Here is a 57321-nt window from a genome sequence, read left to right on the forward strand (position 1 = left end):
GAGTCCGCATTCACTACCGAAGCGCCGCCCACTTCAACCACCCGGCACCGCTTCGTTCTGCGTCGCTGCATCAGCAGCAGAGAAACGAGATTATGAAGAACTTTCGCTACGCCGTCAACAGGTTTTTCTAACTTCCTGAACCTGCCCGCATCGCGCAAAGCCTTGCCACTGCTGGCTCTCCCGCTCCCCGTGCTCCGGTGTCCGAAGCACGAAAGAGCGAGATTCTAGCGAGCCGCACGGCCCCTTGCAAGCGTTATTTTGATACGCATGGACTGCGCCAGAAATGGCGCAGGAATTGAAAACGACTGGCACAACAAGCTCATCCGAAGCCCAGTCGAAAACCACCTCGTTCAGGCAGTCACGTGTTTCTGCATCACGCGTTCGACTACGCTCAAATAATGATCGAGCCCCGGCGTCGCACGGTTCTCTTCTTTTGCGCGGTCGTCCCATTTGCGCAGGCGCAAGGCGTCTTCCGCGTAGGGCTTCTGCAGGAACGCTTCAGCCTCTTCCTTGCAGAAGATGCCGCCTTGCAATTCCAGGCTCCGCACCGAATCAGCGGAAAGCTGGCCGAAGTACGCATCGTCGATTGCGCAGAGGCAGCGCTTGGCGTCGACGTGCAACCGGATCGGCTCCAGCACCGCGTCCGACAACACCGGCCGCAAGAACGGCAGCGCGAAATACTGATGCAGATCGTCAATGCCCCGCTCCGTCGGCGTTTCACCTTGCAGATTCAGCAGATGGCCGAGGTCATGCAGAAACGCGGCGGCGACGAGTTCATCGTCGGCACCCGCCTCTTCCGCCAGTGCGCCGCTCTGCAGCGCATGTTCAAGCTGCGTCACCGGTTCGCCGCTATAGGCGAGCTTGCCATATTGCTCATATAACGAACGGATGTCGTTCAGACTCAATGCCACGTTCTTACTCCCACGGTAATGAAAAAGTCTTCAGATTGGTGAAGCTCTTCATCGCTTCCTGAACACCTTCCTTATAGCCAAGCCCGGAATCCTTGATGCCGCCGAACGGCGTCAGTTCGATCCGGTATCCCGGCACCTCCCACACGTTGACTGTCCCCACGCGCAATTCATTGATGAAGCGCGTGATCGCGTCCTGCCGGTTCGTGCACACACCGGAGGACAATCCGAACGCCGTCCCGTTACTAATACGAATGGCGTCGTCGAGCGTATCGAAGGTGATGATCGGCGACACCGGGCCGAACGTTTCCTCGCGTACCAATGTCATTGACGGGTCGACGCCATCCAGCACCGTCGGCGAATAAAGCGCGCCGTCGCGCTGATTGCCGATGCGCAAGCGCGCGCCACTCGCGACGGCCTCGTTCACACGCGCCTCGAATAGTTGCGCCGCGGCGACGTCGATCACCGTGCCCATCTGATTCGACGCATCGAACGGATCGCCATAGGTCCATGCGCGCGTCTTCTCCACAACCAGATCGGTGAAGTCCGCCGCGATGCTCTTCTGCACCAGCATTCGTTTGACTGCAGTACACCGCTGCCCGGAGTTCTTATACGAGCCCTGCACGGCCAGTGTCGCCGCGCGATCGAGATCGGCGTCTTCGAGCACGATCAGCGGATCGTTGCCGCCAAGCTCCAGCACGACGCGCCGGTAAGCCGCCTTCGACGCAATATATTTGCCGATCGCCACGCCACCGGTGAAAGTGACGAGATCGGCCAAAGGATGCGTAATCAGTTCATCGGCGATTTCGCGCGGATCGCCGGTCAGCACCTGCAGCATCGGCGTCGGCAAACCCGCTTCATAAAGAATGTCCGCCAGATAAAACGCCGACAACGGCACCTTCTCCGACGGCTTCAACACCACGCGATTATTGGTTGCAATAGCCGGCGCAATCTTGTGCGCGACCTGGTTCATCGGATGGTTGAACGGCGTAATCGCGACGATCACACCCGCCAGCGGCTCACGCTGCGAAAACACCCGGCGCTTCTTGCCATGCGGCGTGAGATCGCAGGAAAAACTCTGTCCGTCGTCGCGCAAGGCTTCGATCGAGGCGAACTTGAACACATCAGCGACGCGGCCGATCTCGTAGCGCGAATCCTGCTTCGACAAACCCGACTCGAGCGAAATCAGATCCGAGGCCTCTTCAGTCCGCTCCCGCAGCAACGCCGCAGCGCGTTCGAGAATCTGCGAACGCTCATAGCGCGTGAGCTTCGCCTGATAGGCGGCGGCGTATTCGAACGCGGCGCGCACATCTTCGATGCTCGCCAACGGGACCGTGCCCACCCGCGTCCCTGAATAAGGATCGAACACGTCGAGCGTACGCGAGCGCATCGCGCGCTCGCCTTTGAGCCGCAGCGCTTCCGCCCGAAATGCCGGATGGTCTCGCAGCACGGCGTTCATGATGGCGACACGTGATTCAAAGCGACGTCGAAGATATCGAAGTTGCGCAACCGTTTCCCGGAAGGCAAACCCTCGACGCGGCGATTGAACAGCAACGGCACTTCCTGCTCGGAAATCCCACCGTGTGAGCGCAACGGCACAGTCAGTCCGGACAGATCGTGTTCGTCGCGACGCGTGCCGAGCACCACATGCCGGGTACTGACCACGACGATATCGCCGACACGGTCATTCGGCAGCTCGAAGCGCTCGCAAGCGGCGCGATTGTCGAGCACGACTTCGATACCCTGCAATCCGCCGATCCGTTCGATCACCTGCGTAACGCTCACATCGTGCGGCAGGTAAATCGTCGCGAACGAACCGAGCGCGCCGTGATGCACGACATAGGGATCGGTAATCGGCAAGATGACACGGGCGCGCCCAACACCGAGCCAATCGTCCAGCACGTCCTGCAGATAGATCACATTCGGCTCGCCAGTCTTCGGATCGTGCTTGGCGTTCATGCCGTGGTCGGCGGTGAGGCCGATCACCCAGCCGAGCGCATCGAGTTTGGCGAGGTAGCCGTCCATCATCGCGTAAAACGCGTTCGCGCCTTCGGTGCCCGGCGCCCATTTATGTTGAATGTAATCGGTGGTCGACAGATACATCAGGTCGAGCTTGCGGGTTTCAGCAAGCCGCACACCGGCGGCGAACACGAACTCGGACAAACCCGCGCTATACACATCAGGCACCGGCAAGCTGACCAGATCGAGTACTTCATCGATGCCGTTTTCTTCGCGCGTCACCTTGTCGGCTTTTTCCGCAGAGAAGCAGATGCCCTTCAATTGCCAGCCGAGCAGCCGGCGCAGCTTGTCTTTCGCGGTGACCACGGCGACCGCCGCGCCCGCTTCCGCCGCGGCAGCCAGCAAGGTACCCGCGCGCAGATAGGCTGGATCGTTCATCATCACTTCCGCGCCTTCGCCGCCGTTCGCGTCCGGGTCCCAGAAGTAGTTGCCGCAAATGCCGTGCACCGAGGGCGGCACACCGCACACGATCGAAAGATTATTCGGGTTGGTGAACGACGGAATCACGCAGTCGCCCTTGAAGGCCGCGCCGCCCTTGAGCATCTTGCCGATGAAAGGCGCGACGCCGGCCGCGACTGCGGCTTCGAGGTAATCGTATTCACAGCCGTCGACGCACACTACGACCGTGGGTTGCGAGGGCAGCCGGTAGCTGCGGCCGTTGACTTCGATCGTACGTTCGCTTGCGTTTGCCATTGTTACCTTCCATCCGTTGAGAGCACGTGTGCTCCAGTCAATCCGTTGCAGCCAGTCTCAATCGTTCGATGCCGCCGACATCCGCACCGCACCCAACGACCCCGCCGGTTCGCACGCCTCACGCGCGCGCTGCAGGCCACCGTTCACATGAGCATGCATCAACGCCGCAGCATGTTCGGCATCGCGCGAGGCCAGCGCCGTCAGAATCGCGCGATGTTCGGCGAGCGAGCGTTCCATCGCATCGGCATGCACCACCAGCGCGGCGCGGCGAAACAGACTCAATTCGCTCACCAGCCTTCGATACGTCTCATACAGCTTCACATTGCCCGACGCCGCTACGATCGCGTCGTGAAACGCCACGTTGGCGCGCGCGTAGGCATCGTGATCCTGTGCATCGAGCGAGGCGCGCATCGCGTCGAGCCACTCGCGCAACACCGCAAGCTTCTGCGCATCGATACGCGAAGCCAGCATCCGGCACGCCGCTTCTTCAAGCACCGCGCGCACCGCATAAATCTCGTCCGCTTCCGCGAGCGACACTGTCCGCACAAACACACCGCGGTTTTTCTCAGTGCGCACGAGACCCGCTTGCTCCAGCGCGCGAAACGCCTCGCGCACCGGCCCGCGCGACACTTGCAGACGCGCGGCCCAATCGGCTTCGTTGAGTTTGTCGCCGGGTGCGAGCGCCCCTTCGATGATGTACCGTTCGATTTCGTCGCGGACCAGCGTCGTCAGCGAATGCCTGCGCACAACCTCAATCGGATCGACAGAAGCAGTTTGCATATATTCGGTCATTTTGACAAATTTCGCCACATCGATATGTGTTTGCGCGTTTGCGTGTCCGCCGCCTGGCATGCGCACGCAAACACAACAATCAGAAGGTGCCCGTCAGTCCACCCGACGGCGCGGGACACGCGCCGCAATCAGCAGCAACGCAGCAAGCGAGACCATCAGCAGAATCAGCGACAACGCGGAGGCCGGCAGGTAATAACCACGCTCCACCTGCCCGACCACCACGATCGGCACCGTCGCAAAGCCCGGCGGGTACACGGTGAGCGTGGCGCCGAGTTCGCCGAGCGAGAGCGCGAAACCGAGTGCGAGACTTGCGCGGATCGCCGGCACCAGTTGCGGCAGCACGACGCGGCGCAGCACCATCGACGGCGGCGCACCCAGGCTCGCCGCAGCTTCCCGCAGAATGGTCAATTCCGGACGCAACGCGGCGGCCGCGCAGCGGTAGCAGAACGGCAGCACCAGCGCGAGCTGCACGAACACGACGATGGCCGCCGAGCTCGACAGATCGAGTGGACGCTTGTGGTACGCGATCAGCACGGCCAACCCGAGCACCACGCTCGGCACGCCGTTGGGCATCATCGCGATGGTGTCGACGAACGCGCCAAGACCACGCCGGTCACGGCCTTCGAGCGCCAGTGCCAGCCACAGCCCGAGAATCGTGCCGAGCACGGCGACGCCCATGCCGATGCTGAGGCTTGTAGTCAGCGCGTCGAAGTCGCTGGAACCGAGCCGCTCGAACCAGCGTGTGCTGAGGCTGTCCGGCAGGATCGTGCCCGACCAGTGCCCGGCGACGCTCGACAGCGCGACCACCAGCACCGGCAAGACGAACAGCCAGAAGCACAGCAACGCGGCAAAGCCGAGAAACAGACTGCCGAGTATGCGCACCGGCAGACTGCGGCGCACCGGCCGTGCCTTCTTGTGTATGACTGGCAAAACGGTTGGGTCGAGTTCAACGGCCATGGCCCGCTCCTTTCACCTTGCGACGGTTGACCTGGCGGTACAACGCGTACAGCGACAACGACATGATCAGCATCACGACCGCGCCGGCGGCGGCGGTCGGCAGATCCAGGTCGACGGTCGCCGAGCTGTAGATCGCGACCGGCAGCGTGATCAGATGCGCGCTGCCGAGCACGAGCAGAATGCCGAACTCGTTCAAGGTCAGCAGAAAACACAGGATCGTGCCCGCGGCGATGCCCGGCCACGCGAGCGGCAGGATCACCTTGAACGCGACCATCCAGCCACTCGCGCCGAGACTGCGGGCCGCTTCGATCAGACGCATGTCGAGCGTGGCAAACGACGCCAGCGTAGGACGCACGACGAACGGCGCGTAGAAGACCACTTCCGCGAGAATCACGCCGCCCACGCCGAACAGGAAATTGAGCGGCGGCGCCTCGAGATGAAACAGCTGCTGCAAGGCGATGCTGACCGAGCCTTGCGAGCCGTACAGAAAGATCAGCGTGAACGCGACCAGAAACGACGGGAACGCGACGAACAGTTCAAGAAAACGCGTGACCATACGCGCGCCGGGAAACGGCTTGAAGAACAATAGCGACGCGAGACCGATACCGAGCAAGGATGCGAGCCCGGCGCTCACACACAGAATCCACAGCGTGGTGCCGACTACGCCGCGCGTTTCCGGATTGCCGAAAAACGCCGAGTAGGCCTGCAGACTCAAACCGTGCGGACCGGTGAAACTCAGCAGCACCAGACGCACGAGCGGATAGATCACCAGCGGACCCAGCACGACCACCGCGAGGAACAGCAGGTGCCATTGCGCCGCGCGTTCGCGTCGCTTCACCGCCGCCGTGTGCGAGGCCGCGCTCGCGCTGCGGCGGGCATCGGCAGCGGCGTCGCTGATCGAATTGGGGGTATCAGGGGTTGATAAGGACGACATCGTCAGCCTCATAACGCAGGGAAACACGCGCGCCCTTCTCCGGCATCATGCCGTGGCCACGCTGCATGGTGACCAGCACAGGCTCGTTAGGCGTCGCGTCCAGAGCGACCGACACCGACAACACCGCGCCGTACCATTCGACCGACGTAATCGCGCCATGCAACTGACCTTCGCCAAGCGGCACGATACGCAGCGCTTCCGGACGCAGACACGCGACCCGCTCGCGCTCGTTGTAGCGCACGTCGTCCATGCCGAATGCCACCTGCGGCGGCAACAGATTGGCCGCGCCCAGATAGCGCGCGACGAAACCGTCGCTCGGCGTGTCGTACAGCTGTTGCGGCGTGCCGAGTTGGGCGATGCGGCCTTCGCGCATCAGCAGCGTGCGGTCGGACAGCACCAGCGCGTCGTCCTGATCGTGTGTCACGCAGACGATCGTCAGATTCGGCAGGCGCTCGTGCAACGCCTTCAGTTCCGAACGCACCGAGGCGCGCAGATTGGCGTCGAGTGCGGAAAGCGGTTCGTCGAGCAACAACACATCGGGCTCGATCACAAGCGCACGCGCGAGCGCCACGCGCTGCTGCATGCCGCCCGATAATTGCGCCGGCATGTGATGCCCGGCGTCGCCCAGTTGCACGAGTTTTAAGGCATCAGCGACACGTCGCGCGACATCCTTCGACTGCGTGCGGCGCGCACGCAAGCCGAAAGCCACGTTGTCGAATACCGATAAATGCGGGAACAGCGCATAGCTCTGGAACAGCAAGCCGAGATTGCGCTTATGCGGCGGCACGTGCGTCAGATCGTGACCGGCGACGGTCAAGGTGCCCGACAGTCCGTCCGCTTCGATGAACCCGGCGATGAAGCGCAACAGCGTGGTCTTGCCGCAACCGCTGCGACCGAGCACGGTGAGCAACTCGCCGCGCTGAATGGTCAACGACAGATCGTCGAGCACAGTGCGCGTGCCGAAGCGCACCGTCAGATGGTCGATCTGCACGCCGCCCGGCGTGTTCGAACGCGCGCCGTCGAGCGCGTCCGGTGAGGCGCCGAGCGCGCCTGGGTGAGCAAGACTGGCCGTATTCACCGGGTTCATCCTCCAACTGGATTAATGCTGATACGGCGCCCCGCACGAATGCAGGAAGCGCCGCCTGACTCAATTGCGAACTGCGGCTTACTTCGGCTTGACGACTTCGAGCTGCTTGCCCGACGAGCCGATCACATCGCTCTTCCAACGTGCCGTCCAGTCAGCCTTCTTCGCCATCACTTGCGTCCAGTCCACCGGAATCAACGTCACGCCGGCGATCGCCTTCTTGACTGCTTCGCCGTTCTTGCCGGCGAGCGGCACGTCCGTGCGGCCCGGGATACCGAAGATGTCCGGCACCTTGGATTGCACATCGGTCGACATCAAGTAGTCGATCAGCTTCTTGCCTTCAGCCTGGTTCGGACCGTTCTTGATCAGGCCGATCGCGTACGGCAGCTGGAACGTGGTCGGCTTATCGCCGGCTTTGGCTGCGAGGAAGATCGGCTTGAGCGACAGGCCGCCGTTCGCTGCATCGTCCAGATCCATCTGCAGGTCGCCGTTCGCGAAGGCGATTTCGTTACGCGAGAGCAGTACGTCGAGGTAGCCCGTGCCCTTGGTGTGGAACTTGGCGCTCTCTTCGAGCTTCTTCAGATAGTCGAACGCCTTGTCTTCGCCCATCAACGACGTGGTCAGGATGATCACGGCCATACCGTCGCCAGCCGTAGCCGGGTTCGAGTAGGCGACCTTGCCGGTGTAGTCCGGGTGCAGCAGGTCGGCGAAGGTCTTCGGCTGGTTCTTCGTGACGTCCGGGTTGATCGCGAACGAGAAGTAGTTGTTCACGAAAGTCGCCCACGAACCGTTCGGCGCCTTGGCGATCGCCGGCACGTTCTTGTAGTTGGCGCTCTGATAAGCCTGCAGCAGGCCGGCCTGGTCGGCTTGCTGGATGAACGGCGGCAACGTGACGATCACGTCGGCCTTCGGCTGATCCTTCTCGATGGTGGCGCGGTTCACCACTTCGCCGCTGCCGGCCGTGACGATGTTGACCTTCACACCTTCCTTCTTTTCGAAGGCCGGCAGCACATCCTTATAGAGGTTTTCGAGGCCGTCGGCGGTGTACAGCACCACTGCGTCAGCCGCGTGGGCCTGCATCGCCGCGCCGCCGAATGCTGCCGCGGCGATCAGCGCCGGCAACAGTTTGCGTGCGAGGCCAGCCGTGGCGTGAAGGGAATTCGTCTTTGTCATGTCGCTCTCTCCGAAAGGCAAAAAACCAGACGGTCGGGATATCCCGATACCTGTTGTGATTGAACGGCGGTAGCGCCGCGCCGCTTGCGTGTTGCCCGCAGCCAGTTGCCGTGCAGTTTCGCCCGAATTGCAGATTGCCGACAACTTTGCTGCTTCTTCTCCAGCCTGACTTACAGCTCACCTACCACATTCGCGCTGCCGGCCATGCCTGAACGGGCACGGCAAGGATCACAGGTTTCCATGACAACGCCATGACGATTCTGGCGAATTCCAACAATTGACACAATTCGCCAATAATATCCAAATCAATCTTTTCGTCACCCTGCCCGGGCGACGGACATTCATCTGATGACGGAGGCGCTGTGATTCCTGGAAACGATCCAATCCTGCTGACCCCGGGCCCGTTGAGCACTTCGCCGCAAACCCGCGAGGCGATGCTGCGCGACTGGGGCTCGTGGGACGCCGCGTTCAACCGTATGACCCATAGCGTGTGCGCCGACCTCGTCAAAATCGTACATGGCGAAAATGACTATGTTTGCGTACCGCTGCAAGGCAGCGGTACGTTCGCGGTCGAAGCGGCGCTCGGCACGCTGGTGCCGCGTCAAGGCTGCGTGCTGGTTCCGAACAACGGCGCGTATTGTGCCCGTCTGATCCGAATATTGCAGCGTATGGGGATCGCTTATGTGGAACTGACGCTGCGCGAGGACGAACCGGTCAGCGCGGCCGCCATCGAAGACGCCCTGAATCGCGAATCGCGTATCACTCACGTCGCGCAAGTCCATCTGGAAACGAGCGCCGGCCTGCTCAATCCGCTCGACGATATCGCCGCGGTGTGTCAGCGGCACGGCAAAAGCCTGATCGTCGACGCAATGAGCTCATTCGGCGCGCTGCCGATCGACTTACGGCGCGGCGGCATCGACGCGCTGATCTCGGCGAGCGGCAAATGCCTGGAAGGCGTGCCGGGCATGGGATTCGTGATTGTGCGGCGCAGCGTGCTGGAACACTGCGAAGGACGTTCGCCGTCGCTCGCGCTGGATCTGTACGATCAATACGTCTATATGCAGAAGACGACGCAGTGGCGCTTCACGCCACCGACTCATGTGGTCGCGGCTTTGCGTCAGGCGCTCGATCAGTTCTTCGCGCAAGGGGGACAAGCGGCGCGCGGCGCACGCTATACGCAGAACTGCGCGGCGTTGGTAAGCGGCATGAAAGCGCTCGGCTTCGAACCGTTTCTGAAACCCGAAGTACAGGCGCCGGTGATCGTCACGTTCTACGCGCCGCGCGACCCCGCGTGGAATTTTGCAAACTTTTATGCCGCGGTGCGCGAGGCGGGTTACGTGCTGTATCCCGGCAAGCTGACGCAAGTGGACACGTTCCGCGTGGGTTGCATCGGCGCGATCGATGCGGACGAACTACGTAGCGCAGTGGCCGCGATCGACCGTACGCTGAAATGGCTTGGGATTCGCGTGAAGTGATGTGGATGCCGCAGAGCAGTCGTGGCGCGCAGGTATGCGGGGCGCTCGCTCATGCGCCCACGCCGCCAGCCACTCGGATGACTCCGCGGGCGCAGCCGCTCAGGCAATCAGGATTTCCGGCCCATGCGCCGTGATCGCCTTGCCGAGCGCCTTCTCCGGTGCCAGTTCGGTGACCAGATAGCGCGCCGATTCGATCCCGTTGATGCGCACCGGCGTCACGCGTCCGAACTTCGAGTGGTCGGCGACCACCACCACCATGTCGGCGGCGGCGATCATACGGCTGCGCACTTCGGCGGCCATGCGGCTGTAGTCGGTCAGGTAGCCATCCGGCGAAATGCCGCCCGCGCCGATGAAGGCGAAGTCCGCGTGGTACTGCGTCAGCTGATGGACCGTGTCGAGGCCGAAAGTGGCGTCTTCGATATCCGACAGTTCGCCGCCGAGCAGCGTCACGCGGTTATCGTTGCGGCGGCCGAGCAGCAGCGCGATACGCCAGTCGTTCGTATAGACCGACAGGCGGTGCCGGTCGAGCAGCGCCCGGGCCACCGCTTGCGTGGTGCTGCCCGAATCGATGATCAGCGAGGCGCCGTCCGGCACGAACTCGGCCGCGCGTTCGCCGATGGCCCGCTTGGCGCCGGCGTTGGCGGCTTCGCGCGTATCGAGGTCGGGCTCGCGCCGGTCGCTGGAGAGCGCGCCGCCGTGGGTCGTGACGAGCAGACCGCGCCCGGCCAGCGCATTCAGATCGCGGCGGATGGTCTCGCGCGACACATTCAGTTCGCGCACCAGTTCAGCGACCGAGAGCGCGCCGGTTTTAGCGACTTGCGCCAGGATGTATTGGTGACGTTGTTCTGCGAGCATCTGTTGGAGGCCGGGAACCGGCACGCTTGGGTTTCGCCACGATTGGAGAAGGCCGCGGTATTGTATTACGCGTGGCACGGGGACGCTCCTCTTATGGCGCTTACCTGCTAATCTGAACGCCCTGGCCGCGCGCCGACGCCTGTCGAAACCGCGTAGCCCGTCAACCGAACTGCCGATGCCGCCACTGTTTCGCCGCTTACTGCTGCTGTTCCACGCGTTGCGTTATGGCGCACGCCTGATCTGGCTTGCCGCCCCATCCGACCACAAACTGCACTGGATGATCGAGCTGATCGGCCGCGTGCACGCGGCCGGGCGCAGCGGCGCGAGCCTGCACGGCGTGCTGCCCGCGCTCGGGCCGCTCGCGAGCCGCTTCGCGCAGACCCTGGCCGAACGGCCCGAACTCGCGAGCGGCACCCTGCACGATGCCATCGACGCAATCGATCATCTCGAAGCCGCGTTGCCGCCGCAGGAATCCGAATTGGCTTTGGCACGCGCATTCGGCCGGCCGCTCGCCACGATCTTCAGCGCCGTCGATCTGGTGCCGGTGCGCGGCGGCTTTGCCGAACAGACGCACTTCGCGCGGCTCATCGTGCCGGTCAACGGCCATAGCGAAGTGGCCATCAAGCTGGTGCACGCCGATCAGTTGCAACAGATCGGCGACGAGCTCGCGCTTCTGCGCTGGGTCGCGCGCTGGCTGGAGAAATTTTCCGGCTCGGCCCGCCGCCTGCAACTGCGGATGTTGGCGCAGACCTTCACCGACGACATCCAGCGCCGTTTCGATCTGCGCGCCGAAGCCGCCAATCTGAGCCAGACCGGCCATCATTTCGACGGCGACCGGCGCATCGTCGTGCCGGCCGTGATCTGGGACCTGTGCACCAACCAGACGCTGACGATGCAACGCGTCAGCACCTTGGCCGCAAGCGACCTGCCCGGCCTGCATTTGCATCACGTCAAGCTGGCGCCGCTGGCCGCGCATATCGTCGAGGTGGTAACTGAACAGGCATTCGAGCACGGCTTCTTTCACGCGACGCTCGATGCGCGCAAGGTGCGCGTGAGCATCGAACCGGACACGCTGGGACGCCTCGTGCTGGCGGAGTTTTCGATCATGTCGAGTCTGTCGACCGGCGAGCGCGAATTCTTCGTGCACGGCGCGACTGCCCTCTTCGACCAGGACTACGGCCGGCTCGCCGAGCTGCATCGCGACGCCGGTCATGTGTCCGAGGACACGCGCAAGGAAATGCTCGAAGCCGAGTTGCGCACGCGCGCCGAAGCGCACTTTGCAGCCGCGCCGGAGGACCGCTCGGCGGGTTCGCTATTTCATCATCTGCTGCATGCGGTGCATCCGTTCGACGGCGCCGTGTCCGGGCGGCTCGCCACCGCGCAGCGTTCGTTCCAGCAGGCGGAAATGCTCGCGCGTGCGCTGCATCCGGGTGTCGATACGTGGAATGTCACACGCGGCGTGCTGGCGGGTATAGCGCGGCGCGACATGGATCACCGCGGCTGGATCAAGCGCATCTCGCGCGAGTTGCCCCATCTGGCGCATATGCTGCCGCGCGTGCCGCAACTGGCCGTGCGCTATCTGCAGCATGAGCACGATCGCGCCCGCACGCCGCAGCAGAATGCGCAGCTGATGGTGGACATCAGCCGTGAATATCGGCGCACGCGTGTGCTGCTGTGGGCGTGCGCGGTGTGCGGCGGAGTACTCGGCGCGGGGACGGTATTGCTGATGTGGTGATGATTGCAGCTTCGAACAAGACGCGCGTCTTGTATCCAGGCAAGATGGCGGCTTTTGAAGCGACCTTTTGCCGATGCTCGCCTCCTCTATCGCCGCTGTATTCGTCGTGTTGTGGTCGACCGGCTTCGTGGTCGCCCGGGCGATCACACCGTATGCCGATCCCAATCTGTTCCTGCTCGCGCGCTTCGGCGGCACCGCGCTGATATTCACGCTTGCCGCGCTCGCTGCACGCGTCGCCTGGCCAACCGGCCGCGATCTCGGCAAGCATCTGATAGCGGGCGCACTGCTGCAAGGCGTCTATCTCGGCGCGGGCTATTGGGCCGTCGCACAGGGGTTGAGCGCCGGTGTGATGGCCTTGCTCGGCGCATTGCAGCCGCTCGCGACTGCCGCTGTCGCGGCCCCGCTATTCGGAGAACGGCTTTCCCGGCGTGGCTGGACCGGGATGGCGCTCGGCCTCGCGGGCGTCGTGCTGGTTCTCGAACCGAAGCTCGCCGCGGCCGCGCCGTCCGCCTCGCATGGCGACGCGCCGCCGTGGCTGGTCGTGCTTATTTCGATCCTCGCGATCGGCGCGATCACTGCAGGCACGCTGTTTCAGAAGACTTCGCTCGCAAAGGCTGATATCCGCAGCGCAAGTGCGGTGCAGAACTTCGGCGCGGCGGTCGTTGCGGCGATACTTGCGCTGGCGCTCGGCGAGCATCGCTGGATTGCATCGGCCACTTTGTGGGGGTCGCTGGCGTGGGGCATCGTGATGCTCTCCGGAATCAGCGTCACCTTACTGGTGTGGATGGTCAGGCGCGGCGATGCGGCGCGCGCCACCGCGCTAATGTTTCTCGCGCCGCCGCTCGCCGCGCTCGAAGGGTATGTCGGCTTTGGCGAAACGCTGTTGCCGGTGCAGATCGCTGGATTTGCGGTGGCGTTGGTGGGCGTGGTGCTGGCGCGGTCGTGAGGCTTTTTCGATCGACGCAGAGCGGCCTGCGTCGATCAATGCGCGTTCGTCGCGCGTTCCGGGCGGCATGGTCGCGGGCCGTGATCAGTTCGATATCAGCTCAGCACCCTCGCCCGCTACTCAACCCACTGCTTAATCCGCTGTATCGGCGCCGGCCGGCACTTTCGCACGCACCTTGCTGCCCGGGGCCGGCGCCCAGGCCGGGCGGCTCTTGCGCGCCGAATCCACCACGACGATGTAGCGCCCCGCCCACGGCGTCACCTGGCGATCGCTTTTCAATACCCACAGCGATTTGCCCGACTCGACGAGCGCGACATATTCAGCGTCGAGAATGCCGTAGTGGTCGATAAACGCGTTGAGCGACGCAGGAATCCGCACGCAACCCTTCGAATGGCGAATACCGAGCAGCGGCTCGAGCCGGTCCGGATCGGTGGCGTGCATCTGGAAACGCATCTGCGACATGCCGCCCTTGCCCCATCCCCGCTCGCCCTGCGCCCAGCCTAGGTCGAAGATCCGCATGTCGCGCTTGCCGTAGCCGCGGATGTGGTTCTCGTTCAGCGTGCCTTCGGAGCGAAAGTCCATGTTGGACGGTGTATGTTCAAACACGCCGAGTGGCGTGATGAAGTGGTCGTACTCGCCAGGCCGGCCCGTCGAGACCGGCGAAGCGCCGATCATCTGCCAACCGTCGGACGGCGCTGCCCGGAAATAGATGAACAGCGCCTGCACGTTGGCGTTGCGATCGACCAGCACGACATACTCGCCTGACAGGTTGCCGAGCATATGCTCGCCGAGCGCCGTTTGCAGACGGTCGGCATAGGCGCGCTGCTCCGCGGCCGGCACTTTCAGCCGGCGCGTGACGTCTTGCGCGAACACGTCGCGCAGCAGGAACGCGCGACGTGGGTCGACCACGCCGGCCGCATCGGGCACGGCAACGCCCGATGCGTCGACCGCGCGCGCCGGGTGGTTCGCCACTGCGGATGCCGATGGCCGTGCGGACGTGGCGACTGAAGCCGGAGCCGTACCCGTCGCCGCAATAGCGACGCCACATGACACCGCGCAAATGACAGCCGTGAACACGCGCGCCAGGTAGCGCACCGAACCAACGGCGCGCACGAAACGCGGCACGAAGCGTAAATCCGACATACACACCACTTCGCTTCGACGATCTACCGATGCAGAAGTACTGCGGTCCGGTGCAGGCTGACCAGGCCAATTGGGGTAGTTCATCGCGTGTTTGAGCAAACCTGATTATTATTGACTGCTCGCCGGCTCATGCGGCGCTCGGAACGAGGATGTTACTAAGCGCGTTGGCATCTGTCGATGAAGACTCGGCCAATTCACCCATATCGCCGTATTGACAATCAATATCCAACGCTCTGCGCCGCGGTTTTAAAAACAGCGCAAAGTGAATTGAAAGCCAATATCCACGATAAAACCGCGAAACCGATTCATCACGACATACTCTCAGAATCGACTCGTTTGTGGACCGGTCGCTCATGCAATCAGCGCGAGCATTCATGGTCGACGCTCGCGTTACCGCACATGGAGGAAAGAGGAACATGACGCAACAGGACCCAGTCGCACGCCAGGCAAGCATTGCAGCGGAAATGCACATCGCCGCCGAGTTCGACGCCGCACAGGAAATCGAGCGCCGGGTCGCCTTTCTGGCGAACTATCTGCGCAGCAATGGCCTGAAAACCTACGTGCTTGGCATCAGCGGCGGCGTCGATTCGACTACCGCTGGTCGGCTTGCACAACTCGCGGTCGAGCGACTGCGCGCCGAACATTACGACGCGCGCTTCGTCGCGATCCGTTTGCCTTACGGCGTGCAAAAGGATGAAGCCGATGCGCAGCAGGCCTTGAGCTTCATTCGCGCGGACGAAAATCTCACCATCGATATCAAAACCGCCGCCGATGCAATGCTCGCCGCACTGGATAACAGCGGCATGCGATTTAACGACGACTCACAGCAGGACTTCGTCCACGGCAATATCAAGGCGCGCCAGCGAATGATCGCGCAATACGCGGTAGCCAGCGCACGGGCGGGCGTGGTGATCGGCACGGATCATGCGGCCGAATCGGTGATGGGATTTTTCACGAAGTTCGGTGACGGCGGCGCCGATGTGCTGCCGCTCACCGGTCTGAACAAACGTCGTGTGCGGGCACTGTCCAAAGCCTTGGGCGCACCCGAATCGCTGGCGCACAAGGTGCCGACTGCCGACCTGGAAATGTTGCGTCCACAACGACCTGACGAAGACGCGTACGGCATCCCTTACGACGATATCGACGACTTTCTGGAAGGCAAACCGGTGAGCGATGCGGCGCGCGAAACTGTCCTGCGCTTCTACGACATCACGCGACACAAGCGGGCGCTGCCCTACACGCCGTTCGATTGGCCGATAAAGACAGGCGGGGAATGAAAAAAGGGAAGTAACGAGCAGAATGCGCGGGGAGGATGGGCGTCAGGAATTTGCGCCTGACGCAGGGCGTTCTCCCCACTCGGCGCTTTCGAAGCAATCGGCAAATGCGGTTGCGACTGACTCAGTGAGCAGGCGGTGTGTCGTCACTGAACAGATCGGCGCTGGCTTCGAGCGTCAAGCCACCTAACTGCTTGCCGTGAATCTGCCGCGCGATCACCTCGCCCACATATGGCACTTCCGCGTTTAACTCGACCGTGGCGTAGGCGCTGGGCTTCCCGGCATCGACCACCTCGACGTTTTTCGCGTAATGCCCAAGCTCACGCTTGAGGAACTCCCGCACTTCCTGCTCGCTGCACGATTCCGCGATATTGCGCACGATCAGGTTCATGCCGCCTACCCTCGGCGCGCGCTGCGATCCGCGGCCTGCACCCGCACCGGGCGCAGCGCTGCACGCTGTTTCTCCTGAGCCGCCGCGAGTTCGCGGATCAAGGCGGCGCCGGCCGCACCCACAGCAGCAAATGTCAGATAGAAGGCAATCATTTAAATCTCCCCTTCGAATTTCGTCCTGTTTTCAGGATAGCCACAATCGACAACAAAAGCGATGCGACACAATGTCGTAAAAACGGACCTACAAAAACTTCCGTTAATGCACTGTACCTGAATAAGCGGCCGTAAAAATAGCAAAACACATGTTCATTCAGTGGTGCAGGCCCGGCACACGCGCCAGACGCGGACGCTGCGCAAAAACCGGGCCGCACCGGACAGCGACATTTATCGCCACCGGCATCCTACGGGGGACGTGGGCAAAGGGCGGGCTGATCGTCGGGATCAGTCCGCCGCTTGCACGTTTGCCGCGCTCACCCACCATGCATTCTTGCCTTGCGGCACGTGAACCAGTACCGCGGATGGATCGTCGACGCCGTCGTCGGCAACTTCACATACCGTCAAACCGTCCGGCAGGCGTTTCACCTCGCCGGCCGCCTGAAACAGCGCGACGCGCTGCGCGCTCAGCGGCCGCAGTTGCCGGTACACGTCGAAACTGATTGCTGCGGGCACGTCGCCGCGAATCTGCAGCGAGTCGGCACTGCCGCAGTGCACGGGCTCGGCGGCAAGCGCCGCAGCGCTGCCGAACAGACAGCCGAACGTGAGTGCCACTGTGGCAAGGCGTGAATGAGTCATGGTGATTCTCCGGGAATATGTTGGGGCAGCGCGCTGCGAGCGGCGCTGAATGAACGCGAATGAACCGCGAGGACAACGCAGGCAAAGACAGGCAGCCTCATGGCGCGCTGTCGTGACCATCGCCTCGTCCGTTGCTGTCGCCGGTTGCGACATCGAGACGGCTCACGTCGCAAGACGTCTGGCTGAAGCCCGAATAGACCACCGACCAGTTACCGACAATCGCGGCTTGCGCCTCCGCGAGACTCAGCTTCCCTTCGCAAACGCAGCGTTTGAGCATGACCGCGGCGCGCGCCTTGCGACGCTCGCCCTGGTGGCCTGCCCACGGCAGAAGATCGAGATTGGCGGGTGCGTTCGGCGAGCCGCCGAGCACGATGGGCACGCGCCTGTCCAGCGCGAAAGCGGAACCGTTCTCGGCACCGATGCCGCGCGCGGCAAGCATGCGGTCCTTGTGGGCCATCAACTCGTCGAACGGCGGTGCAACCGTGTCCGCATAGCCGGGTCGGCAAATCGTTTCGCCGACGGACTCCTGCGTGACGCGCTCGTCTAGCATCGATGAATCTTGAGCCCGGACTTCACCGATTCGCAAAGCAAGTAGCGCGGTGAAGCCGAGCAGGAACGCAAGACGCATCTTGCGGCCGGGACGCGCGGCACTGCACCGGCGCGCGAGCGTCGACGGAGCCTCCTGATGTGTCCTGCTGGTTGCGTCGCTGTAATAGATGATGCGGCGCCTGTCTGCAATGCCTGCGTTCATTCGTCGGCGCGCCGGCAGCGGCGCGCAATAGTTCAATTCGCAGACTAATTAAAACACATTCAATATGCCTACGCTAAAAAGGCTTACATACGCAGGTTAGTGAAGGTGCGTCCCAATGCACTCGCGGGCGAACGCCGGCGCGGCCCTGGCCTGCACGGATACAGGTAGCAGGACCGTGCCGAAACACCGTACAAAGGCAACGCAGCTGCCTGAGCCTCGCTCAGGCGCGGCCCAGGCACCGCGCGACCGCAACCTACTTCGGCTTTTGCACCACCCGGGCCTGCAAGGCGCGGATACGGAAGAGCGCCTGGGTGTTGGACACTGTCGTCTCGTACATCTTGGCGAGATCCGCCTTGAGCGCGGTACGCGAACCGCCGTCGAGATAGACCATATGCCCCGACGGATAAAAACGCGCCGACAGATTCTGCCGGACCTGCTGACTGACAAGCGGCATTTGCTGCAGATCGAGCACGGTCTGGTAGAACGGTGTGACGTAGTCGAAGAACCCGTTCGCCGACAGCACCTTCAGGTCAGGATTGAGCGCCATCACGGCGGCAAGATCGCCGGCGGTGTACAGAATGATGTTGCCCTTCGCGTCCAGCCCCTTCTGCGCGCCGGTCGGATCGATATGGCTGAAGTCCCAATACTGAAATGCCTGATCGTTGAGGTCCGTGAACGCCGAATTCGACGTGTATTTCAACTGCTCGTTCAGATACACGTTCCACATCGTCGTATAGACGCCGGTCACCGCCGTCATGGTCGGATCGTTGCCACCGGAATTCGGGTCGATCTTGCCGGCGATGCCGGTGTTGATCGCCGTCACCCGGCCATCGTATTCACCGAGCGCGAGACCCTGCGATTTCAGCAGCGTGGTCAGGAACAGCGAATTGCCGCGGCTGTCGTACGACGCGATATCGAGGCTCCAGGCGAGCAAGGTGGTTTTGTCGATACCGGTGTATTCGCTGAGTTTTTCAACCGTTGCGGAATCGGTCGTCGGAAACTTGCGCAGCGCCGCCAGATAGTCGGTGCGCGCGAATTGCGCCACTTCTTCGGCAAACGTGCCGAGGTCGGTCGGCCGCGGTGCAATGCCGAGCTTCTTGTGATACCACGCGTCCGCCGCGGTGGTGGGCAAGGCGCCGACCGGGTTGCCCGATTGCGTGTAGTCGAGAATGGACGATTGCAGCGTAATGCCGTTCAGATCGACGCCGTCTTCGTGCAGCCGGTACGCCAGCACGCAACTGCGCGCCGTGCCGTAAGACTCGCCGAACAGGTACTTCGGCGAATTCCAGCGATTGTTCTTGGTAAGAAAGCGCTTGATGAACCGCTTGATCGAGTCGGCGTCCTGGTCGACACCCCAGAAGGCGCGGTTGGTCTTCGGCGCAATGGCTGCCGAATAGCCCGTGCCGACCGGATTGATGAAGACGAGGTCGCTCTTGTCGAGCAGGCTGTCCGGGTTGTCTTCCATCGAATACGGCGCGGGCGGCGTAAAGCCCGGCATCGACGTCTTGATGCGGCGCGGCGCGAACGAGCCCAGCAGCACGAACACCGACGACGAACCCGGGCCGCCGTTGTAGAAGAACGTTACCGGGCGGGTTTCCTCCTTCTGTTTGTCCTGCGTGAACGCCACGTAGAACATCTTGGCTTCAGGCTGCGAACTGCTTGGGTCGACAATGACGAGGTGACCCGCCGTCGCCGTGTAGTTGATCTTCTGGCCGCCGATCGTGGTCGAATGGTGCGTGACCGCGGCTGTTTCAGTGGTATCGGTGACGGAATCGTCCGGTCCGTTGCCATAAGCGACCGGATCGAAGAACGGCTGATCTCCGCCTTTGTGCGACGCACCGGCGGCGGCCGTTGCGGACGAAGCATGCGTGTTGTGTGACGACTGCGGACTAACGGAAGCTGACTCGGTGTTCGTCATGATCGCTCCATGGATTCGTTAAAGTCTTGGTGTGTCTTGGTGTGTCTTGGTGTGTCTCTCTGGATGTGTCTCGATGTCTCTTGATGTCACTCGTGTGTCCTGCGTTGCCTGCGCCTCCTGAAGACAAGCACCGAACCGCCTGCGGCCTGAACGCAACGTACCGGGACCAAGCGCGGACAGCCGGTCAGCGCCGGAGCTGGCAATCAGCGAGGCGTCTTCCGAACTGAACCGCGACTCATCAGACTATAGTGCCGCCGCCACCTTCTGACCATTGGGACTGCCGAGTCCCGTGCACGCATCCCAGCCTGGCGACGCGGCGAAGCTGCCATTGTTGCCCTGGGTGATGTCGTTGAGCGCACTCGGCGCCTTATACAACTTCGGGTTGATGAAACCAGCCGGTTGCCCCTTCGCCGCGTTGATCCGCGCAATCAACGCCGCCCACAGCGGCGCAACCGCACTGGTGCCGCCGACCACCGTCTGCGTGCCGTCGATCAATACGCTATAGCCGGTGATGGGCGATGCATCGCCGGCCACGTCCGGCACGCCGCGCCCGCTGAGCGCCGTCTTCGCGCCGCTCGATGAAGTGGCCGACAGACCCTTTTGCCACACCGGCACCGGAAAGGTCCGGCTCACGCCACCGCCGCCTGCGCCGCCCTGTGCGCCGTCGTTCCACACCACCTCGTGAGAAATCGATGTGCCCGACGCGGCCAGGCTCGTGCCGCCGCATGCCAGCACGTAAGGGCTCGACGCCGGAAAGTCGACCTGATCGCCGCTGGACCCGTCGCTCGAGCCGCTGTCGCCCGACGCCGCGCAGACCGTCACGCCGAGTGCTGCCGCCGTTTGCAGCACGCTGTTGAACGCCTGCTGCGACTGGCTGGTCCAGTTCGCCTCCGGGCCGCCCCAACTGATCGAGACGACCGAGGGTTTGTTGGTGGTGTCATGCACCGCGCGGCTTACTGCGTCGATGAAACCTGCATCGCTGTTCTGTGTGAAATAAACCGCGATCGTCGCGCCAGGCACAATCGCACCGACGATTTCGATGTCGAGCGTGACTTCGCCGTCAGGCCCGTTCGGGTCGCCGCTCGGCTGATTGCTACCCTGATCGACACCGACAGATTTCACCTTGGGTGAAGCGACGCCGAGGCTCGCAAAGTAACTCTTGAGGTCGGACGTGTTGTACCCACCGCCGAGCTCGATGATGCCGACGCATTCGCCGCTGCCGTCGCCTTGCGGAAACTGATACAGCGACGCGAGCTGCAGCGGCGTAAAGGACGCCTGATGCGCTTTGGCCGGCTGGAACGGCGGCCGGATGCGAAAGTGCGGCCGCGCCTGAGGCCGGTTATCGAGGCCGAGCACGGCTTGCACGATGCCGTGCAAATCGTCCGGCACACTGATCGTGCCGGTGCGGCCGCGGAACTGGCCCGCAGTGTGGTGCTGGTAATGTTCCAGCTTGACGCCGAAGGCGGTCTGGAACTGCGCGATCGTGCCGCTCAGCACCACCTGGCGCGCTGCCGGATCTTCCCGCGCCACCGTCAGACCGTGTGCAGTGGCAAAAGCTTTGACCTTCGCGATGTCGTCCGGAGTGGCGCTGTAATCTTTTGCAAAGGCCTCCCGCGATAGAGGTTTGACGCTCGGGTCGCCCGCTTCGATCTTGCTCATCAGTGCATCGAACTGCGCCTGGTGTGGACGGCGCAGCAGCACGAAAACCTCGATCCGTTCTGCCGGATCGCATTGCCCAACGACTGTCGAACCTTGTTCCGCCGTGCGCTCGCTGCCTGGCAACGGTTGTCTATTGACCATGGTGTCGATTCTCCTGTTAGCGTGACGGCGCGGGCCGTAAGGTGGACCCCAAGCACGGCACGCGCCTGCACGAACTCTCCGCCGCGTGGCCAGCGGCGGATTGCTGTTTCAAGGACTTCGCCAAACCGTCCGACCCATGCATTCGAACACAGTTCCGGCATGCGCGGCAGTTGTCCGAATGGCTAACGTCGCGTTCGATCAATGCGCATCGCGCAGCACCCGCGCTATGATGCTGAAGCGGCAATCCAGCCGTCGCAGCGCCTCGCGCGCCACCCGCGCGCACGATCGAAGAATCAGAGGAACCCCATGTCAATTTCGATGTATCAAGCATCATTGCCCGTGCTGGTGCGCGGCATGACTAACCTGCAAGTCATCCTCGGCAAGGCCGAGGCGCACGCTGCAGAGAAACAGATCGACCCGTCCGTGCTCACGAACGCCCGGCTCGCACCGGACATGCTGCCGCTATTGCGCCAGGTCTATATCGTGAGCGACACGGCGAAGGGCTGCGCGGCGCGTCTGGCCGGCGTCGAAGCGCCGAAGTACGACGACGTCGAACAGACCTTCGAAGAACTCGATGCCCGCCTTCAAAAGACGATTGATTATCTGAAGGAATTCAATCCGCAACAGATCGACGGATCTGAAGAACGGCCGATCACACTGAAAATGCGCGTTGGCCCAATCGAGTTCACAGGGCTGTCATATCTGCTCGGTTTCGTGTTGCCGAACTTTTATTTTCACGTGACGACGGCATACGACATTCTGCGTCACAACGGTGTCGAACTTGGCAAGCTCGACTATCTGGGCGGCGCCAAGTAAGAAGGCGTGTTCGCTGTGGCGTGGGTGACATGTGATTGCGACATCACACACGCGGCTGGAACGCGATGATCGCCATGCCGGCCAGGGTGAATACCACGCCAGCCGCATCCCACAGCGTGGGGCGCACTTTGTCGACGCCCCATAGCCACACGATCGCCACCGCCACGTACACACCGCCGTAAGCCGCATACACGCGGCCTGCGGCGGTGCCGTGCAACGTCAGCAGCCAGGCGAACAAGGCAAGACTGAGCGCGCCGGGCACCAGTAGCCAGATCGAGCCGCCCTCCTTCAGCCAACGCCAGGGCAAATAGCACCCAACGATCTCAGCGATGGCGGTCACGGCATAAAGCAGAAAAGTTTTCATCGACAGATAGAAGCGAGCGGTTGTTTTGCCGCGGAACGGTGCGCGGCTGCCTATCGGCTTTTTTAACACACTCACTTCGCGCGTGGGCATGATGCATGCGCCGAGTGCCGCGCCTCGCTGCTCTATTCGCTACCTGTCATGGGCATCACATCAGCTTGATGCCGACATCCGCAAGTGCGGAAGTTCGGAAGTCAGTCAGTCCAGCGAAAGCCGCAACGCAAAGCCGATCAGCGCCGCTGAGAAAGTCCAACGCTGCAGTGTCTGCGCGAGAGGATGAGCCCTCATCCACCCGGCAATGCGCGCCGCGCCAATCGCGTACACGACGTCGAAACATGCGCCGATGGCAAGCAGCACCAAACCCAGTTCGACCATCTGCAGCGCAACCGGTCCGGCCGCAGGACGCACGAACTGCGGCAATAGCACCGAGCAGAACAGCAGTGCTTTCGGGTTCAACAGATTGGTCAGCAAGCCCTTGACGAAAGCGGTCCGCAACGGCCGCGACTCGGCGCCCATCACACCGCCTTCGGGCAATGCGAATACAGGTGAGCGGAAAATCTGGATGCCAACCCACGCGAGATAAACCGCGCCGCCGTAACGCACCACGTCGTACAACCAGGGCGCACTGCGCAGCAGCGCCGCCACCCCGCATGCCGACAATGTGACGTGTGTGGCCCGCGCCACCCCAAGGCCGCCAGCCGCGGCGAAACCACTGCGCACGCCGCGTCCGATACTGGTCTGCAGAACCAGCGCCATGTCGGGTCCAGGCACCGCATAAACCACAAACAACGCAGCGATATAAACGACCAGAAGGTGTGCGGAAATCATAGAAGCCTCTTGTTTTAAGGGCTCTATCTTGCCGTCGTCCGTGGAGGGTTTGCTGGCGAAATACAGGGGCAGTGGCTTCGTCTTTGAAGGAATACGCTAATATTCCACTCCCGAGTCATGTTTTCCGCCAACGCACTGTCAACACCTCAAAACCATGACAACCGACCTCGATAAAACAGACCGCGCGATCCTCGCCGCGCTGCAGAACGACGGCCGCATGTCGAACGCACGGCTGGCCGACATGGTTGGCCTGAGCGAGACGCCTTGCGCCCGCCGCCTCAAGCGCCTCGAAAACGATGGCTATATCGATCAGTACCGCGCGATGCTTTCGCGCTCCGCCCTCGGCCTCGGCGTCGTCGCGTTCGTCTATGTGCGTTTTGCCGTGCACGACCGCGCGGTGGCCACCCGTTTCGAGCGCGAGGTGCAGGCAATCCCGCGAATTCTCGCGTGCCACAACGTGTCGGGCAGCGCCGACTATATTCTGCAGGTGGTCGCGCGCGATCTCGACGACTACGGCACGTTCATGCGCGACGAGATGCGCAGCCTGCCGGGCGTGACGTCGGTGGAATCGGCGTTGTCGCTACGGGAAATCAAGGCTAACGGCGGCCTGCCGCTGTCCTGAACGCGGACGTGGCATAGTCACGCATTTGATACGGCGCGAGCCGACCAGACGAGCACGGAGTTTTCATGGATCACGAACAGGCAAGAGCCGAAGAATCAGCCGCGATGGAGCGCGTCTTGACTGCAACCACGCGGGTAAAGGCAGCCTTCGCGTCGCTGCAATCGCAATTCCCGCCGGCCGGCAGTGGCCAGCCTTCGCAGTTCGCGCTGCAAACATTCGACGCTGCATTGCAGGAGCTCGAAGATGCCCAGGCCGCCTTCGACGAATTGCTTGGCGATCTGCTTGACGGCAATCGTTGAGTGGCATAGCCGGTCTCTTCGCTGCATAGCTGCTGCGTAGGACGCGAGCGGCGGCCGTTTTCAGTTTCCACCGAGGCGGGCGTCGCGTTACTTGGAGGGGGCGGCCGGACCTGACCGTTAGTTGCGTATTAACGTCCTGGAACTGGAACTCCCGCACCGGTGAATCCTCGTTTCAACGCACTAATGCGTTCAGAACCGCATCGAAACAGCCATCCTATCCACTCGGAAAACGATAGGGGGTCCGCAACCCGAAGATGGCTTCGTTACCGACGCGTTGGACCAATTGCCCGGATCCGGAATTCCGCCTGCCGACCGGGACACATATATAAAATCGCAAGCGAAAATCACATAAAAGAGATCGCACTCCGAATTTCCAGGCGAGCCTGTTGCCTGCCCTTGGCGTTGCCCTGCCGCTACCGGTCGTCGTTACGTTATTTAAGGCTGCGTCCGCGCCCTTCATTCCCCTGTCTTTCCTGTCACTTCTGAAAGGCTCAGCCCCGCCAGAGATAGCGAAGTGCGTTGTCGCACGCATAAGAAAAGAATATTTGCTTCGCTTAACGAAGCATGTTGACTTCTGCTTGCAGGAGTGCCTAAAATTCGCCCGTCATCACAAACGGGGCCATTGCCTTGGACACCAGCAGTAGTCGATCTTCGAACAGTTTCACTGCCTGACCGGCCGGACGCCCGCGCTCTCTTTTCTCAGCCGCCGTCTTGCCAGCAGGCAGACGGTGCGCGCCGTAACAAGTAACTCTCCCCGTGCACCTTAACTAGCGCCATTCGGCCGCGCCGTGCTTACGCACGTCCCGCAACCGTATGGCATCGCGTCGCAAGCATCCATTCGCGGCAGCGTTCGCTCACGCCGGTTCGATCCGTTCGAATCCGGCGCGGCCGAGCGCGTGGACAAGCACGTGCCTAACGAATGCAGATCAGCAACGTCGATAAACAAAACCGATAAGGAGCCGCCATGCCCGACAGTGACAGTTATCCCTTATGCCGCTCTATTGCCGTGCAATTTTTCTTTTTCCTGAGGAAAGCAGGTAGACGTTCGCCGCCGCGCGCATAGTGCCGGCCGCGCTCCGTGTCTGCTGGCTTTCCGCAACTCGCGTCAAGCCATACGCACCGGAGAAATACCATGTACATCGCCGTCCTCGTACCGACCCTGCAGCAAACGCATATCCACAGCGACGCTGCACTCGCGCTTCACAGCATCAAACCGCACTGGCTCGCCATGTCCTGGCACCGTGTCAAGGCGCTCTTCTCAACTCGGCTCCCTAATAGCCACTGACAGTACCCGCACGTCTTCGCGATCCGCATGCGTCGCCGTCGCTCAAGCCCATTCGACGACACGCGTACTGCGGATTCCGAAGGCGCGCCACTGCATTCAAACCACACTGCCAAGGCGGTTAAAAATGTCCACTCCAATTAACGTCTCACCACCACGCAGCGCTGTTCTCGACGAAGCCCATCTCGGCGACATCAAAGGCGCGCTCGGCACCATCGCGCACCACGACACCGCCCCGCGCAACAACTGGTGGGCCCGCATCCGGACGCTGCTCGCTATCCTCGGCCCTGGTCTCATCGTAATGGTCGGTGACAACGACGCCGGCGCCTTCGGCACCTACACGCAAGCAGGACAGAATTACGGCACCACCTTGCTGTGGACCATGCTGCTGCTCGTGCCCGTTCTCTTCGTCAATCAGGAGATGGTGCTGCGTCTCGGCGCCGTGACCGGCGTCGGCCATGCCCGACTGATCTTCGAGCGCTTCGGCAAGTTCTGGGGCGCATTCAGCGTCGTCGACCTGTTCATCCTGAACGCGCTCACCATCGTGACCGAGTTCATCGGCATCACGTTCGTGCTGGATTTCTTCGGCATTTCGAAAGTGACCGGGGTCTGCATCGCCGCGGCAGTGACGATGGCCGCGGTCAGCACGGGCAACTTCAGGCGCTTTGAGCGCTTCGCGGTCGCACTCTGTCTGCTGAGCCTGCTCCTGGTGCCGGTACTGGTGTCGATTCATCCGCCGGTTGCGCAGATGGCGCACGATTTCTTCATTCCGAGCTGGCCTGCCAATTCGAAACTGAGCGATGTGATGTTGCTCGTGATCGGCATTGTCGGCACCACGGTCGCGCCCTGGCAGCTGTTTTTCCAGCAGAGCTATATCGTGGATAAACGCATCACGCCGCGCTTCATGAAGTATGAGAAAGCCGACCTGTGGATCGGTATCGTCTTCGTGATGATCGGTGCGGTGGCCATGATCTCGTTCTGCGCTGCACTGTATGCAGGCAAACCTGAGTTCGGCAATTTCACGGATGCGGGCGGCGTGATCGCCGGCCTCGAAAAATATGCCGGCCGCACACCCGCGGTTCTCTTCGCGATCGCGCTGCTAGACGCCTGCATTATCGGCGCGGCAGCCGTGTCACTCTCCACCGCTTATGCAATCGGCGACGTGTTCAAGATCCGCCACTCGCTGCATCGTGGCGTGACCGACGCGAAGGGCTTCTACCTCGTCTACTTCGGCATTATCTCGGCCGCGGCTGCGCTGGTATTGATTCCCGGCAGCCCGCTCGGTCTTCTGACTGAAGCCGTGCAAACGCTCGCTGGCGTGCTGCTTCCGAGTGCAACGGTATTCCTGCTGCTGTTGTGCAACGACCGCGCCGTTCTCGGCCCGTGGGTGAACTCGAAGAAGCTCAACTTCTTTACTGGCGCAGTTGTCTGGGTGCTCGTCATGCTCTCCATCATCCTTACTGCATCGGTGCTGTATCCCGACATTACCGGCGAAGCGATTATTGAAGTGCTGGCCGGCGGCACGCTACTGGCCGTAGTCGGCTACGCTGCAACCGTGACGGTTCGCAGGCTGCGGCTCGCATCGACGGATGCAGCGGCTTCCGCGATTGCCCAGGCGTCTGATAGCGAGCAGCAGTTTTCGAAAGAAGCACGCAATACGTGGCGCATGCCGCCTCTCGAAGAACTGCCGGCGCCGCAACTGACGCTATCCAAACGCATCTGGATGGGCGTGCTGCGCGGCTATCTGATCGTGGCGGTCGCACTCGTTGTCGTAAAGGTCGTGCAGATGACGTTGCTGCATTGAGCCAATGCTGCCCGCCTGCTCACGGTTACTCCGGTGAGCGGCGGGCAAACGGCGGACCTTCGCATTACACACCCCAGCGTAATCCCGGCGTATGCACTGCGCTGTCCCAATGGCGCTTCATCTCATCGTCGAGCACGCACAGTGTGATCGATGCACCAGCCATCTCCAGCGAAGTCGTCAGTGCGCCTACCTGCACCCGACCGATATTCAGCCCGCGCTGTTCGAGCCACGTACGCGTGGAATTGAAGAGCAGATACAGTTCTCCAAGCGGCGTACCACCGAGCCCATTGACGAGCACAAGTAATTCAGCATCTGCCGCCGGCTTCAGATCTTCAGCAATCGCCGTCAGCAACTCGCCCGCAATCGCGTCAGCGGGTGCGAACTTCGCGCGCCGACGCCCAGGCTCACCATGAATGCCGACGCCCACTTCGATCTCGTCGTCGCCGATTTTGAACGTTAGCGTACGGGCCGCCGGGACCGTGCAACTGGTGAACGCCACGCCCATCGACGCGGTGCGCTTGTTGATGCGGTCGCCAAAGGCCTTGCATTGCTCGAGATCCGCACCGCTCTCCGCCATACTGCCAACCAGTTTCTCGACGATCACGGCGCCGGCCACGCCGCGCCGCCCTGTCGTGTAACTCGAATTCTCCACGGCCACGTCGTCGTTGATCAGCACCATTGCATTTGGCACCTCGGACATCTCCGACGCCATTTCAAAGTTCATCAGGTCACCGGAGTAGTTCTTCACGATGAACAGCACGCCTGCACCGGTATCGACAGCCTTTGCCGCAGCCATCATCTGGTCGGGTGTCGGCGACGTGAAAATCTGCCCCGGACAGGCCGCATCGAGCATCCCATAGCCGACGAAGCCTGAGTGCAGAGGCTCATGGCCAGAGCCGCCACCCGAAATCAGCGCAACCTTGCCGGGTTTCAACGCCCTGCGACGCACAAACACCGGCTCATTGTGCAGCACGACCAGGTCGCTGTGCGCAGCGGCGAACCCCGCCAGACTCTCGGCGAGAAAATCGTCCACATGATTCATGAATTTTTTCACGGTCTCTCGCTCCTTCACTCGTTATGTTGCTCAAGGCGCGCGCATACCGACGCAATCATGATCTGACTCGAACGCGCTCCCGGATCGATGTGTCCACGCGAACGTTCGCCGAGAAACGACGCCCGCCCTTTGGTCGCCAGCATATCGCGGGTAGCAAGCATGTTTTCCTCCGCGATCCGCGGCAACGCATCGCGCACCTCTCGCGCGGTCGCGCCCTGTGCGGCCAGTTCGTCGAAGCGCTTCGCGACCGGGATCAGGACATCCATCATTGTTTTGCTGCCGACGCCGGTCTTGCCGCGTTGACCGACTGCTTCGACCCCCGCCGAAAAAACGTGCGCAAAGCCCGCTGTATCCAGTGCATGTCGTTCGGAAGCTTTAGACATGCCGCTCAGCAGCGAAAAGAACAATGGCCCCGACGATCCGCCTACTGTCGAGAGCACCTTGGATGCCGCGATTTCCAGCGCGGGGCCGAATGCTGCGCCGTCGATGTCCGACCTCACAGCGAGCAGAGCCTCCATGCCTCGCAGCAGATTGAAGATGTGATCGCCATCGCCGATCTGCTGGTCGAGCAAAGCGATCTCGTCAGTATGTTCCTTCAGCGACGCATATGCGGCGTCGATGCACGCCATGACCGTTTTGCCGTTCATGTCGCTATCCTCCTGCCGTCGGCACGAAAATATAAAAGGCTGCGCGCCGGCAGCGAAACGCCGACCGATTGCCCGGGCGTGAAATTGCGCTCCGCCACTGTCGTTGCCACGACGGCGGTCCCTGCGCGATCGAGGATCAGCAGGTGCCGCAGCGGCGAGTATTCGAGCACCTTCAGATTCAACGCGTCCTGTGCGCCTGAAACATCACGTTGATCCCGCGTGTCACCGTCATGCAGCACCACGTCCTCGGGACGGATTGCCACTGTGGCCGTACCCGCCGGCATGTACGCCGAATCGAACAACGCCGGCGGCAGCAGGTTGATCGGCGGAGAGCCCAGCCGCTGCGCTGCACTGAGCGAAACCGGATTGCCGTATACCTCGCGGGGCGTGCCGAGCTGTACCAGACGCCCATGTTCGAGAATGCCGATACGATCCGCGAGCGTCGTCGCTTCAACCTGATCGTGCGTAACGTAAACAATCGTTGCGCCGATCGTGCGATGCAGGCGTTTGAGTTCGATACGCAACTCTTCGCGCAGCTTTGCATCGAGCGACGACAGCGGTTCGTCCATCAAAAATGCCTTGGGTTGCCGCACAAGCGCACGCCCTATCGCCACGCGCTGCATTTCGCCGCCTGACAGGTGTGTCGCCATATTGTCGAGCTTTGATTCCATATGCAGCATCTCGGCCACCGCGTGGACTCGCGCGCGCACCTCCGCCTCGCTGCTGCGCCTTCTTGGCGAGCGCAGCGGAAAAGCCAGATTGCCGAACACAGTCAGATGCGGATAGAGCGAGTATTGCTGGAAGATAAACGCGACGTCGCGATCCGATGGATGCACGCCCGTAGCAATGGCGCCATCGATCAGTACCTCGCCGGTATCCGGTCGTTCCAGCCCGGCAATCAGACGCAGCGTCGTCGTCTTGCCCGCACCGCTCGGCCCAAGCAACACGATGAACTCGCCATCATCGACGTCGATCGAAAGATCGTCGACAGCGTGGATGTCGCCAAACCGTTTCGATACATTGCGCAACTGGATTTCAGCCATGAGCCTCTCCGTATGCGGGAATCGTTTGAGTGGCGCGTGGCAGCAGGCGGCCCGTTTGCGCGTCGTACAGCAGTGTGCGCTCCTTGCGAAACGACAAACCGACCGGTGATCCGGCAGGCAAACCATCGTCCTTGCCCGCCCGCACGCGCACGACGCCCAGCGCCGTCTCAATCACCAGCACCTGATGCGAGCCGAGATATTCATCGGCGATGACCTTGCCGCGCAGTGGACCGCGCTCGTCGAGCATCACATGCTCCGGGCGAATGCCAAGCAGAACACGCTCGGCCGCCGCCTCGCAACGCGGCACCGGCACCGTGGCGCCGTGAAGTTGTACCGCTTCGCTACCCGCGTCGACACCGCGATCGACCGGCAGGAAATTCATCGGCGGACTGCCGATAAAGTTGCCGACGAACACGGTGGCCGGAAAATGATAAATCTCATGCGGCGGCCCGGCTTGCAGCACTTCGCCCTTGTTCATCACGACAATGTCGTCGGCCATCGCCATGGCTTCGCTCTGGTCGTGCGTCACATAAACCGTCGTTGCCGCGAGCGCGTTATGCAGCTTGCGCAGTTCAAGACACATCAGCTCGCGGAAGTCCGCATCGAGCGTCCCAAGAGGCTCGTCCATCAGAAAAGCCTTCGGCTGCCGCACGATCGCGCGGCCGAGCGCGACGCGCTGCCGGTCACCACCCGACAGCCCGCCCGTTTTGCGATCGAGAATGTCCTCGATGCGCAGCATGTGTGCGACCGCATCGACCCGCGTCGCGATTTCCTTGCGCGACACATGCTCGTTCTTCAGCGGAAATGCAATGTTGTTGCGGACCGTCATATGCGGATACAGCGCGAACATCTGAAACACGAACGCGATATCGCGCTGACGTGCACGCAGCGCCGTCACGTCTTCGCCGTCGATCAGAATCTGCCCTGAGGTCGGCAATTCGAGCCCGGCGATCATCCGCAGCGTGGTGGTCTTGCCGCAGCCCGACGGACCGAGCAGTACGACAAAGCGTCCCGCATCGATCGTCAGACTGGTGCCGCGCACCGCGACGAAATCGTCGAAGCGTTTATGGAGGTTGGCAAGCACGATGGTCGACATGGCGCTATTCCGGGAAATGGCTCGTCACGAGGAACGCAAGTGCGCCCACCAGAATGACCGGAAACGACCACGTGAACAGCGCCAGCGAAAACGGCTGAACCAGCATCGCCATGCCGGCGCCAATCAGCACGGTGGAGGCCGTTTCGCTATAGCCGCGGCGCAGCCAGCGCCTCTGCGTGAGAACGAAATCACGTTTCATTTGCGCACCGCTCCAAATGTGATACCGCGCAATAGATGTTTGCGCAGCACGACAGTAAAGAAGAGAATCGGCAGTACGAATAGCGTGGTCGCCGCCGCAACAGCGGGCCAATCCTGCCCGCCTTCGCCGATGATGAACGGAATGAACGGCGGCATGGTCTGCGCATCGCCGCTTGTCAGCAAAGACGCGAACGCATACTCGTTCCACGCGAAGATCAGACAGAAAATCGCGGTTGCCGCAATGCCGGTGATTGCCTGCGGCAGCACGACTTTGACGAAGGCCTGCAGACGCGTGTAGCCATCCACCAGCGCCGCCTCTTCGTATTCGCGCGGAATCTCGTCCATGAAACCCTTCAGCAGCCACACCGCCAGCGAGACGTTCACTGCCGTATAAAGCACAATCATGCCGACATAGCTGTCGCTCAGGCCCAACGCGCGATACATCAGGTAGATCGGAATCGCGACCGCTATCGGCGGCATCATGCGAGTCGACAGGATGAAAAACAGCAGGTCGTCGGCGAAAGGTACTTTGAAACGCGAAAAGGCATACGCCGCGAGCGTGCCGAGAAACACCGCGAGGAAAGTCGAACCGAATCCGATCACGAGCGAATTGACGAAGCGCGGCAACACCTTCGACGGTCCGGCGATCACCATGCCGCGCTTGCGCACGTCGCGCTCATACCAGGTTTGCGCAGGCGGCAGACTGGCGATGAATTCCGGCGTCTGCCGCGAACGGATCGTGAACAGGTTCACGTAGCCTTCCATCGACGGCTGGAACAGCACGACCGGCGGATAGGCAATCGCGTCTTCCTGGGTTTTGAAGCTCGTCAGGAAGATCCACACCATCGGCAAGGTGGCGAGCAATGCATACGTAATGACGGCCGCGGCGGCGAAGCGCTTGCCGCGCGGCGACGACGCCACCACCGAGTATTGACTGGCAGTCGGTCTCATCGTTGTTTCACCCGGTTGAGTGCCTTCACATAGATGTTCGCCGCACCGAACACCGTCACGAAGAGAATGATGGCCAGCGCCGACGAATAGCCGGTTTGCCACTTCTCGAATGCGGCGCGCTTTAGCGTGATCGACACGGTTTCGGTTACCGAGCCCGGTCCGCCGGAAGTCAGCAGGTTCACCATGTCGAACATCTTGAAGTTCTCGATGCCGCGAAACAGCACCGCCAGCATCAGGAACGGCAAGGTCATCGGCAGTGTGATCGACCAGAACTGCCGCCACGGCGTGGCGCGATCCACTTCCGCCGCTTCGTAGATGTAGTCGGGAATCGAACGCAGACCCGCGAGGCAGATGAGCATCACATAAGGTGTCCACATCCACGTATCGACCATCACGATGGTCCACGGTGCAAGCGAGACGTCGCCGATCATCTGGAACGACCCGGGCGCAATGCCGGTGAAGAAGCTGACGATATCGTTGAAAAGACCCGTTTGCGGTTGCAGCAGAAAGGTCCAGAAATTGCCCACCACGGCGGGCGAAAGCATCATTGGCAGCAGGATCAACGTGGTCCAGAAACTATGCCCGCGGAACTGCCGGTTGATCAGCAATGCGAGGCCGAAGCCGAGCAGCACCTCCAGTCCGACCGACCAGAACACGAAACGCGCCGTGACCTGCATGGCGTACCAGATGTCTTCGTCGGTGAGAATATCGACGTAGTTGTCGATGCCGACAAAGTGCGCCGGCACGCTCGGCATATTCGACTTGAAATTCGTGAACGAGAGACGCAATGCCCAGATCAACGGGAAGATGTTGACGGCGAGTAGCAGCAGGATCGTCGGAAGAATGAACAGCCACGCGATGGTTCTGTCCGATAGCCCGGCAAGGCGCGTGCTCACGCGCGCCCGTGCGCCTGACTCGAGCCCAGCCGACGGAAAAGGCTTGTTTGCCAACATGCCTGACTCCTTTAAGCTGACCGGCGGCAATCCGTGCAGGCGGCGCCGGTCCAGTCGGGAAACGCACTAGTTCTTGCCTTCGGCCTTGAAGACCTTGTTCCAGTCTTTCACCAGGAGATCGAGCGCTTCCTTGGCCGTGCCCTTATCGGCCACCACGTAATCATGCACGCGCTTTTGCATGTCGAGCAGCAGTTCGGCGTAAGCGGGCTCCGCCCAGAAGTCCTTCACGATCGCCATCGACTTCAGGAAGGCCGGTGCAAACGGGGCGCTCTTTGGGAAGTCCGGGGCATCGACCACCGACTTCGCCGCCGAATAACCGCCCAATTGCCACCATTTCTTCTGGACATCCGGCTGCGCGAACCATTTGATGTACTCGAGCGCGTCGTCTTTATGATCCGAGTACGAAACGACCGAGATGCCCTGCCCGCCCAGTTGGGTGAACTGCTTCAACTCACGCGGATTGACGAAGAACCCGATCTTGTCGCCGCCGACGTTCGGGTCTTTATAGAGTCCCGGGAAAAACGCAAACCAGTTCATCTGCATCGCCACCTGGCCTGACTTGAACGCGTCGAGTCCTTCCTGCATGTACGCGTTGGTCATTCCAGGCGCCGTGCAACACTTGTAGAGCGCCTTATAGAACTCCAACCCTTTGATCGCGCCCGGTGAATTGACAAAGCCGTCCAGGTGATAAGGCTTCTTCGGGTCCTGATATTCGAAGCCGAAGTTATAGAGCGCGTTGGTCACGCCCATCGTGATGCCTTCGGAACCGCGCTCGGTGAAGATATACGCACCATACACGGTCTTGCCGTCGATCTTGCGGCCCTGGAAGAACTCGGCGGTTTGCTTGAGTTCATCCAGCGTGGTGGGCGGTTCGAGTTCGCGTTTATATTTTTGCTTGAACTCCGCGCGCAACTCCGGACGCGCGAACCAGTCCTTGCGATATGTCCAGCCGACCGCGTCAGCCATGGCCGGCAATGCCCAGTAGTTCGGCGTATTCTTCGGCCACTCCGAATAACCGACCACGGTCGCCGGCACGAAGTCGTCCATCGATATCTTGTTCTTCACGAAGAAATCGTTGAGCTTGACGTAGTGCCCATTAACCGCCGCGCCGCCAATCCACTGGCTATCGCCGATGATCAGATCACATAGTTTGCCATGCGAATTAAGTTCGTTAATGAAGCGATCGGCGTAACTGGTCCACGGCACGAACTCGAACTTCATCTTGATGCCGGTCTTGCTCGTGAAATCTTTCGACAGTTCGACGAGTGCGTTGGCTGGATCCCATGCCGCCCAACATAATGTCAACTGCTTGTCCTGTGCTTGCGCGCCTGTCGCCATGCCGAATCCCAGCGATACGATGGCCGCCGCCACTACCCTTGCTGACGTAAGACGTAACATGTGTCTTCTCCTTGTCTTTCTCGGGTCTCCAACCTGATATGGAACAGCGCCCATGCGCCGGGCACCGTGTTTCGGCTCCAGCGGATTCAGACGGCAATCCGCGTGTCGCGAGCTTCAGGCATGCGCATTCTCACGAAGATAAATTCGGGTCTCCGGCGTTGGGATGGCGAGCGCGCCACGCACGTCGTTAAGAAAATTAATCGCGGCAAGGCCGGCCCAGTGCACGATGCCTCGCACGTCCTGATCGAGAATCACATCGATCGCGCGTTCGGTGAGCTGGCTGCGGGTCTCCGCGGTGCATTCATGGCCGATCACAACCAGACGGGTCTTGTCGCCGGATTCCTGCAATGCCGCGGCGATCCCGGAGATGCCGCCGCCCGTTGCATAGACGCCGACCAGATCCGGATGGCGTGCCAGCAAACCCTGAGCGGCGAGACCCGCGCCGTCGTCGTCTTCGGCGAAATCGGGCTCGGCGATCCAGCGCAGATTGCGAAAATCCTCTTCCAGAATCTGCGAAAAACCAGTGCGCCGTTCCAGTTGATCATGCAGGCGTGACGAGGCGGAAAGCACCGCCACCGTGCCAATGCGGGAACCGAGAAATCTGCCCATCAACAGACCGGCCGTACGACCGGCGATCCGGTTATCGACGCCGACATACGCGGCACGGCGGCTCGAGGGCAGATCGGAGAACACCGTGACGACAGGCACGTTCGCCGCGCTCATGTCTTCGATCAGACGTTCTACCCATGGATAGTCGAGCGGCACGAGCACGAGCGCGTCGTAGCCGGCCACCTGTTCGGCGAATGTGGCCGTGTCGCGCTGACTGGAAAAATCGCAGCGATAGAACGAAGGGATGATGCGGTGTTCGCGAAAGAAGCTGGCGGAGAGCGCAATACCGCGCTCGACATGATCGAGAAAGCGCGAGTTGATCTGGGGAAGCACAAAGGCGACGCGAAACGAACCGGCTTTCGCCGGGCGGCCGCGACTCGCGCGTTCGTCGCGCAGCGTGGCCAGCGCAAGGTGAACGCGCTCGGCAGTTTCCGGACGCACGGCCTGATCGTCGCGCAACACACGATCGACCGTGGCCACGCTAACGCCCGCACGACGCGCAATCATCATACGTGTAGCCGGCATGTGTCTCCTCCGGTGCCGAGCCAGAAGTCGTTTTGTTTTATGAAGGTAGCTTTTTCTGTACGAAATGCAAGTTTTTTTACTTCAATAAATCCATCATTTTTGATGGCATGGTGCGACGCACATGAAGGTGTGAAGCAATTGGCAATGCGACGCCGAACGCTCGCTATGCTGAATCACTTGCACCGCACAAGCGTCAGTTCCCATCCGTTTCGATAGCCGGCTCGCACAGAATCGGAAAGTTAACCGAGTTCGCGATATAGCACTTCTCATGCGCCGCATGATGCAAACACCCGGCCAGTTCGAGATCACCGCCTGCCCGAATGACGACATGCGGCCGTAGAACGATCTGTGAAAAACGGCCCTGCTCCGGACTATCGAGCATCGTGCCTTCCGCATTGTCGCGATAGCTCAAAACAACGATGCCCGCATCCGAACAAAGATGCAGATACCAGAGCTTGTGACAGGCGGACGCTGAGGCAACCAGCAGATCTTCCGGGTTCCACCGGTTCGCGTCGCCGAGAAACGCTGCGTCCGATGAGCCGGGAATGTCGGGCTTATTTCCCGCAGTGATGATGTGGTCACGACCATATTCGCGGTATCCCGAGGTGCCGCTGCCGCGGTTGCCTGTCCATTGCACCGATACCGCGTATTTGTGCTCGCCGTACGCCATGCCGATCTCCCTCGCTGTTGACCCGGATTTGATTTCGCAACAGGTGCATTCTAGCTGCGCAAACCTATTTTGGTATACCATTATTCCAAACGACAGGGACCCGACACATGGATCACAAACTGGATTCGACGGCCGATGCCATCGCCGTCTCACTGCGTGAACTGATCGCGACCGGCGAACTGGAGGATGGCGCACGGCTGGTCGAGCGTGAACTCGCCGATCGCTTCGGCGTAAGCCGGGTGCCGATGAGAGAGGCCATACAAAAGCTCGAGGGTGAAGGACTGGTCGAGCTCATGCGCAATCGCGGGGCCGTGGTGCGCACCTTGACCGAGTCGGACCTGGACGAGATTTACGGCCTGCGCATCTTGCTTGAAGGCGACGCCATTTTCCACGCGGTCAAACGCATGGACAGTGAGACGTTATCGCGCGCCGAACTCGTTCATCGGCTTCTGGGAGATGCCGATACCGCGCAAAGACAGGGTGAACTTAATCGAGAGTTTCATGAACTGCTATACCGGCCGTGTGCAAACGGCCGGCAATTGAAAGCGATCCGCGAGCTGCGCGCTCAGGTCGAGCGCTACGAGCGATTGCAAAGCACGCTGCTCGCCGACACACCGGCGTTCCAGGACGAGCATCTCAAGATTCTCGAAGCATGCGAGGCTGGCAACGCTCGCCTCGCGCGATCGATGACGGTGGAACATCTCGCCTCGGCGAAGCGCATTGTTCTGCAACTGGTTCAGGCCGAGTGATTGCTACTGTCCGAACGCTTTTCCCGTTACGTTCGGTGCGCGAGGATCCGGGCTCATATTCAGGCTCGTGCCGTTCGCCCGCATGTTGTTGAGCGCCGGGCCCGATCCCGTGCCGCCAGTTCCTCCGATCACTGGGGCGTGGCCCACGGTGCCCCCGCCTGGCGTTGGGCTCAGCCCGGCCGCGCCCGCCCCCAAACCCGTTCCCTGCCCTGCGCCATTCATCCCACCGGCTTGCAAACCGACCATACCGTTGGTGCTGAGGTTTGCCGATTGAGCGCAAGCCGCGCCCGTCAGACCCATCATCAGCGCCGCGGCCAACATGGTCTTTGTTACGATTCTCATAGCCCACTCCATCATGCCGTCGAATTTCCCGGCCCATGCTTCCGCACATCGTAGCGATGTCGAGCCAACGATGCTCGCAAAGGAACCCGGTCAAACAGTAAGACTGCCCGTCAACCACTTTTGTTCATCGCTGAAATTCAGGGATTGATCGGCGATCGGCGATAATCGGCGGCTCTTTTTCTCGCCCGACACCATGACGAAACCTGCCTTCGCTCCATTTCAGGACCTCGCCGCAATCCTGTTGCCTCACGCGTACGACGACAACGGCGACGGCTCCCACGACACCTCACACTTGCAGCGAGTCTGGAAAAACGCGGCGGCCATCCAGGCGGAAGAAGGCGGCGATGCACAGGTGCTGTTCGCCTCGACGCTGCTGCATGACTGCGTCGCAGTAGAGAAGAATTCACCGCTGCGCGCGCAGGCCTCGCGCCTGTCAGCGGAAAAAGCGGCACGCGTGCTGGCGTCGCTCGGCTGGCCGGACGCAAAAATTCAGGCCGCGGCGCACGCGGTGGAGGCGCATAGCTTTTCGGCCGGCGTCGCGCCGACCACGCTCGAAGCAAAAACGCTGCAGGATGCCGACCGGCTCGACGCAATTGGAATGCTGGGTGTCGCGCGTTGCTTCTACGTGGCCGGCCGGATGGGCCGCGCCTTGTACGACCCGGCTGACCCGCACGCGGCGGAGCGTCCGTTAGACGACACCGCGTACACGCTCGACCATTTCCATACGAAGCTGCTGAAACTCGCGTCAGGCTTCCAGACAGCAACCGGCGCGCGTCTGGCGAAGATTCGCCACGACCGTCTGCAGCGCTTCCTCGACGAATTTACCGACGAAATCTGAGCGAGCCGATCTTCATCGGCAAGTTGTACAAATGCTTACAAAGCAGCATGCGTCCGGCGTCCACCGGCCGCGCTGCTGAGGCGTTATTGCAGGCATCTACCCGCGGAGCCCGCAATGAACACGAACCTCACTTCCAGTAATCCGCAGCGCAACCGCATTCATCCCCTGGTTGCAGGCGCGGCGGTCGCCGTCATCCTAGCGAGCGCCACCGGCATCGCGGCGATGACTGGCCTTCTGCCTACCTCGCGCGCCGTGACCGAGCCTGCGCAGCCGGCCACCACGGTCGCGGCGCAAGTTGCCAGCGCGCCGGTCGCCGCGCCCCAGGCGGCCCCGGTTCAGCAAACGGTCCAGCAAGCCGCACCGGCACGGCCACCTGTGCATCACACGCACAGCACGCCCGTCGCGCCGACACCGAGGTACGCAAACAATCAGGGCTACCAGGCACCCTATGAACCGGCGCCGGCAAGGCCGGTCGCCGACCCTTATGCGGGCGAAGTCGTCGCCATCAACACGGTGCAGGCGCCTGAACCGACCACCGGGCTCGGCGCGTTGGGTGGCGCGGTCGCCGGCGGCCTCGTCGGCAATCAGATCGGCGGTGGACGGGGCAAGATTCTCACCACCATCGCGGGCGCTGTCGGCGGAGGTCTTGCCGGCAACGGGATCGAGCACGCCGTGCGCAAGCAGACCACCTATCAGGTTCAAGTGCGCATGCAGGACGGCAGCTACCGCAACTTCAGCTACCCGACGCAGCCGGACGTCCAGATCGGCGAGCGGGTCCACGTATCCGGTGATTCGTTGACGGCTTCTTAACGGATGAACGCATCTGGCGATTTGCTGACGGCTTCGTGAGATTGTGCGCCGGCATCTCGCCCGATGCCTGCCGGCAAAAATGTGCGGCAGCGCCGTGCGCGTTATGATCAACCGTTACGCCAGAACGGCTGATCGCGCACGATGGAGCATGCCTACATCCACCTTTTGCACCTGCTTGCCGGTCATCCGGCGTGGATGCTCACGGTCGTCTTTCTTGCGGCCTTTCTGGAGGCCATCGCCGTCATCGGCACCTTCATCCCGGGCAGCACCGCGATGTTCCTCGCCGGCGCACTGGCCGGCACGGGTTCACTGAGCCTCGGCTGGGTGTTCCTGTGGGCGATCTCCGGCGCCATCGCCGGGGACGGCATGAGCTTCTGGATCGGTGGCCGCTACAAGAACAGGATCGTCCAGTTCTGGCCGTTCCGCACCCACCCGCAGATACTCGACGCCGGCCACCGCTTCTTTCAGAAACACGGCGCCAAAGGTGTCGTGTTTGCCCGCTTCGTCGGACCATTACGAGCGATCGTGCCGGTGGTGGCCGGCATGCTGGGTATGACGCCGTTGCGCTTCTACTGCATGAACGTGCTGTCGGCACTGCTATGGGCCCCCGCGCATATCCTGCCGGGCGTGGTCTTCGGCGCCTCGGTGCTGCTGGCCGGCGCAGTGTCGTTCCGCCTCGTTGTCATCATCGCGTTGCTGGTCGGCATCGTCTGGCTGAGCTTTCGCGCGATGGAGTTTCTGGTCTCGCATGCGAGTGCGTGGTCCAGCGCGGCGGGCCGCTATCTGGGAAGCTGGGCGTGCCGCCACCCTGGCCCGTTCGGCCGATTCGCGCGGCGGCTGCTCGACCCCGAACAGCCGGATGCCAGCAGCATCTTGCTGACGTCGGTGGTTGTGCTGGCAGCGGGTGCGCTCTTCTTCGGCGTGCTCGAAGACGTCGTCAGCGGCGATCCGCTGGTGAGCGTCGATCTGTCCGTCTATCACTTCCTGCAATCGGTGCGCACGCCATGGAGCGACACGGTCCTTGCAGGCGTGGCGACACTCGGCAGCGTCTTCACGCTGACGGCAGTGGTCGTGACGGTGGTGGTGTGGATGCTGCTTGAGCGGCGCTGGCGCGCCATCGGCTACTGGCTCGCCGCGGTCGTTTTTTCCCAGTTGCTGATCTTTGCCCTGCAGTTCGCCATGCACCGCGCGCCGCCCAATGAACTCCTGTCCGACGCGTACGTGTTTCCGAGCAATCACGTCGCCGCGACGGTGATCGTCTACGGCTTCCTTGCGTTCCTGCTCGTGCGAAGGGTCGGCATGCTGGAAGGTTTGCTCGTGGCGACCGCGAGTATGGTTGTCGTGATCGTGGTCGCGCTCGCAGGACTTTACTTCGGCAGGTACTGGGTCTCGGACGCCATCGGCGGCGCCGCGCTCGCGTACATGTGGGTAGCCATCGTCTCGCTGACGGCGATATTGCGGTATCCGACCGTGCCGCCCTCACGCGGCTTCATGCCGGTCGTGGTTCTGGTGGTCATGCTCTTGAGCGTGGGCGTGCAACTGAGCATCAATCCCCCGACAGCGCCGCCGGACAACATGCCGCGCCCGCGGCCCGTGCTGGTCACGCAAGCGCAGTGGACCGTGTCGCTGTGGAAGAGACTGCCATGCTATCGCTCGGATATGGGCGGCGACCACAAGGAACCACTCACGCTGCAATGGGTGTCGAACCTCGATTCGATCAAGGGACAACTGCGCGCCCAGGGATGGATCGAAGGCACGGACCTGTCCGCGCGCAGCCTGCTCTCGCTTGCTTCACCGAACGTCGCGGCGACCTCGCTGCCGGTATTGCCGAAGCTGAACAACGGCGTGCCTTCGTCGCTGGTCTTCATGCGTCCCGGCGACACGCGCGACGAACGCGACGTTCTGCGTTTCTGGCCGAGCGGCTATGCCGTGGAGAACGGCGTGTCCTCCACGCCGCTGTGGGTCGGGTCCTTTGCGCATGAACGGCTCTCCCGGGCGTCGTGGCCAATTAACATTCTGCGGGTCGACAAGGAAGAGTCGTCGTTCGACGCGCACACAAAAGCAAGCGCCGACCTCGGCGCGGCGCTTGTGGCCAGGGTGAGTTGTCACGGTGTGCCGGTGTCGCTGCTGGCCTCGCCGGTGGAATGAGCGGCGCGTTGCCGGTGGTCTGCCTGGATGTGCAGGTTCGCCGTACCAATCAGGAAATCGCTCTGCGCTCAATCACTTGGCAGGTTTGGCCAGGACTTGTCCACAAGGATATGAACATTTTCTGTGGATAACCTTACCAAGGCGATCGGGGCGTTGCAGGGCGATGCTACCTCATTGCCTGATACCTTCAGCCTGGATGTGCAGCACCGTTTGCATCCTGAAGCCGTACGTCTTGCCCATGTCAACGCCAAAATCCGACCGGTCGAAACTCGCGGTCGATTCCGTGCCGCACACTTCGCGTTTGAGCAGCGGGTTCTGGAAGCACTTGAACGATTCGATCTTCAGATTCAACGGCTTTGTCACGCCGTGCAGAGTCAACTCGCCGATCACTTCGACCGGCACATCGCCCTTAAACGTCATCGACGTGCCCTTGTAAACAGCAGTTGGGAATTGAGTGGCATCGAAGAATTTCGAGCTCTTCAACGCCGTATCCAGCGCATCGTTGCCGATATCCACCGACGTCATGTCGATTGTCGCTTCCAGCGTGCCGGTTCTGGCTTCGCGATCGATCGTCACCCTCCCGCTGCTCTTGTTGAACTTGCCGCGCCAGATCGAGACGCCGCCGAAGTGATCGGCTTCAAAGCTTGGGTACGTGTGCGTGGGATCCAGTTGATACGTGGTCTCCGCTGCCTTTGCGCCGAACGATGTGCCGGCTGCCAAAGCAGCGATCGCTACGGTCAAAAATTGCTTCTTCATTGTGATTCTCTCCTGGGTGTTCTGAGCGGTTTGCTGCTTATTTTTTGGCTTCGACAATGTGAAACCTGATCAACACTTCGTCGGCGACGACCGACGTGTCTTTCCATTCGCCTGTGCCGATGTCGAACTGGCTACGCTTGATCGGCAAGGTACCGTCGAAGGTTTGCACCGCACCCTGCTGCGTGACGCTGACCGGCACCGTCACGTTCTCCGACTTGCCCTTGATGGTCAGCTTGCCGCTGACCTTGAACTGGTTGCCGCCGGCCGGTGCAATAGAACTCGAGACGAATGTGGCATTGGGAAACTGCGCCGAGTCGAACCAATCTTTGCCGCGCACCTGCTGGTTGTAGCTCTGGTCGCCGAGATCGTAGCTGGCGGTGTCGATGCTCAGTTGCGCGCTGCCTGCCGTCGGCCTGGCCGGATCGAAGACAAGCTGCGCAGTGAACTTCCTGAAGGTCCCGTCGACAGGCACGTTCATCTGCTTCGAGGTGGCGGTCACCGTACTTTTCGACGTATCGACCTGCGCATGCGCAACACCCAGAAAGGGCAACATGGCAGCTGTGGCGACCAGTATCAGTTGATGGAATCGGGATTTCATATAGAACATATTGTTATCCTAACAATGCAATCGAGCAAAAAAATCACATTTAGAACAGGTGTCGAATACCCAGCATCGCACCGGTTTGACCCACGCCCGGCAATGGCGTCGAAGCAGGCGGAACCACACCGCCGTCAATCGAGAACGCTGCGTTACGCTGGTTAAACACATGCCCCGCCGTGACGTACACCGCAGTGCCCTTGGACAGGAAATACATGGCGCGCGCGGCGATCACGGAGCCCCCGGCGTCATTGTTCACGGTGATATGGCCGAACTGTGCGTCGAGCGAAATATATGGAACGGGCAAATAGGAACCACCGACCCACCAATAGTTGCTGGTCGCGTCGAAAATTTTCGGCGTCTGCACGCCGTGATTGATCCGGTGCTGGAATCCCGCGCCAAGAGTCGAATTGCCAAACTTCACATAGCCGTCGATGACGGCGCGTGTATCGGTTTGAGAGCTAAGTGGCAAGGGCGAGCCGGTGCCGCCCCCACCGTAGTTGCGATCGATGGCCGCTGCCGCACCCCATTTCCCGGCGTCATATTTCACCATCGCGGACATTGATTTGCAGGCCCGCCAGTCAGTCGGCGATTGGCCGGCGCACCCTCCGGCCGGCGCACTATCGGCCACGTCACGTCCCAGTGAATACATCGCGCTCACAGTCAGTCCCGACGACGTGAAGGTATAGGCGATCGAATTGTCGACGCGCGGCTGGGTCAAGTAGGGGTCAAGATCGGCGGCGGCAAAGATATTCGGCGCCAGCGTGTCGCCCGTTAATACCGCCCAAAAGATTTGCGAATATTGCCGCCCGAGGGTCAACGTCCCCCACCGCCCCGCGAGCCCGACGTAGGCCTGCCTGCCGAACAGACGTCCGCCTTGATTCAACGTGCCCTGTGCTGGAGCAAACCCCGACTCCAATACAAAAACCGCACTCAGACCACCACCCAGATCCTCTTTGCCACGGAGGCCCCACAGCGATGGCAGCGATGCCGTGAGAGACGGCATGTGCACCGAGCTGGATTTTTGAGCACCGACGTTCGTCACATATTCAACGCCGGTATCGATGATCCCATACAGGGTGACGGAGCTCTGCGCATACGACACGCCCGACACACATGCCGCAAGCGACGGAAGCGTCCACCAAAACAGCCGGTGCCATGAATGGCCACCTCTGGCCCAATTCAACCGTGCGCTCATTTTCTCGTCTCCAATGTTGTTGAAATCTCAAGACGACGGCACCCCTGCGCCGTCGCGCGTCGAGTCTGCTGCGTGGGGCTGACCGATACTGATTTGCTTCGATTCATGCGGCTCGGTCAGCCGCTGCTGATCGAGCCCATTGCGCGGTTTGCGTTGCTATGTCCTGTCACCTTCGCGGCGAGATCATCGACGGCCTGCGGGAGCCGATCTCCGCGCCACGCGACATGCATGTCGGGCCGCACGAGGATCAGGTCGCGCTCATAGACGGTGCGAAGCGCCGAATCCGCGAGCACGAGCACATCGAGCGGCGCGCCGAGCGTTTCGAACTCGGCGAGCAGCGGGCTTGCATCATGCCTACCCGCCGTGTCGATCAGCGTGTAGCGCGCCGGCCGCAGCCGGTCCTGGACCGCGCTTCCGTCCTTGAGCCACATATGGGGAAGCCGCGCGCCCGGCCATGTGGTGGGAAGATAGGCCCGCAGATCGTGCTGCGGCCCTCCCGGTACATTGTCGATAACGGGCGAATCCACATAGCGATAGCCCAGTTCCGCGCCGATCATCTCGTTCGACTTGCGCTGCTCCACGTTCGCCACAACGGCCAGGTGGGCACGAGCAGTCGTGCCTTCGGGCGTGTCGTCTCCGATCTCCGGGCGCACCTCGGCCAGCCAGGCGCGATACCCGAGCGACGCGTAGCGCGATGCGCCGACGACCCGCTCGCCGATCTGGCGCCGTTCAACTTCGTAGGAGGCCAGCAGTCCCGGGCCGCCCCACCCTTGCAGCGTGGCGGCCAGCTTCCAGGCAAGATCGGTAGCATCACCAACGCCAGTGTTCATGCCGAGACCGCCCGTAGGAATCACGAGGTGCGCCGCATCGCCCGTGAGAAACACCCGTCCTTTTCCATAGCGTTCGGCCAGCAGCAAATTCTGCCGCCATTCCGCGCAATACAGCATCTCGTAGGGCAACGCAACGCCGATGATCCGCTCGAACATCCGCCGCATCTCGTCATCGCTTTCGACCGCGGAATGAACCGTCCAATGTCGTGTGGAATCCTGCATGATCATGAACGTGGGAGGCCCGCCCGCCATCAGGTAGTGCCGCCCCCGGCTCGGCCCGTTGCCAATCGGAAGCCGCTCGTAGAGTTGCTCGCAGTAAAACAGGCCCTGTCTCAGCCGCGCGATGTCGCCCTCGCCTTCCAGACGGATGCCCAGTTGCTTACGCACGGAACTCGCACCACCGTCGCAGCCCACGAGGTAAGCGGCCTTCAATGTTCTTCTCGCACAGTCGGCGGCATTGACCGCCACCAGAACACCATCGTTCTGCTCGGTGAATTCCAGAAACGTCGTGCTCCGCATCACCGTGACCGCCGGCAATTGCTCAGCCACCTCAAGCAGAAGCGGCTCTAATGTGTACTGCGAGATCAGCTGATAAGGTTCGAGCGGAAGGCTGCCGTCGCGGCTCTCGTGCGTGAGCGCGCGAGCCTCCGCCACCGAGGGATAGGGCAAGCGCAGAATCGCAGGCTCCGTCATGGAGCGGATGATCTGGATGTCCATGGGGACGTCTTCGGGCATGCCGGCCGCCCGGATGCGATCCGCGATATCAAGCCGCCGGAAGATCTCCATGGTCCGCGCGTTGCAACGCTCCATCTTCGGCAGAAACTGCGGCTCCGCCTTTTGCTCGACGAGCACACACGCTATACCGCGTTTGCCGAGGTCGATCGCAAGTGTCAGTCCTACCGGACCAGCGCCGACAATGATGACTTGAGTGTCCAAATCCGATCTCCGTTCGTATAGATCGTCACTGCAATTATTATTTTTATTAGCAATGCCAATGAAGTGATTGAAAGACCAACGTTGAATCTTTCATGTCCAGCCAGGATCGTTCGATCCGACTCCTCCCTCACGTCTGCACCAGTTCAGCGTATGACGCGTTGCTCACCCGGAACGAGGCGGTCTATCCGAATTCACCCGGGTAACATTTATTTGATTTTTCAACTACATTTGAAGTGGAGTATAGTTGATTTTTCAAATATACGTACCCATGTAAACCCGCAACCTACCGATGACCATGAAGACACCGAAGCGACCGCAAGAACTCGAACAGGCGATTCCGTTCCTGCTGACACGGGCCGGAGGCCGGATGGGAAACGCCTTCGCGAAGGCGCTGAAACCGTTCGGCCTGAACCTCAGCGAGTGGCGCGTCTGTGCCTCGCTGCTGTACGTTCCGCACCAGACCTTGTCTGAACTATCGGTGCATGCGACATCGGATATTTCCGCGCTGTCGAGGATCATTGATCGTCTTGAAAGCCAGGAGCTGGTCAAGCGCGAGAAGAGTACGACGGACGGACGATCAATCAGGATTGCCCTGACGAGCAAGGGCGACGAACTGGCGCTGCGGATTGTCCCGGTCGCGAAGCAACATGAGTCGGTGATACTGAGTGGTTTCACGGCAAACGATGTTCAGGTGCTGCGCGCCATGCTGCTCAAGGTGTACGAAAACGCCGGCGCGCTTGATGACCTTGTTTAGCCCGACTCGATCGCGACCGACGTGTCGTTCTTCTTCCATCTGCCGATCGGCGTTCATCTCGAAAAGCAGTTATAATTGAGCGCGTAATCACTCTATTTTCTCTTCAGACATACGATGGCACGTCCTTTGAGTCCGGAAAAACGCGGCGCCCTGCTGCTGTCCGCAACGCAGACCGTTGCTGAACAGGGCGTGCTGGCCACCACGGCGGGCATCGCCAAGCGCGCCGGCGTGGCCGAAGGCACCCTGTTCACCTACTTCGAGAACAAGGACGCGCTGTTCCAGGAACTCTACCTGCACCTGAAGCAGGATCTGGCCAGATCCGTGATGCCGGACTATCCACACGAGGCGGGCTATCGCCAGCGCATGCAGCACGTCTTCGAGCGCTATGTGAATTGGGGGCTGGCCAATGCGGCTGGGCGCTCCGCTCTCTCGCGGCTTTCGGCTTCCGGCCACATACTCGACGACACACGGGCACAGGGAATGGGACCGTTTCTGGCGATATCCCAGATGATGGAGGACGCCGTGCGCGACGGTGTGCTGGTTGATGCCTCGATCGCATTTCTTTCGTCCATAATCGAGCACATCGCCGACACGACGATCGAGTACGTCGACAAGCACCCCGAGAGCGCCGAACGTCACCTGCAACTCGGCTTCCATGTCGCCTGGCGGGCAATTACGGCTTAAAAATTTTCGACCATTATTGAGCGCGTACGCGCTCATTATTCGTAAGGAGGACGGTATCATGGCAAATCAGAAGTGGTTCATTACCGGCGCGTCCGGCGGTCTCGGACTCGCCCTCACCGAAAAAGTACTGGCCCAAGGGCATCCTGTGGTTGCAGCCGTGCGGCGTGTCGAAGCGATGCAGGCGCTGAAGCAGGCCCATCCGGATCTGCTCCAGGTGGAGTCGGTTGACCTCGCCGATCACGAACAGGTTCGGGCCGCCGCAGCGCGCCATTCCGATGTCGACGTGGTGGTCAACAACGCGGGCGGCGCCGTGATCGGCGCGATGGAGGAAATGAGCGAGGCCGATATCGAGCAGCAGATTGCGCTAAATCTGCTGGCGCCTATCCACGTCACGCGCGCCTTCCTCGGCGCGCTGCGCGCCAGGAAACGCGGCACGTTCATCCATGTCACCAGCGTCGGCGGACGTGCGGCCTTCCCCGGAGGCGCGCTGTACCACGCCGCGAAGTTCGGTCTGGAAGGTTTTGCCGAAGCGGTGAGCCAGGAAATCGCCGAGTTCGGTATCAAGACCATCATCATCGAACCAGGCTCCATGAGGACCGACTTCGTGGCCAATATCCGCTGGACCGCAGAACTCGATGAATACAAGGACAGCGTGGTTGGCAAGCTGCGCCGCTGGATCGCGGAAAACGGCGACGCATACGCTTCGGGCGACCCCGTGAAAATGGCCGACGCCATCTATACGGTCAGCCAGATGCCGGAGCCGCCGCTGCGCACTGTCCTCGGCGGCGATGCCTATTCGGTGCTGGAAGCCGGCTACGCCGGGAGTCTGGCCAAGCTGCAGGCGCAAAAGGACATCGCAGAGTCCGTGATGTTCGAGGGCAAGGCCGGCTTCGTGCCCGGGTGAGCGGTGCCGCTATCCCTTTGATGAGGGGTACGGCGTTTCGTCGAAGCTATGGCATTGCTGCCGTCGTTCATCAACGGATAGGCGTCAGTAGTGCGTAGCTTGCGTCGAGTGCGGCGGTAGGATTGCGCCCAGGACCCCAGCCGAGTGCTTCGCGATAGCTGCCGAGACGCGCACCGTGAGGAAGACGTGCTTCGTCCACCATGACGGAGGCATCGGCCTGCGGCGCGACGAACAGCGCATCCGCCGGACAGTACAGCTCGCACATGAAGCAGGTCTGACAGTCGTCCTGCCTCGCGATCCGCGGAATACCACCCTCCACCGCCTCGAACACATTCGTGGGACACGCGCGCACGCAGATATTGCATCCCGTGCAGCGCGATTCGCTCAAAATTTCAATCATGCATGGGCTCCTTGATGTTCAGTTGGCGCCAATCCCGTGTCTACCTCCTTCCTGCGGACCCATACGTCGTCGAGGCCTCCACTGATCAACCTGTGACGCTGCCCGACATCGATCGACTTATATTCCGCGCGTCGATGCATGCCGCGCGTCTCGGTACGTACCTGCGCGCTGCGATACATCCAGCGCGCGGTCGCAACCATCGCCGCCGCCTCTCGCGCACGCACGGCCTCGTGTGCGCCGCGTGCCGGCGCGCTGGCGCGCAAGCTCGCCCACAGTGTGTCGAGGCGGCCCAGCGAATCGTCCAGCAGGTCCCCGCTGCGCGTCCAGTTACGCTCATACGGGAACACCTCGTCTTGCACGGCCTTCACGACGCTCGCGCTGTCAAAAGCCAAGTTGTGAGATGTGTCGCGCAAACCGACATCGCCCGCGCAATAGAGTCTGCCGGTCCCGGCGCGACGCTTCGCGAGCGAGTGGTCAGCGGCACCGGCGCCCGCCCAGAAACCCGACGACATCGCCCATGCTGCGTTATGGCTGCCGCCTCCGGTGAACCCGCCGCAAATCATCTCGCGTGTCGCGGCGTCGCCTGACGCATAGAGACCTTCCACCGACGTCGAACAGTCGCGACCCGTGACGTGCAGGCCACCGGTTCCGCGAACCGTCCCCTCTAACCTTAGCGTTACCGGGAAGTGCTGGGTGAAGGGATCGATGCCCAGCCGGTCGAAAGGTACGAAGAAGTTCGGTTGCGCCGTGCGCATCCACGCGCGAACCTGTTCGTCGGCGCGATCGAGGCACGCGAACACGCGGCGCGTCTGCAGCTCACGCGCGATGATGCTGCGCCCGAATGCCGAGCCCGCTCCCTCGAGCTTCACGCCCTGTTCGTCGTAGAACGTCGCCCACTTGTAGAAGAGCGATTTGGTGACCGAAGCGAATGCCGGACCAAGCCCATAAGCATTCGAGAACTCCATGCCGGACATCTCCGCGCCTACTTCCGCGGCCATCAGGTGGCCGTCGCCCGTCAGCACATTGCAGCCGAGCGCACGGCTCTGAAACGCGCAGCCGCCCGTCGCAATCACCACGGCCTTCGCGCGCACGACCCACGTGTCCCCGCTCTGGCGCTGCACGCCGCGCGCGCCGGCAACCGCGCCGCCTCCATCCACGAGTAATTCGAGGGCTGGGCTGTGATCGAGGATGCTTGCACCGCTCTCCTTCACGCGCTTGCGCATCAGCCGCATATAATCCGGCCCCTGTAGCGATGTGCGCTGCTCCTCGCCATTTTCGTCGACGGGAAATGGATAGCCCCATTCCGCAAGTTGGTGGACGTTCACCCAGGTTTGCTCAAGCACACGATCCATCCATTCGTGTTCCGCAAGCTGGCCTCCCAGATCAAAACGGCTCTGTTTCGCCCGCTCGCGCGTATCGCTCTGCGGCGAGACATACCAGATCGCGGTGCCTGACGGCGCCGTCGCGCCCGATGTCCCGCAGAAGCCCTTGTCCGCGAGCACGACCTTCGCCCCCCTCGCAGCAGCGCCAATCGCGGCCCAGGTGCCGGCCGGACCACCACCGATGACCAGCACATCGACATCATGACGCGTAGCTGCGGTTGCATCGTCCAGCGCGCCGCCGCTCACAATCGGTTGACTCATGTAAATCTTCTCCCATTAGGGCGAGGTCCAGATGGCTCGCGTTCCGACGTCCCGCCGGCTGGCATCCGGCGCTTACAAGAAAAACGTTCCTAAAGCGACCCTGCATCCATGCCGCGATACACGTTTATCGTTTATCGTTAATCGCTCGAGACATTTCATTCGCACAGCTCGCGTTTATCGATACTCGATTCAAACCTCTCGAACCGGACTGCCGCATGCAAGGTGCACCGCAAAACCTTTCCCCTGTCGACCGCGCTGAAGATATCTCAGCCAAAGCAGCGGCAAATCTGCCATTGCAGTCGAGCGGCCGCGATCTGTCACGTAAGCAGCGGGAAATCATATGGACTGCGTTCCGTAACCATGAGGCCCTGAGCGCGTGGCCCGAAGCTGTCCTCGACGCCCTCGTCGAAGCTGGCTCTCTGCGCACGTATGCAGATGGCGAGCTGATCTATCTCGCCAACGATCCCTGCACCGATATCCACATCATTCTTTCCGGCATGCTTGAATGGGGATGGCCAAGCACTCAGGGCATTCGGGCCGTCGAGACGTTCATCCCGCCAGGCGAGCTGGCCAATCTGACCGCCGTGATGACCGATCAGCGCTCCATTCACAACCAGCGGGCGCGCGGACTCACCCGGCTTTTTCACATTCCCGCCGATGCGTTGAACGCCGCACTCGAACGCGAACCGACCCTCACCGCAAGCCTGCTCCGCCTACTCGCCACGCGTGCACGCCACCTTCACGACTGTCTCGGCAATCTTGGTTTGATGTCGTTTCGCGCGCGCCTCGCGGGCCATTTACTTGCGCTCGGCAAACGCTACGGCCACACCGATAACAATGGCGTGACGCTCGGCATCCGTCTGTCGCAGGAGGATCTGGCTGCACTGCTCATGGCCTCGCGCCAGCACGTCAACAAGGAACTGCGCTGGTTCATAGACCGGCAACTCGTGCGCATCCGGTACGGTCGAATCACCTTGGTCGATACCGCCGAACTCGAGTCCATTGTCAGGCAGCCCCCCGCCCATTCGATTGAACCGTTCGAGCCGCACCGCTCCGTTTGAGCAAACGCACGCGATCGTTACCGGTACGACCTGTCGCCGTCGTATTCGAACGATGACGGGGTCATTATCCAGGCTGACCGATTGGGTAATCTGTCGTTGACACGACAGTGCTTTGCTGTTTTTCTTTTATCTAAATCTGTCGCAGCACATTAGCACTCAACGCAATCGATCCGATTTTTCGCCGAAGCACGGCTAAGAAGAATAAGCATCAGACACGATGCCATCGCGGGCATTGCGGCCGCGACAAACAACGCGGTATTCGACCATTGCAGCCTGATCAGTTGTCCAGCCACCACAGGACCGATAATCGAGCCCGCCCGGCCGATTCCCAGACTCCAGCCAACCCCGGTGGCCCGCAACGAGGTGGGATAGAGCGTCGCGGTCAACGCGTTGACCGCCGGCTGCCCACCGACGATACAGATTCCGCTTATCAGCACGACGGCATAGCGCAGCCCCGTCGATAGATCGGGGAGACCGACAGATGCCACTGAAAATGTCGCCACCAGAAAACTGAGCGCCAGCACACGATAGAAGCCGAAGCGGTCCATCAACGGACCCAGCAGCAGCGCACCTGCCGTACCGCCGATCTGCAATGAAGTGCCGATGAGCACAGCCGTCGCCACCCCATGGCCAACTCTCAAGGAAAGCATCGGAAGCCAATTCGACAGGAAAAAGAGATCAAGCAGATTCGCGAAGTTGATCCCCCATAGCAACAACGTCATCGTGCCGCGACCATGGCGAAAGAGTTCGCCAACGGAGGCCTTCGCTTGCGGCTGCCCGCGAACGGCGAAGCGGGTCCCGGGCGCGAACTGGACGCCCGGCGCAATTCGCCCGAGCCACTGAACCACCTTTTCCAGGCTGCGCTGTTTGACCACCAGCAGTTGGAGTGACTCGGGCAGATACCTGGCCATCGGGATGGCAATGAGCAGGGGCAATACGCCCCCAACGAAGAAGACCGATCTCCAGCCCATCGACGGAAGCAAGGCAGCGCAGAGAAGGCCTCCAGCAATTGCCCCACCCGTGAAGCCACACGAGACCCATGTCATCAGCGATGCCCGATATTTCTGCGGACTGTATTCGCTGACCAGCGCGATAGCGTTCCCCATCACGCCGCCGATACCGAAGCCGGTCAGGAACCGAAGGACAAGAAATTCCGGCACACTCTGAACCAGGGTGGTACCGAGCATGCATAGCCCATAGAAAACAGTCGCGCCAATGAGCACCGGCCGACGCCCCGCACGATCGGCCATGGCGCCGAGAACGATGGAGCCCGCGAGCATCCCCAGCAAGCCGGCACCGAAAATCGGACCGAGTTCGGCCGGGCTGATGCCCCACGCACGGACAATCGCAGGCGCGACAAAACCCATTGTCTGCACATCGAACCCATCCATCACCACTGAGCAACCGATCATCACCATGATCCATTTCTGGAAGGTGCTCAGTGGCTGGCTATCGATCAACGCTCCAATGTCGACGATCGAAGCGGGCGCCTTTTCGACTCGCTGGACAGTATCGGGGGTCACGCTTCACCTCGCTCTGTTTGCGCATGAAATCGTGCGCCAATGGGTCACTGCTGTCTTCTCGACATTGCCGGGCGACGCGGATGCGTGCGCGTATGCGGCTAGCCCGGCACAACAGCTTTCTAGAACGGATAGGCCGGAAGCTCGTCGCGGCTCGTCACCCACTGCCATTCCGTGAACTGGTCGATGTTGGTCAGCGTGCTGTAGTTATGCCCGTTGCCTGACAAACCCAGACCGCCCATCGGACCAAACACTTCGTGCATGACCGTCTGATCATTGATGTGGACGATGCCCGCATGCAGCCGGTCCGCAATCCGTTGGGCGCGACGCAAATCCGAACAAGCCACTGCCGCGACCAGGCCATACCGGTTCTGATTGGCGAGCGTTACCGCCTCGTCATCGTTCTTGAACACGGTCACCGCGGCGACGGGACCGAAAATCTCTTCCTCGAACGCAGGCATCCCAGGCGCGACGTCTACCAAAACGGTTGGGTTAAAAAACAGTCCGTCGCGAGTCCCACCGGCGAGAAGCTTCGCGCCCTTGCTCACAGACTCAGCAACGATGCGATCGACGTTTTCAGCCTGCCGTTCATTGATGATGGGACCGAGATGGACATTGCCCTTGAAAGGATCGCCAACCGATAGCGCTTTGGCGCGTCTGACGAGGCTTTCAATGTAGGCGTCGGCAATACGTTCATGAACGAGATGCCGGCCCGCGGACATGCAGACTTGCCCTTGATGCAAAAACGATCCCCACGCTCCCGCGCTCGCCGCAGCTTCGACATCGACATCATCAAGCACGATGTAGGGATTCTTGCCGCCGAGTTCGAGGCTCACTCGCTTGAGCAAGCCGCCTGCTACTGCGCCGATCGCTTGCCCTACCCGTGTGGATCCCGTGAAGCTGATCATGTTGACAAGCGGATCCCGAACCAGCGCGTCACCGGTTTCCGCTGCACCGGGCAGAACATGGAACAGTCCCTCGGGCAGCCCTGCAGCCTCAAATAGCCGCGCATACAGAACGCCGCCGCTAACCGGCGATTGAGGGTCGGGCTTGAGCAGCACTGCATTGCCGGTGGCCAACGCCGGAGCGATGGCGCGCGCCGCTAGAATGAACGGAGAATTCCATGGAGTAATAACGCCGACCACGCCCATTGGAATTCTGCGCGCTACGCTATGCCGCTCCTTAACGTCGCTTGTCGTGATCATCCCGGTTGGCTGGCTGCCCAAGGCCGCCGCTTCGAGAATCTCGCGTATCGCCAGCTTCACCTCCAGTTGCCCCTTTGGCCGTATCGACCCGGTCTCACGGACAATCTGGACGGCGATCTCCTCTTTGTGAACCTCCAGCAAACGGGCGACCTCGCGCAACACATCCCCTCGCTGAGGCCCTGGCGTCGCGGCCCAGGCGCGTTGCGCTTCAGTCGCGATCGCGGCAGCGGCGGATACGTCGGCAGCCGATGCGCAACCAATCGATCCCATTTCCGCGCCGGTCGCCTTCTCGGTCACCGGGATCGTACCCGCGCCTCCGGTCTTCCATCCGCCGCTATAGATTCTGTTACGCCACACATCTGCTGGCGCCAATTGAGTCAATACGGACATTCGATTTCTCCTATTCCTCGCATCATTCAAGACCGAACAAACGCTGTGCGTTTTCCCGTCCAATCTTCACGCGATCCGTTTCGCTGATCGAGCATGTGTCGAACCACTGGGACGCCTCGTCATGCGTTTCGAACGGATAGTCGACCGAGTACATGATCCGGTCGCTGCCCATTTCAAGCATCGTGGACAGCAGCGTCTGGGTTCTGAAATTCCCGCTCGTCGTGACGTAGACATTCTCCCTGAGGTATTCGCCCACGCTACGCTTGCAGGGCAATCCCCGTGGCGCCTTTTGAAGAATGTGGTCGACGCGCCAGATGTTGAACGGAATCCCCTCGCCGAGATGGCCAAGAATCATCTGCAACTCAGGATTGCGGTCGAAAAGACCTGACGTCATCAGTCGCAGTGCGTGAGTACTCGTCTCAACCGCGAACGCCCAGGTCGCGGCGGTCAACCACGGAAAGCCATCGTAGATCGGTTCACGGGACGGCAACGGATCGCGAGGATGCATATAGAAAGGCTTGCCGAGCGCCGCCGCGCTCGACCAGAAATCGGTGTACTGCGGGGCATCGTAGTACACGACATTTTCCGCATCACCCACCTGGGAAAAGCCGTTCACCATGAAGCCATGGAATCCGAGATCCTTCACGCTTCGCTCGAGTTCACGTGCCGCCGCTTCGGGGTCCTGCATAGGCAACGCGGCAAATCCACCCAAACGGGTTGGATGGCGACCAACATGTTCTGCGAGGACATCATTGGCTCGTCGCGCGACATCGATCGCCTGCTTGATGTCCGGGATACCCTGAATGCCCGGCGAGTTGAGCGACAAGATTGAATACTCGGTTCCGCCCTGCTCCATCCGCTCGAGTCTCTGCTGCTCGATGTCCATCAGATTGGACTTCAGCATTTCCCAAACGGGCGCAGGCGCATAAATCTTCGACTGTTCGATAGTGAGGTCTATCGCAAAGTGTTCCTCAAGTGCAATCTTGTTTCTCATTGATCGGCTCCAATTCAAGGCATCGCAACCTCATCTGCAAAGGCGAGATGAGGTGCATCACACGGGTTTGTCCCAGAGGTTAATTTATTTGATTTTTCAAATATGTTGGGACCGAGTGTACTTGATTTTTCAAATATATGTGCACCGCGTAAACCCTGAATCGACCGACTGACACCCGCAAGCAATCCACGGTCGGGTCGCGGACCAACGTAGGCCGCTACGAAGGCTAAGGGAGGGGAAATACGATCATGCAGGCTGACGCAATGACGCGAATGTTCGAGTCATTCAGGCTGCACGGTATGGCATGGGCGAAAAAAAACGGTGCGACTCCGATATAACCGGAGTCGCACCGCGACATGCAGCATTACCTTCGCAAGCTGAGGCAAGGTTCCGTCAGGGTTGCAGTAACCCTGACGGAACCCGCACATCTGCTCAGGCGAGGTCGAAGCGGTCGAGGTTCATCACCTTGACCCACGCAGCGACAAAGTCGCGAACGAATTTCGCCTGCCCGTCCTCGCTTGCATAGACTTCGGACAGCGCCCGCAACTGAGCGTGCGAACCAAACACCAGATCGACACGGCTACCGGTCCACTTCACCTCACCGGTCTTGCGGTCGCGCCCTTCGAACACGTCCCGGGAGACCGGTTTCCATTCCGTACCCATGTCGAGCAGGTTGACGAAAAAGTCGTTGGTCAGCGTTTCCGGCCGCTTGGTGAAGACACCATGCGAATCCTGCCCGCTCTGGACCTTCAGGGCGCGCAAGCCGCCGATGAGTGCCGTCATCTCGGGTGCAGTTAGCGTCAACAATTGCGCCTTGTCGATCAGCAACGCCTCAGCCGGGACACTGTACTTGCCCTTCAGATAGTTGCGGAAACCATCGGCAACGGGTTCAAGCGCGCCAACGGACTCCACGTCGGTCTGATCCTGCGACGCGTCCGCGCGTCCCGGCGCAAACGGCACGGTCACCTGATGGCCGCCGTTTTTCGCGGCCTGCTCGATGCCGGCGCTACCGGCCAGCACGATCAGGTCGGCCAGCGACACCTTCTTGCCGGACTGTGCGCCGTTGAACTCGCTCTGGATCCCTTCGAGGACCTTCAGTACCTTCGCCAGCTGCTCGGGCTGGTTGACCGCCCAGTCTTTCTGCGGAGCGAGGCGAATGCGCGCACCGTTGGCGCCGCCGCGCTTGTCCGAGCCGCGGAACGTGGATGCTGACGCCCAGGCCGTCGACACCAGTTGCGAAACGGACAGCCCTGACGCCAGAATCTTCTGCTTGAGCGAGGCGACGTCCTGATCGTTCACCAGAGCGTGGTCGACTGCCGGAATCGGATCCTGCCAGATCAGTTCTTCAGCAGGCACTTCCGGTCCAAGATAGCGGACGCGCGGTCCCATGTCGCGGTGAGTGAGCTTGAACCATGCACGGGCGAAGGCATCGGCGAGCTGGTCTGGATTCGCCAGGAAGCGCCGCGAAATCTTCTCGTAGGCGGGATCGAAGCGCAGCGAGAGGTCGGTGGTGAGCATCGTCGGCCGCTGCTTCTTCGAGGCATCGAAAGCGTGCGGAATCGTTTCGCCGGCATCCTTGGCGACCCACTGGTTGGCGCCGGCGGGGCTCTTGGTCAGTTCCCATTCGTACTTGAACAGGTTCTCGAAGAAGCCGTTGCCCCACTTCGTCGGCGTGGTGGTCCAGGTGACTTCCAGTCCGCTGGAGATCGCGTCGGCGCCCTTGCCGGTGCCGAAGCTGCTCTTCCAGCCCAGCCCCTGGTTCTCGA

Annotated in this window: 55 protein-coding genes (1 of these 55 only partly in view); 16 read left to right on the forward strand and 39 right to left on the reverse strand. The window is 61.4% G+C overall.

Annotation, left to right across the window (positions count from 1 at the left end):
- Positions 1-350: 350 nt before the first annotated feature.
- The 8 genes from BM438_RS02675 to phnS form a co-directional block, all read right to left on the reverse strand.
- Positions 351-911, reverse strand: coding sequence for a phosphonate degradation HD-domain oxygenase (locus BM438_RS02675; RefSeq protein WP_093632792.1), 561 nt, complete (start codon positions 909-911; stop codon positions 351-353).
- Positions 912-915: 4 nt separating this feature from the next.
- Positions 916-2367: a phosphonoacetaldehyde dehydrogenase gene (phnY, locus tag BM438_RS02680; RefSeq protein WP_093632793.1), complete on the reverse strand. Its 1452-nt coding sequence runs from the start codon at positions 2365-2367 to the stop codon at positions 916-918.
- Complete coding sequence (phnA, locus tag BM438_RS02685) at positions 2364-3620, reverse strand: phosphonoacetate hydrolase (protein ID WP_093632794.1); 1257 nt, start codon at positions 3618-3620, stop codon at positions 2364-2366. Before phnA ends, phnY begins: the two co-directional genes overlap by 4 nt.
- A 57-nt stretch (positions 3621-3677) precedes the next feature.
- Positions 3678-4412: a phosphonate utilization associated transcriptional regulator gene (locus tag BM438_RS02690; RefSeq protein ID WP_093633223.1), complete on the reverse strand. Its 735-nt coding sequence runs from the start codon at positions 4410-4412 to the stop codon at positions 3678-3680.
- Positions 4413-4505: 93 nt separating this feature from the next.
- On the reverse strand, positions 4506-5369 hold the full coding sequence (gene phnV, locus BM438_RS02695) for a 2-aminoethylphosphonate ABC transport system, membrane component PhnV (protein WP_093632795.1): 864 nt from the start codon (positions 5367-5369) through the stop codon (positions 4506-4508).
- Positions 5359-6303 carry a 2-aminoethylphosphonate ABC transporter permease subunit gene (locus BM438_RS02700; protein WP_093632796.1) on the reverse strand — a complete coding sequence of 315 codons (945 nt, stop codon included), beginning with the start codon at positions 6301-6303 and terminating at the stop codon, positions 5359-5361. The genes phnV and BM438_RS02700 overlap by 11 nt, the downstream gene beginning before the upstream one ends.
- Positions 6281-7381 carry a 2-aminoethylphosphonate ABC transport system ATP-binding subunit PhnT gene (gene phnT, locus BM438_RS02705; RefSeq protein ID WP_093633224.1) on the reverse strand — a complete coding sequence of 367 codons (1101 nt, stop codon included), beginning with the start codon at positions 7379-7381 and terminating at the stop codon, positions 6281-6283. The genes BM438_RS02700 and phnT overlap by 23 nt, the downstream gene beginning before the upstream one ends.
- Before the next feature lie 87 nt (positions 7382-7468).
- Entirely contained in the window at positions 7469-8560 is a 1092-nt protein-coding gene (gene phnS, locus BM438_RS02710) for a 2-aminoethylphosphonate ABC transporter substrate-binding protein (protein WP_093632797.1), read from the reverse strand.
- Positions 8561-8925: 365 nt separating this feature from the next.
- Between phnS and BM438_RS02715 the strand changes: the two genes are divergently transcribed.
- The gene (locus tag BM438_RS02715) at positions 8926-10035 is read left to right on the forward strand and encodes a 2-aminoethylphosphonate--pyruvate transaminase (protein WP_093633225.1); all 1110 of its coding nucleotides are present in this window, start codon (positions 8926-8928) and stop codon (positions 10033-10035) included.
- Between the two features lie 99 nt (positions 10036-10134).
- Here the strand turns inward: BM438_RS02715 and BM438_RS02720 are convergent, their stop codons facing one another.
- Positions 10135-10890: a DeoR/GlpR family DNA-binding transcription regulator gene (locus tag BM438_RS02720; RefSeq protein WP_093632798.1), complete on the reverse strand. Its 756-nt coding sequence runs from the start codon at positions 10888-10890 to the stop codon at positions 10135-10137.
- 175 nt (positions 10891-11065) lie between these two features.
- On the opposite strand from BM438_RS02720, the gene BM438_RS02725 reads away from it, so the two are divergent.
- Together BM438_RS02725 and BM438_RS02730 are read left to right on the forward strand one after the other, a co-directional pair.
- Positions 11066-12625 (forward strand): ABC1 kinase family protein, encoded by a 1560-nt coding sequence (locus BM438_RS02725; RefSeq protein WP_093632799.1) that lies wholly within the window; start codon positions 11066-11068, stop codon positions 12623-12625.
- Positions 12626-12698: 73 nt separating this feature from the next.
- Complete coding sequence (locus BM438_RS02730) at positions 12699-13571, forward strand: DMT family transporter (RefSeq protein ID WP_093632800.1); 873 nt, start codon at positions 12699-12701, stop codon at positions 13569-13571.
- Positions 13572-13703: 132 nt separating this feature from the next.
- Here the strand turns inward: BM438_RS02730 and BM438_RS02735 are convergent, their stop codons facing one another.
- The gene (locus BM438_RS02735; RefSeq protein WP_244179234.1) at positions 13704-14714 is read right to left on the reverse strand and encodes a L,D-transpeptidase; all 1011 of its coding nucleotides are present in this window, start codon (positions 14712-14714) and stop codon (positions 13704-13706) included.
- 416 nt (positions 14715-15130) lie between these two features.
- Here BM438_RS02735 and nadE point away from each other — a divergent pair, with 416 nt between their 5' ends.
- The gene (gene nadE / locus BM438_RS02740; protein WP_093632801.1) at positions 15131-15991 is read left to right on the forward strand and encodes an ammonia-dependent NAD(+) synthetase; all 861 of its coding nucleotides are present in this window, start codon (positions 15131-15133) and stop codon (positions 15989-15991) included.
- A 121-nt stretch (positions 15992-16112) separates the two neighbouring features.
- Here the strand turns inward: nadE and BM438_RS02745 are convergent, their stop codons facing one another.
- The 6 genes from BM438_RS02745 to BM438_RS02765 all read right to left on the reverse strand — a co-directional run bounded on the left by BM438_RS02745 (position 16113) and on the right by BM438_RS02765 (position 21639).
- A complete protein-coding gene (locus tag BM438_RS02745) occupies positions 16113-16379 on the reverse strand; it encodes an RNA-binding protein (RefSeq protein ID WP_054039246.1) in 267 nt (88 codons plus the stop codon).
- A gap of 5 nt (positions 16380-16384) precedes the next feature.
- Positions 16385-16531, reverse strand: coding sequence for a hypothetical protein (locus BM438_RS45305; protein ID WP_167378289.1), 147 nt, complete (start codon positions 16529-16531; stop codon positions 16385-16387).
- Between the two features lie 288 nt (positions 16532-16819).
- Positions 16820-17170 carry a hypothetical protein gene (locus BM438_RS02750; RefSeq protein ID WP_093632802.1) on the reverse strand — a complete coding sequence of 117 codons (351 nt, stop codon included), beginning with the start codon at positions 17168-17170 and terminating at the stop codon, positions 16820-16822.
- 97 nt (positions 17171-17267) lie between these two features.
- On the reverse strand, positions 17268-17921 hold the full coding sequence (locus BM438_RS02755) for a hypothetical protein (RefSeq protein WP_093632803.1): 654 nt from the start codon (positions 17919-17921) through the stop codon (positions 17268-17270).
- Between the two features lie 253 nt (positions 17922-18174).
- Positions 18175-19839, reverse strand: coding sequence for a S10 family peptidase (locus tag BM438_RS02760; RefSeq protein WP_093632804.1), 1665 nt, complete (start codon positions 19837-19839; stop codon positions 18175-18177).
- A 243-nt stretch (positions 19840-20082) separates the two neighbouring features.
- Positions 20083-21639: a S53 family peptidase gene (locus tag BM438_RS02765; RefSeq protein WP_093632805.1), complete on the reverse strand. Its 1557-nt coding sequence runs from the start codon at positions 21637-21639 to the stop codon at positions 20083-20085.
- A 306-nt stretch (positions 21640-21945) separates the two neighbouring features.
- Here BM438_RS02765 and BM438_RS02770 point away from each other — a divergent pair, with 306 nt between their 5' ends.
- A complete protein-coding gene (locus tag BM438_RS02770) occupies positions 21946-22455 on the forward strand; it encodes a DUF1993 domain-containing protein (RefSeq protein ID WP_093633227.1) in 510 nt (169 codons plus the stop codon).
- 43 nt (positions 22456-22498) lie between these two features.
- On the opposite strand, the gene BM438_RS02775 is transcribed toward BM438_RS02770, so the two are convergent.
- Together BM438_RS02775 and BM438_RS02780 are read right to left on the reverse strand one after the other, a co-directional pair.
- Positions 22499-22819: a YnfA family protein gene (locus tag BM438_RS02775; protein ID WP_093633228.1), complete on the reverse strand. Its 321-nt coding sequence runs from the start codon at positions 22817-22819 to the stop codon at positions 22499-22501.
- A gap of 195 nt (positions 22820-23014) precedes the next feature.
- Positions 23015-23644, reverse strand: coding sequence for a LysE family translocator (locus BM438_RS02780; RefSeq protein WP_093632806.1), 630 nt, complete (start codon positions 23642-23644; stop codon positions 23015-23017).
- 154 nt (positions 23645-23798) lie between these two features.
- Here BM438_RS02780 and BM438_RS02785 point away from each other — a divergent pair, with 154 nt between their 5' ends.
- The 3 genes from BM438_RS02785 (at position 23799) to BM438_RS02795 (ending at position 27651) form a co-directional block, all read left to right on the forward strand.
- On the forward strand, positions 23799-24266 hold the full coding sequence (locus BM438_RS02785; RefSeq protein WP_054039235.1) for an Lrp/AsnC family transcriptional regulator: 468 nt from the start codon (positions 23799-23801) through the stop codon (positions 24264-24266).
- 65 nt (positions 24267-24331) lie between these two features.
- The gene (locus BM438_RS02790) at positions 24332-24565 is read left to right on the forward strand and encodes a hypothetical protein (RefSeq protein WP_054039234.1); all 234 of its coding nucleotides are present in this window, start codon (positions 24332-24334) and stop codon (positions 24563-24565) included.
- A 1409-nt stretch (positions 24566-25974) separates the two neighbouring features.
- Positions 25975-27651 (forward strand): NRAMP family divalent metal transporter, encoded by a 1677-nt coding sequence (locus BM438_RS02795; RefSeq protein ID WP_093632807.1) that lies wholly within the window; start codon positions 25975-25977, stop codon positions 27649-27651.
- A 64-nt stretch (positions 27652-27715) separates the two neighbouring features.
- Here the strand turns inward: BM438_RS02795 and dhaK are convergent, their stop codons facing one another.
- The 10 genes from dhaK to BM438_RS02845 form a co-directional block, all read right to left on the reverse strand.
- Complete coding sequence (gene dhaK / locus BM438_RS02800; protein ID WP_093632808.1) at positions 27716-28705, reverse strand: dihydroxyacetone kinase subunit DhaK; 990 nt, start codon at positions 28703-28705, stop codon at positions 27716-27718.
- Positions 28706-28719: 14 nt separating this feature from the next.
- Positions 28720-29352: a dihydroxyacetone kinase subunit DhaL gene (gene dhaL, locus BM438_RS02805; RefSeq protein ID WP_093632809.1), complete on the reverse strand. Its 633-nt coding sequence runs from the start codon at positions 29350-29352 to the stop codon at positions 28720-28722.
- Positions 29349-30395, reverse strand: a complete 1047-nt coding sequence (locus BM438_RS02810; RefSeq protein WP_093632810.1) for an ABC transporter ATP-binding protein — start codon at positions 30393-30395, stop codon at positions 29349-29351. The genes dhaL and BM438_RS02810 overlap by 4 nt, the downstream gene beginning before the upstream one ends.
- Entirely contained in the window at positions 30388-31491 is a 1104-nt protein-coding gene (locus BM438_RS02815) for an ABC transporter ATP-binding protein (RefSeq protein WP_093632811.1), read from the reverse strand. The genes BM438_RS02810 and BM438_RS02815 overlap by 8 nt, the downstream gene beginning before the upstream one ends.
- A gap of 4 nt (positions 31492-31495) precedes the next feature.
- Entirely contained in the window at positions 31496-31690 is a 195-nt protein-coding gene (locus BM438_RS02820) for a hypothetical protein (RefSeq protein ID WP_054039222.1), read from the reverse strand.
- Complete coding sequence (locus BM438_RS02825) at positions 31687-32640, reverse strand: carbohydrate ABC transporter permease (RefSeq protein WP_093632812.1); 954 nt, start codon at positions 32638-32640, stop codon at positions 31687-31689. The genes BM438_RS02820 and BM438_RS02825 overlap by 4 nt, the downstream gene beginning before the upstream one ends.
- Positions 32637-33593, reverse strand: a complete 957-nt coding sequence (locus tag BM438_RS02830) for a carbohydrate ABC transporter permease (protein WP_093632813.1) — start codon at positions 33591-33593, stop codon at positions 32637-32639. The genes BM438_RS02825 and BM438_RS02830 overlap by 4 nt, the downstream gene beginning before the upstream one ends.
- Positions 33594-33659: 66 nt before the next feature.
- The gene (locus BM438_RS02835; RefSeq protein WP_093632814.1) at positions 33660-34991 is read right to left on the reverse strand and encodes an ABC transporter substrate-binding protein; all 1332 of its coding nucleotides are present in this window, start codon (positions 34989-34991) and stop codon (positions 33660-33662) included.
- Between the two features lie 114 nt (positions 34992-35105).
- Positions 35106-36125 (reverse strand): LacI family DNA-binding transcriptional regulator, encoded by a 1020-nt coding sequence (locus BM438_RS02840; RefSeq protein WP_208620601.1) that lies wholly within the window; start codon positions 36123-36125, stop codon positions 35106-35108.
- Positions 36126-36318: 193 nt separating this feature from the next.
- The gene (locus tag BM438_RS02845; RefSeq protein WP_093632815.1) at positions 36319-36795 is read right to left on the reverse strand and encodes an OsmC family protein; all 477 of its coding nucleotides are present in this window, start codon (positions 36793-36795) and stop codon (positions 36319-36321) included.
- A 107-nt stretch (positions 36796-36902) separates the two neighbouring features.
- Here BM438_RS02845 and BM438_RS02850 point away from each other — a divergent pair, with 107 nt between their 5' ends.
- Positions 36903-37544, forward strand: a complete 642-nt coding sequence (locus tag BM438_RS02850; protein WP_093632816.1) for a GntR family transcriptional regulator — start codon at positions 36903-36905, stop codon at positions 37542-37544.
- 3 nt (positions 37545-37547) lie between these two features.
- On the opposite strand, the gene BM438_RS02855 is transcribed toward BM438_RS02850, so the two are convergent.
- Positions 37548-37886, reverse strand: coding sequence for a hypothetical protein (locus tag BM438_RS02855; RefSeq protein ID WP_093632817.1), 339 nt, complete (start codon positions 37884-37886; stop codon positions 37548-37550).
- Positions 37887-38079: 193 nt separating this feature from the next.
- Here BM438_RS02855 and BM438_RS02860 point away from each other — a divergent pair, with 193 nt between their 5' ends.
- From BM438_RS02860 to BM438_RS02870, 3 genes are all read left to right on the forward strand, one after another.
- Positions 38080-38724: an HD domain-containing protein gene (locus BM438_RS02860; RefSeq protein ID WP_093632818.1), complete on the forward strand. Its 645-nt coding sequence runs from the start codon at positions 38080-38082 to the stop codon at positions 38722-38724.
- A gap of 114 nt (positions 38725-38838) precedes the next feature.
- Positions 38839-39534 carry a glycine zipper 2TM domain-containing protein gene (locus BM438_RS02865; RefSeq protein ID WP_093632819.1) on the forward strand — a complete coding sequence of 232 codons (696 nt, stop codon included), beginning with the start codon at positions 38839-38841 and terminating at the stop codon, positions 39532-39534.
- 141 nt (positions 39535-39675) lie between these two features.
- A complete protein-coding gene (locus BM438_RS02870; protein WP_093632820.1) occupies positions 39676-41682 on the forward strand; it encodes a bifunctional DedA family/phosphatase PAP2 family protein in 2007 nt (668 codons plus the stop codon).
- Between the two features lie 171 nt (positions 41683-41853).
- Here the strand turns inward: BM438_RS02870 and BM438_RS02875 are convergent, their stop codons facing one another.
- From BM438_RS02875 to BM438_RS02890, 4 genes are all read right to left on the reverse strand, one after another.
- Positions 41854-42438, reverse strand: coding sequence for a YceI family protein (locus BM438_RS02875; protein WP_093632821.1), 585 nt, complete (start codon positions 42436-42438; stop codon positions 41854-41856).
- Positions 42439-42475: 37 nt separating this feature from the next.
- Positions 42476-43036: a YceI family protein gene (locus BM438_RS02880; RefSeq protein ID WP_093633230.1), complete on the reverse strand. Its 561-nt coding sequence runs from the start codon at positions 43034-43036 to the stop codon at positions 42476-42478.
- Positions 43037-43085: 49 nt separating this feature from the next.
- Entirely contained in the window at positions 43086-44234 is a 1149-nt protein-coding gene (locus BM438_RS02885) for a porin (RefSeq protein WP_093632822.1), read from the reverse strand.
- A gap of 116 nt (positions 44235-44350) precedes the next feature.
- On the reverse strand, positions 44351-46000 hold the full coding sequence (locus BM438_RS02890) for an FAD-dependent monooxygenase (RefSeq protein ID WP_093632823.1): 1650 nt from the start codon (positions 45998-46000) through the stop codon (positions 44351-44353).
- 289 nt (positions 46001-46289) lie between these two features.
- On the opposite strand from BM438_RS02890, the gene BM438_RS02895 reads away from it, so the two are divergent.
- From BM438_RS02895 to BM438_RS02905, 3 genes are all read left to right on the forward strand, one after another.
- Complete coding sequence (locus tag BM438_RS02895; protein ID WP_307857194.1) at positions 46290-46754, forward strand: MarR family winged helix-turn-helix transcriptional regulator; 465 nt, start codon at positions 46290-46292, stop codon at positions 46752-46754.
- 114 nt (positions 46755-46868) lie between these two features.
- A complete protein-coding gene (locus BM438_RS02900; protein ID WP_093632824.1) occupies positions 46869-47438 on the forward strand; it encodes a TetR/AcrR family transcriptional regulator in 570 nt (189 codons plus the stop codon).
- Between the two features lie 16 nt (positions 47439-47454).
- Positions 47455-48342 carry an SDR family NAD(P)-dependent oxidoreductase gene (locus BM438_RS02905; protein WP_244179235.1) on the forward strand — a complete coding sequence of 296 codons (888 nt, stop codon included), beginning with the start codon at positions 47455-47457 and terminating at the stop codon, positions 48340-48342.
- Between the two features lie 70 nt (positions 48343-48412).
- On the opposite strand, the gene BM438_RS02910 is transcribed toward BM438_RS02905, so the two are convergent.
- Both BM438_RS02910 and BM438_RS02915 read right to left on the reverse strand, forming a co-directional pair.
- Positions 48413-48742 (reverse strand): 4Fe-4S dicluster domain-containing protein, encoded by a 330-nt coding sequence (locus BM438_RS02910; RefSeq protein WP_093632826.1) that lies wholly within the window; start codon positions 48740-48742, stop codon positions 48413-48415.
- Positions 48739-50385 (reverse strand): FAD-dependent oxidoreductase, encoded by a 1647-nt coding sequence (locus tag BM438_RS02915; RefSeq protein ID WP_093632827.1) that lies wholly within the window; start codon positions 50383-50385, stop codon positions 48739-48741. Before BM438_RS02915 ends, BM438_RS02910 begins: the two co-directional genes overlap by 4 nt.
- Before the next feature lie 215 nt (positions 50386-50600).
- Here BM438_RS02915 and BM438_RS02920 point away from each other — a divergent pair, with 215 nt between their 5' ends.
- Positions 50601-51446, forward strand: a complete 846-nt coding sequence (locus tag BM438_RS02920) for a Crp/Fnr family transcriptional regulator (protein WP_093632828.1) — start codon at positions 50601-50603, stop codon at positions 51444-51446.
- A gap of 149 nt (positions 51447-51595) precedes the next feature.
- Here the strand turns inward: BM438_RS02920 and BM438_RS02925 are convergent, their stop codons facing one another.
- The 4 genes from BM438_RS02925 to katG form a co-directional block, all read right to left on the reverse strand.
- Positions 51596-52906: an MFS transporter gene (locus BM438_RS02925; RefSeq protein ID WP_244179236.1), complete on the reverse strand. Its 1311-nt coding sequence runs from the start codon at positions 52904-52906 to the stop codon at positions 51596-51598.
- A gap of 182 nt (positions 52907-53088) precedes the next feature.
- Positions 53089-54561, reverse strand: a complete 1473-nt coding sequence (locus BM438_RS02930) for a benzaldehyde dehydrogenase (protein ID WP_093632830.1) — start codon at positions 54559-54561, stop codon at positions 53089-53091.
- Between the two features lie 22 nt (positions 54562-54583).
- Positions 54584-55555 carry an amidohydrolase family protein gene (locus BM438_RS02935; RefSeq protein WP_093632831.1) on the reverse strand — a complete coding sequence of 324 codons (972 nt, stop codon included), beginning with the start codon at positions 55553-55555 and terminating at the stop codon, positions 54584-54586.
- A gap of 432 nt (positions 55556-55987) precedes the next feature.
- Positions 55988-57321 carry the 3' portion of a catalase/peroxidase HPI gene (gene katG / locus BM438_RS02940; RefSeq protein WP_093632832.1) on the reverse strand. The gene runs 916 nt beyond the window's last position, so only the last 1334 of its 2250 coding nucleotides appear in the window; its start codon lies beyond the right edge, outside the window; its stop codon occupies positions 55988-55990.

This window comes from Paraburkholderia aspalathi (assembly GCF_900116445.1).
In the GTDB taxonomy this organism is placed as follows: domain Bacteria; phylum Pseudomonadota; class Gammaproteobacteria; order Burkholderiales; family Burkholderiaceae; genus Paraburkholderia; species Paraburkholderia aspalathi.

Coding starts and splice junctions, on each gene's coding strand:
- phnY (WP_093632793.1), bottom strand. CDS start 2,367: ATGAACGCCGTGCTGCGAGACCATCCGGCATTTCGGGCGGAAGCGCTG.
- phnA (WP_093632794.1), bottom strand. CDS start 3,620: ATGGCAAACGCAAGCGAACGTACGATCGAAGTCAACGGCCGCAGCTAC.
- BM438_RS02690 (WP_093633223.1), bottom strand. CDS start 4,412: ATGACCGAATATATGCAAACTGCTTCTGTCGATCCGATTGAGGTTGTG.
- phnV (WP_093632795.1), bottom strand. CDS start 5,369: ATGGCCGTTGAACTCGACCCAACCGTTTTGCCAGTCATACACAAGAAG.
- BM438_RS02700 (WP_093632796.1), bottom strand. CDS start 6,303: ATGTCGTCCTTATCAACCCCTGATACCCCCAATTCGATCAGCGACGCC.
- phnS (WP_093632797.1), bottom strand. CDS start 8,560: ATGACAAAGACGAATTCCCTTCACGCCACGGCTGGCCTCGCACGCAAA.
- BM438_RS02720 (WP_093632798.1), bottom strand. CDS start 10,890: ATGCTCGCAGAACAACGTCACCAATACATCCTGGCGCAAGTCGCTAAA.
- BM438_RS02725 (WP_093632799.1), top strand. CDS start 11,066: ATGCCGCCACTGTTTCGCCGCTTACTGCTGCTGTTCCACGCGTTGCGT.
- BM438_RS02730 (WP_093632800.1), top strand. CDS start 12,699: ATGCTCGCCTCCTCTATCGCCGCTGTATTCGTCGTGTTGTGGTCGACC.
- BM438_RS02735 (WP_244179234.1), bottom strand. CDS start 14,714: ATGTCGGATTTACGCTTCGTGCCGCGTTTCGTGCGCGCCGTTGGTTCG.
- nadE (WP_093632801.1), top strand. CDS start 15,131: ATGACGCAACAGGACCCAGTCGCACGCCAGGCAAGCATTGCAGCGGAA.
- BM438_RS02745 (WP_054039246.1), bottom strand. CDS start 16,379: ATGAACCTGATCGTGCGCAATATCGCGGAATCGTGCAGCGAGCAGGAA.
- BM438_RS45305 (WP_167378289.1), bottom strand. CDS start 16,531: ATGATTGCCTTCTATCTGACATTTGCTGCTGTGGGTGCGGCCGGCGCC.
- BM438_RS02750 (WP_093632802.1), bottom strand. CDS start 17,170: ATGACTCATTCACGCCTTGCCACAGTGGCACTCACGTTCGGCTGTCTG.
- BM438_RS02755 (WP_093632803.1), bottom strand. CDS start 17,921: ATGAACGCAGGCATTGCAGACAGGCGCCGCATCATCTATTACAGCGAC.
- BM438_RS02760 (WP_093632804.1), bottom strand. CDS start 19,839: ATGACGAACACCGAGTCAGCTTCCGTTAGTCCGCAGTCGTCACACAAC.
- BM438_RS02765 (WP_093632805.1), bottom strand. CDS start 21,639: ATGGTCAATAGACAACCGTTGCCAGGCAGCGAGCGCACGGCGGAACAA.
- BM438_RS02770 (WP_093633227.1), top strand. CDS start 21,946: ATGTCAATTTCGATGTATCAAGCATCATTGCCCGTGCTGGTGCGCGGC.
- BM438_RS02775 (WP_093633228.1), bottom strand. CDS start 22,819: ATGAAAACTTTTCTGCTTTATGCCGTGACCGCCATCGCTGAGATCGTT.
- BM438_RS02780 (WP_093632806.1), bottom strand. CDS start 23,644: ATGATTTCCGCACACCTTCTGGTCGTTTATATCGCTGCGTTGTTTGTG.
- BM438_RS02785 (WP_054039235.1), top strand. CDS start 23,799: ATGACAACCGACCTCGATAAAACAGACCGCGCGATCCTCGCCGCGCTG.
- BM438_RS02790 (WP_054039234.1), top strand. CDS start 24,332: ATGGATCACGAACAGGCAAGAGCCGAAGAATCAGCCGCGATGGAGCGC.
- BM438_RS02795 (WP_093632807.1), top strand. CDS start 25,975: ATGTCCACTCCAATTAACGTCTCACCACCACGCAGCGCTGTTCTCGAC.
- dhaL (WP_093632809.1), bottom strand. CDS start 29,352: ATGAACGGCAAAACGGTCATGGCGTGCATCGACGCCGCATATGCGTCG.
- BM438_RS02810 (WP_093632810.1), bottom strand. CDS start 30,395: ATGGCTGAAATCCAGTTGCGCAATGTATCGAAACGGTTTGGCGACATC.
- BM438_RS02815 (WP_093632811.1), bottom strand. CDS start 31,491: ATGTCGACCATCGTGCTTGCCAACCTCCATAAACGCTTCGACGATTTC.
- BM438_RS02820 (WP_054039222.1), bottom strand. CDS start 31,690: ATGAAACGTGATTTCGTTCTCACGCAGAGGCGCTGGCTGCGCCGCGGC.
- BM438_RS02825 (WP_093632812.1), bottom strand. CDS start 32,640: ATGAGACCGACTGCCAGTCAATACTCGGTGGTGGCGTCGTCGCCGCGC.
- BM438_RS02830 (WP_093632813.1), bottom strand. CDS start 33,593: ATGTTGGCAAACAAGCCTTTTCCGTCGGCTGGGCTCGAGTCAGGCGCA.
- BM438_RS02835 (WP_093632814.1), bottom strand. CDS start 34,991: ATGTTACGTCTTACGTCAGCAAGGGTAGTGGCGGCGGCCATCGTATCG.
- BM438_RS02840 (WP_208620601.1), bottom strand. CDS start 36,125: ATGCCGGCTACACGTATGATGATTGCGCGTCGTGCGGGCGTTAGCGTG.
- BM438_RS02845 (WP_093632815.1), bottom strand. CDS start 36,795: ATGGCGTACGGCGAGCACAAATACGCGGTATCGGTGCAATGGACAGGC.
- BM438_RS02850 (WP_093632816.1), top strand. CDS start 36,903: ATGGATCACAAACTGGATTCGACGGCCGATGCCATCGCCGTCTCACTG.
- BM438_RS02855 (WP_093632817.1), bottom strand. CDS start 37,886: ATGAGAATCGTAACAAAGACCATGTTGGCCGCGGCGCTGATGATGGGT.
- BM438_RS02860 (WP_093632818.1), top strand. CDS start 38,080: ATGACGAAACCTGCCTTCGCTCCATTTCAGGACCTCGCCGCAATCCTG.
- BM438_RS02865 (WP_093632819.1), top strand. CDS start 38,839: ATGAACACGAACCTCACTTCCAGTAATCCGCAGCGCAACCGCATTCAT.
- BM438_RS02870 (WP_093632820.1), top strand. CDS start 39,676: ATGGAGCATGCCTACATCCACCTTTTGCACCTGCTTGCCGGTCATCCG.
- BM438_RS02875 (WP_093632821.1), bottom strand. CDS start 42,438: ATGAAGAAGCAATTTTTGACCGTAGCGATCGCTGCTTTGGCAGCCGGC.
- BM438_RS02880 (WP_093633230.1), bottom strand. CDS start 43,036: ATGAAATCCCGATTCCATCAACTGATACTGGTCGCCACAGCTGCCATG.
- BM438_RS02885 (WP_093632822.1), bottom strand. CDS start 44,234: ATGAGCGCACGGTTGAATTGGGCCAGAGGTGGCCATTCATGGCACCGG.
- BM438_RS02895 (WP_307857194.1), top strand. CDS start 46,290: ATGACCATGAAGACACCGAAGCGACCGCAAGAACTCGAACAGGCGATT.
- BM438_RS02900 (WP_093632824.1), top strand. CDS start 46,869: ATGGCACGTCCTTTGAGTCCGGAAAAACGCGGCGCCCTGCTGCTGTCC.
- BM438_RS02910 (WP_093632826.1), bottom strand. CDS start 48,742: ATGATTGAAATTTTGAGCGAATCGCGCTGCACGGGATGCAATATCTGC.
- BM438_RS02915 (WP_093632827.1), bottom strand. CDS start 50,385: ATGAGTCAACCGATTGTGAGCGGCGGCGCGCTGGACGATGCAACCGCA.
- BM438_RS02920 (WP_093632828.1), top strand. CDS start 50,601: ATGCAAGGTGCACCGCAAAACCTTTCCCCTGTCGACCGCGCTGAAGAT.
- BM438_RS02930 (WP_093632830.1), bottom strand. CDS start 54,561: ATGTCCGTATTGACTCAATTGGCGCCAGCAGATGTGTGGCGTAACAGA.
- BM438_RS02935 (WP_093632831.1), bottom strand. CDS start 55,555: ATGAGAAACAAGATTGCACTTGAGGAACACTTTGCGATAGACCTCACT.